Annotated in this window: 57 protein-coding genes and 1 tRNA gene (1 of these 58 only partly in view); 35 read left to right on the top strand and 23 right to left on the bottom strand. The window is 64.6% G+C overall.

Annotated elements, in window-relative coordinates:
• From ntrX to PX554_RS23970, 17 genes are all read right to left on the bottom strand, one after another.
• Positions 1-1024 carry the 5' portion of a nitrogen assimilation response regulator NtrX gene (gene ntrX / locus PX554_RS24050; RefSeq protein ID WP_093225954.1) on the bottom strand. 350 nt of this gene lie to the left of the window's left edge, so 1024 of the gene's 1374 nt are visible here — the first part of the coding sequence; it begins with the start codon at positions 1022-1024; its stop codon lies beyond the left edge, outside the window.
• 3 nt (positions 1025-1027) lie between these two features.
• Positions 1028-3238 carry a sensor histidine kinase NtrY-like gene (locus tag PX554_RS24045; protein ID WP_275504750.1) on the bottom strand — a complete coding sequence of 737 codons (2211 nt, stop codon included), beginning with the start codon at positions 3236-3238 and terminating at the stop codon, positions 1028-1030.
• A 234-nt stretch (positions 3239-3472) separates the two neighbouring features.
• The gene (rpmE, locus tag PX554_RS24040) at positions 3473-3706 is read right to left on the bottom strand and encodes a 50S ribosomal protein L31 (RefSeq protein WP_093225951.1); all 234 of its coding nucleotides are present in this window, start codon (positions 3704-3706) and stop codon (positions 3473-3475) included.
• Positions 3707-3787: 81 nt separating this feature from the next.
• Positions 3788-4006 carry a hypothetical protein gene (locus PX554_RS24035; protein WP_275504749.1) on the bottom strand — a complete coding sequence of 73 codons (219 nt, stop codon included), beginning with the start codon at positions 4004-4006 and terminating at the stop codon, positions 3788-3790.
• A 5-nt stretch (positions 4007-4011) separates the two neighbouring features.
• Positions 4012-4488 (bottom strand): 3-hydroxyacyl-ACP dehydratase FabZ, encoded by a 477-nt coding sequence (gene fabZ, locus PX554_RS24030; protein ID WP_275504748.1) that lies wholly within the window; start codon positions 4486-4488, stop codon positions 4012-4014.
• Positions 4489-4498: 10 nt separating this feature from the next.
• On the bottom strand, positions 4499-5224 hold the full coding sequence (locus PX554_RS24025; protein ID WP_275504747.1) for an OmpH family outer membrane protein: 726 nt from the start codon (positions 5222-5224) through the stop codon (positions 4499-4501).
• Entirely contained in the window at positions 5224-8022 is a 2799-nt protein-coding gene (bamA, locus tag PX554_RS24020; protein ID WP_420833482.1) for an outer membrane protein assembly factor BamA, read from the bottom strand. The genes PX554_RS24025 and bamA overlap by 1 nt, the downstream gene beginning before the upstream one ends.
• Before the next feature lie 68 nt (positions 8023-8090).
• On the bottom strand, positions 8091-9224 hold the full coding sequence (gene rseP / locus PX554_RS24015; RefSeq protein ID WP_275504746.1) for an RIP metalloprotease RseP: 1134 nt from the start codon (positions 9222-9224) through the stop codon (positions 8091-8093).
• Positions 9221-10378 carry a 1-deoxy-D-xylulose-5-phosphate reductoisomerase gene (locus tag PX554_RS24010; RefSeq protein ID WP_275504745.1) on the bottom strand — a complete coding sequence of 386 codons (1158 nt, stop codon included), beginning with the start codon at positions 10376-10378 and terminating at the stop codon, positions 9221-9223. Before PX554_RS24010 ends, rseP begins: the two co-directional genes overlap by 4 nt.
• Positions 10378-11172 carry a phosphatidate cytidylyltransferase gene (locus PX554_RS24005; protein ID WP_093225943.1) on the bottom strand — a complete coding sequence of 265 codons (795 nt, stop codon included), beginning with the start codon at positions 11170-11172 and terminating at the stop codon, positions 10378-10380. Before PX554_RS24005 ends, PX554_RS24010 begins: the two co-directional genes overlap by 1 nt.
• Positions 11169-11879, bottom strand: coding sequence for an isoprenyl transferase (locus tag PX554_RS24000; protein WP_093225941.1), 711 nt, complete (start codon positions 11877-11879; stop codon positions 11169-11171). The genes PX554_RS24005 and PX554_RS24000 overlap by 4 nt, the downstream gene beginning before the upstream one ends.
• Before the next feature lie 26 nt (positions 11880-11905).
• Positions 11906-12463 (bottom strand): ribosome recycling factor, encoded by a 558-nt coding sequence (gene frr / locus PX554_RS23995; RefSeq protein WP_093225940.1) that lies wholly within the window; start codon positions 12461-12463, stop codon positions 11906-11908.
• Positions 12464-12465: 2 nt separating this feature from the next.
• On the bottom strand, positions 12466-13137 hold the full coding sequence (gene pyrH, locus PX554_RS23990; protein WP_275504744.1) for a UMP kinase: 672 nt from the start codon (positions 13135-13137) through the stop codon (positions 12466-12468).
• Positions 13138-13344: 207 nt separating this feature from the next.
• The gene (tsf, locus tag PX554_RS23985; protein ID WP_093225937.1) at positions 13345-14283 is read right to left on the bottom strand and encodes a translation elongation factor Ts; all 939 of its coding nucleotides are present in this window, start codon (positions 14281-14283) and stop codon (positions 13345-13347) included.
• Positions 14284-14369: 86 nt separating this feature from the next.
• Positions 14370-15212 carry a 30S ribosomal protein S2 gene (gene rpsB / locus PX554_RS23980; protein WP_093225936.1) on the bottom strand — a complete coding sequence of 281 codons (843 nt, stop codon included), beginning with the start codon at positions 15210-15212 and terminating at the stop codon, positions 14370-14372.
• 396 nt (positions 15213-15608) lie between these two features.
• Positions 15609-16421 (bottom strand): CDP-alcohol phosphatidyltransferase family protein, encoded by an 813-nt coding sequence (locus tag PX554_RS23975; RefSeq protein WP_093225934.1) that lies wholly within the window; start codon positions 16419-16421, stop codon positions 15609-15611.
• Between the two features lie 27 nt (positions 16422-16448).
• Positions 16449-17177: a phosphatidylserine decarboxylase gene (locus tag PX554_RS23970; protein WP_275504743.1), complete on the bottom strand. Its 729-nt coding sequence runs from the start codon at positions 17175-17177 to the stop codon at positions 16449-16451.
• 124 nt (positions 17178-17301) lie between these two features.
• Between PX554_RS23970 and PX554_RS23965 the strand changes: the two genes are divergently transcribed.
• Both PX554_RS23965 and PX554_RS23960 read left to right on the top strand, forming a co-directional pair.
• Complete coding sequence (locus PX554_RS23965; protein ID WP_093225931.1) at positions 17302-18528, top strand: NADP-dependent isocitrate dehydrogenase; 1227 nt, start codon at positions 17302-17304, stop codon at positions 18526-18528.
• 124 nt (positions 18529-18652) lie between these two features.
• Positions 18653-20425, top strand: coding sequence for a cation:proton antiporter domain-containing protein (locus tag PX554_RS23960; RefSeq protein WP_275504742.1), 1773 nt, complete (start codon positions 18653-18655; stop codon positions 20423-20425).
• 17 nt (positions 20426-20442) lie between these two features.
• Here the strand turns inward: PX554_RS23960 and PX554_RS23955 are convergent, their stop codons facing one another.
• Positions 20443-21108, bottom strand: coding sequence for an O-methyltransferase (locus tag PX554_RS23955; protein WP_275504741.1), 666 nt, complete (start codon positions 21106-21108; stop codon positions 20443-20445).
• A 122-nt stretch (positions 21109-21230) separates the two neighbouring features.
• Here PX554_RS23955 and PX554_RS23950 point away from each other — a divergent pair, with 122 nt between their 5' ends.
• Positions 21231-21836 (top strand): TetR/AcrR family transcriptional regulator, encoded by a 606-nt coding sequence (locus PX554_RS23950; RefSeq protein WP_256326322.1) that lies wholly within the window; start codon positions 21231-21233, stop codon positions 21834-21836.
• Between the two features lie 3 nt (positions 21837-21839).
• On the opposite strand, the gene mutL is transcribed toward PX554_RS23950, so the two are convergent.
• A complete protein-coding gene (mutL, locus tag PX554_RS23945) occupies positions 21840-23663 on the bottom strand; it encodes a DNA mismatch repair endonuclease MutL (RefSeq protein WP_275504739.1) in 1824 nt (607 codons plus the stop codon).
• A gap of 154 nt (positions 23664-23817) precedes the next feature.
• Here mutL and PX554_RS23940 point away from each other — a divergent pair, with 154 nt between their 5' ends.
• The 6 genes from PX554_RS23940 (at position 23818) to PX554_RS23915 (ending at position 29743) form a co-directional block, all read left to right on the top strand.
• Positions 23818-24864 (top strand): rod shape-determining protein, encoded by a 1047-nt coding sequence (locus PX554_RS23940; protein ID WP_093225928.1) that lies wholly within the window; start codon positions 23818-23820, stop codon positions 24862-24864.
• Between the two features lie 113 nt (positions 24865-24977).
• Complete coding sequence (locus tag PX554_RS23935) at positions 24978-25877, top strand: rod shape-determining protein MreC (RefSeq protein ID WP_275504738.1); 900 nt, start codon at positions 24978-24980, stop codon at positions 25875-25877.
• The gene (locus PX554_RS23930) at positions 25874-26389 is read left to right on the top strand and encodes a rod shape-determining protein MreD (protein WP_275504737.1); all 516 of its coding nucleotides are present in this window, start codon (positions 25874-25876) and stop codon (positions 26387-26389) included. Before PX554_RS23935 ends, PX554_RS23930 begins: the two co-directional genes overlap by 4 nt.
• Positions 26386-28470 carry a penicillin-binding protein 2 gene (gene mrdA / locus PX554_RS23925; RefSeq protein WP_275504736.1) on the top strand — a complete coding sequence of 695 codons (2085 nt, stop codon included), beginning with the start codon at positions 26386-26388 and terminating at the stop codon, positions 28468-28470. Before PX554_RS23930 ends, mrdA begins: the two co-directional genes overlap by 4 nt.
• The gene (rodA, locus tag PX554_RS23920; RefSeq protein WP_093225921.1) at positions 28467-29579 is read left to right on the top strand and encodes a rod shape-determining protein RodA; all 1113 of its coding nucleotides are present in this window, start codon (positions 28467-28469) and stop codon (positions 29577-29579) included. The genes mrdA and rodA overlap by 4 nt, the downstream gene beginning before the upstream one ends.
• A gap of 88 nt (positions 29580-29667) precedes the next feature.
• Positions 29668-29743, top strand: a tRNA-Lys gene (locus PX554_RS23915).
• A 148-nt stretch (positions 29744-29891) separates the two neighbouring features.
• Here PX554_RS23915 and PX554_RS23910 read toward each other — a convergent pair.
• Positions 29892-30968 carry a tyrosine-type recombinase/integrase gene (locus tag PX554_RS23910; protein ID WP_275504735.1) on the bottom strand — a complete coding sequence of 359 codons (1077 nt, stop codon included), beginning with the start codon at positions 30966-30968 and terminating at the stop codon, positions 29892-29894.
• Positions 30969-31497: 529 nt separating this feature from the next.
• Positions 31498-31989 (bottom strand): sigma factor-like helix-turn-helix DNA-binding protein, encoded by a 492-nt coding sequence (locus tag PX554_RS23905; protein ID WP_275504734.1) that lies wholly within the window; start codon positions 31987-31989, stop codon positions 31498-31500.
• A gap of 437 nt (positions 31990-32426) precedes the next feature.
• Here PX554_RS23905 and PX554_RS23900 point away from each other — a divergent pair, with 437 nt between their 5' ends.
• The 7 genes from PX554_RS23900 (at position 32427) to PX554_RS23870 (ending at position 37602) form a co-directional block, all read left to right on the top strand.
• Complete coding sequence (locus PX554_RS23900) at positions 32427-33179, top strand: helix-turn-helix transcriptional regulator (RefSeq protein WP_275504733.1); 753 nt, start codon at positions 32427-32429, stop codon at positions 33177-33179.
• Positions 33180-33259: 80 nt separating this feature from the next.
• On the top strand, positions 33260-33886 hold the full coding sequence (locus PX554_RS23895) for an acyl-homoserine-lactone synthase (RefSeq protein ID WP_275504732.1): 627 nt from the start codon (positions 33260-33262) through the stop codon (positions 33884-33886).
• Between the two features lie 10 nt (positions 33887-33896).
• A complete protein-coding gene (locus PX554_RS23890) occupies positions 33897-34826 on the top strand; it encodes a phytanoyl-CoA dioxygenase family protein (protein WP_275504731.1) in 930 nt (309 codons plus the stop codon).
• The gene (locus PX554_RS23885; protein WP_275504730.1) at positions 34823-35206 is read left to right on the top strand and encodes a helix-turn-helix domain-containing protein; all 384 of its coding nucleotides are present in this window, start codon (positions 34823-34825) and stop codon (positions 35204-35206) included. Before PX554_RS23890 ends, PX554_RS23885 begins: the two co-directional genes overlap by 4 nt.
• Before the next feature lie 397 nt (positions 35207-35603).
• The gene (locus tag PX554_RS23880; protein WP_275504729.1) at positions 35604-36173 is read left to right on the top strand and encodes an RNA polymerase sigma factor; all 570 of its coding nucleotides are present in this window, start codon (positions 35604-35606) and stop codon (positions 36171-36173) included.
• Positions 36166-37173: a FecR family protein gene (locus tag PX554_RS23875; RefSeq protein ID WP_275504728.1), complete on the top strand. Its 1008-nt coding sequence runs from the start codon at positions 36166-36168 to the stop codon at positions 37171-37173. The genes PX554_RS23880 and PX554_RS23875 overlap by 8 nt, the downstream gene beginning before the upstream one ends.
• A gap of 96 nt (positions 37174-37269) precedes the next feature.
• Positions 37270-37602: an STN domain-containing protein gene (locus tag PX554_RS23870; RefSeq protein ID WP_275504727.1), complete on the top strand. Its 333-nt coding sequence runs from the start codon at positions 37270-37272 to the stop codon at positions 37600-37602.
• A 14-nt stretch (positions 37603-37616) separates the two neighbouring features.
• On the opposite strand, the gene PX554_RS23865 is transcribed toward PX554_RS23870, so the two are convergent.
• Positions 37617-38060 carry a helix-turn-helix domain-containing protein gene (locus tag PX554_RS23865; protein ID WP_275504726.1) on the bottom strand — a complete coding sequence of 148 codons (444 nt, stop codon included), beginning with the start codon at positions 38058-38060 and terminating at the stop codon, positions 37617-37619.
• 142 nt (positions 38061-38202) lie between these two features.
• Positions 38203-38616 carry a hypothetical protein gene (locus tag PX554_RS23860; RefSeq protein ID WP_275504725.1) on the bottom strand — a complete coding sequence of 138 codons (414 nt, stop codon included), beginning with the start codon at positions 38614-38616 and terminating at the stop codon, positions 38203-38205.
• A gap of 535 nt (positions 38617-39151) precedes the next feature.
• Between PX554_RS23860 and PX554_RS23855 the strand changes: the two genes are divergently transcribed.
• From PX554_RS23855 to PX554_RS23765, 19 genes are all read left to right on the top strand, one after another.
• Positions 39152-39943 (top strand): DsbC family protein, encoded by a 792-nt coding sequence (locus PX554_RS23855; RefSeq protein WP_275504724.1) that lies wholly within the window; start codon positions 39152-39154, stop codon positions 39941-39943.
• Positions 39944-40127: 184 nt separating this feature from the next.
• A complete protein-coding gene (locus PX554_RS23850; RefSeq protein WP_275504761.1) occupies positions 40128-40442 on the top strand; it encodes a hypothetical protein in 315 nt (104 codons plus the stop codon).
• A gap of 124 nt (positions 40443-40566) precedes the next feature.
• The gene (traL, locus tag PX554_RS23845) at positions 40567-40833 is read left to right on the top strand and encodes a type IV conjugative transfer system protein TraL (RefSeq protein WP_275504723.1); all 267 of its coding nucleotides are present in this window, start codon (positions 40567-40569) and stop codon (positions 40831-40833) included.
• Positions 40834-40838: 5 nt separating this feature from the next.
• Positions 40839-41477: a TraE/TraK family type IV conjugative transfer system protein gene (locus PX554_RS23840; RefSeq protein WP_275504722.1), complete on the top strand. Its 639-nt coding sequence runs from the start codon at positions 40839-40841 to the stop codon at positions 41475-41477.
• Complete coding sequence (locus tag PX554_RS23835) at positions 41458-42222, top strand: type-F conjugative transfer system secretin TraK (RefSeq protein ID WP_275504721.1); 765 nt, start codon at positions 41458-41460, stop codon at positions 42220-42222. Before PX554_RS23840 ends, PX554_RS23835 begins: the two co-directional genes overlap by 20 nt.
• Positions 42219-43553: a TraB/VirB10 family protein gene (locus PX554_RS23830; RefSeq protein WP_275504720.1), complete on the top strand. Its 1335-nt coding sequence runs from the start codon at positions 42219-42221 to the stop codon at positions 43551-43553. Before PX554_RS23835 ends, PX554_RS23830 begins: the two co-directional genes overlap by 4 nt.
• The gene (locus PX554_RS23825) at positions 43553-44206 is read left to right on the top strand and encodes a TraV family lipoprotein (protein WP_338061620.1); all 654 of its coding nucleotides are present in this window, start codon (positions 43553-43555) and stop codon (positions 44204-44206) included. Before PX554_RS23830 ends, PX554_RS23825 begins: the two co-directional genes overlap by 1 nt.
• Complete coding sequence (locus tag PX554_RS23820; protein ID WP_275504719.1) at positions 44203-46737, top strand: TraC family protein; 2535 nt, start codon at positions 44203-44205, stop codon at positions 46735-46737. Before PX554_RS23825 ends, PX554_RS23820 begins: the two co-directional genes overlap by 4 nt.
• A complete protein-coding gene (locus PX554_RS23815) occupies positions 46734-47060 on the top strand; it encodes a hypothetical protein (protein WP_275504718.1) in 327 nt (108 codons plus the stop codon). The genes PX554_RS23820 and PX554_RS23815 overlap by 4 nt, the downstream gene beginning before the upstream one ends.
• Complete coding sequence (locus tag PX554_RS23810) at positions 47057-47296, top strand: hypothetical protein (RefSeq protein ID WP_275504717.1); 240 nt, start codon at positions 47057-47059, stop codon at positions 47294-47296. The genes PX554_RS23815 and PX554_RS23810 overlap by 4 nt, the downstream gene beginning before the upstream one ends.
• Positions 47286-47936 (top strand): conjugal transfer protein TraW, encoded by a 651-nt coding sequence (locus PX554_RS23805; RefSeq protein ID WP_275504716.1) that lies wholly within the window; start codon positions 47286-47288, stop codon positions 47934-47936. The genes PX554_RS23810 and PX554_RS23805 overlap by 11 nt, the downstream gene beginning before the upstream one ends.
• Complete coding sequence (locus PX554_RS23800) at positions 47933-48946, top strand: TraU family protein (protein ID WP_275504715.1); 1014 nt, start codon at positions 47933-47935, stop codon at positions 48944-48946. Before PX554_RS23805 ends, PX554_RS23800 begins: the two co-directional genes overlap by 4 nt.
• Positions 48947-49265: 319 nt before the next feature.
• Complete coding sequence (locus PX554_RS23795; RefSeq protein ID WP_420833481.1) at positions 49266-51191, top strand: hypothetical protein; 1926 nt, start codon at positions 49266-49268, stop codon at positions 51189-51191.
• A complete protein-coding gene (gene traN / locus PX554_RS23790) occupies positions 51188-52279 on the top strand; it encodes a conjugal transfer protein TraN (RefSeq protein ID WP_275504714.1) in 1092 nt (363 codons plus the stop codon). Before PX554_RS23795 ends, traN begins: the two co-directional genes overlap by 4 nt.
• Positions 52280-52289: 10 nt before the next feature.
• On the top strand, positions 52290-53120 hold the full coding sequence (locus PX554_RS23785) for a type-F conjugative transfer system pilin assembly protein TrbC (protein ID WP_275504713.1): 831 nt from the start codon (positions 52290-52292) through the stop codon (positions 53118-53120).
• The gene (locus PX554_RS23780) at positions 53092-53688 is read left to right on the top strand and encodes a S26 family signal peptidase (protein WP_275504712.1); all 597 of its coding nucleotides are present in this window, start codon (positions 53092-53094) and stop codon (positions 53686-53688) included. The genes PX554_RS23785 and PX554_RS23780 overlap by 29 nt, the downstream gene beginning before the upstream one ends.
• Positions 53685-54572: a conjugal transfer protein TraF gene (locus PX554_RS23775; RefSeq protein ID WP_275504711.1), complete on the top strand. Its 888-nt coding sequence runs from the start codon at positions 53685-53687 to the stop codon at positions 54570-54572. The genes PX554_RS23780 and PX554_RS23775 overlap by 4 nt, the downstream gene beginning before the upstream one ends.
• An 86-nt stretch (positions 54573-54658) precedes the next feature.
• The gene (gene traF / locus PX554_RS23770) at positions 54659-55222 is read left to right on the top strand and encodes a conjugal transfer protein TraF (RefSeq protein WP_275504710.1); all 564 of its coding nucleotides are present in this window, start codon (positions 54659-54661) and stop codon (positions 55220-55222) included.
• Positions 55223-55268: 46 nt separating this feature from the next.
• The coding region (locus PX554_RS23765) for a conjugal transfer protein TraH (RefSeq protein WP_275504709.1) at positions 55269-56418 on the top strand (1150 nt) is incomplete at its 3' end.

Genomic DNA, 56418 nt, shown 5'->3' with positions numbered 1-56418 from the left:
CATCTGGCGCGATCTCCGGCGTGGGAACGCGGCGCTCCGCCGCGTAATGCGCGACGAAATGCGAGATCAAGGCCGGGATGTCCTCGCGCCGCTCGGCGAGCGGCGGGATCTGTACCGGCACGACATTGAGGCGATAATAGAGATCCTCGCGAAAGCGTCCCTCGGATATCTCATAAGCCAGATCGCGCGACGTCGCCGAGACGACACGGACATCGACCTTGACGACGCGCGTGCCGCCGACGCGGGTGAAGCTCTGGTCGGTCAGGACGCGCAGGATACGTGCCTGCGTCGCGATCGGCATGTCGGCGATCTCGTCGAGGAACAGCGTACCGCCATGCGCCTGTTCGAGCAGCCCCGAGCGGACGAGATCCCCTCCCTCCTCCACCCCGAACAGTTCCTCATCGACGCGCTCCGGCGTCATGCGCGCGGCGTTGACGATCACGAACGGCGCGTCGGCGCGCTGGCTCCAACCGTGTAGCAGCCGCGCTGCGATTTCCTTGCCGACGCCGGCCGCGCCCATCACCAGCACCCGGCTGCCCGTGGCGGCCACGCGCTTCAACGTCGCGCGGACCGCGTTGATCGCGGCCGAATTTCCCGTGAGATCGGCATCGCGGGCCGCGACGGCACGCAGCGACGCGACCTCGCGGCGCAAGCGCTCCGTCTCGGTGGCGCGCGCGACCATCAACAGCAGGCGCTCGGCCTCGAACGGCTTTTCGATGAAATCGGCGGCGCCACGCCGGATCGCGGCGACGGCGGTGTCGAGATTGCCGTGGCCCGATATCATCAGCACCGGGATGGTCGAATCACGCCGCTTGATCTCGTCTAGCAGATCGAGCCCGTCGAGCCGAGAGCCGTGCAGCCAGACGTCGAGCAACACCAATGACGGCCGTCGCATCGAGATCGCCTCGAGCGCGGCATCGCTGTTGGCGGCGGTGCGCGTGCCATAGCCTTCGTCTTCGAGCACACCCGCGACGAGATCGCGAATGTCATGCTCGTCATCAACGATGAGGATATCGAGTGCCATAGGTCAGGTCCGGTTCTGGTTATAGTCGGGCGCGCGGCTTTCGGAGGCGGGTGCCTCCCCGGCGTCCAGCGCGGCGAGCGCCACGGTATCGAAGCGGATCGTCACGCAGGTGCCGCCGCCTTCGTTGTCGGCGAAGCTGATCGTGCCGAAATGCTCCTCGACGATCTTCTTGACGATCGCGAGCCCGAGACCCGTTCCGCGCGCGCGCGTTGTTACATAGGGTTCGACGATCCGGTCCCGCGCCGCGGGGAGGCCGATGCCGCTGTCTCGAACGACGATCGTGGCGGCGTCGGCTTCCTGCGTGAGCATCATCGACACAGCGCCCGCCGCGCCCTCGCCTTTCGCCTCGATCGCCTCCACCGCGTTCTTGACTATGTTGGTGAGGGCCTGGCCGATCTGACGGCGGTCGCACACGAGCATCGGCCCGGGCTCGTCATATTGGAGCATGAACCGGATCGTGGGGTGCGCGACCTCATGCAGGAACAGGGTCTGTCGCGCGATGTCGAGCAGGGATTCGCTGCGAAACACCGGCTTGGGCATGCGCGCGAACGAGGAGAATTCATCGACCATCCGCCGCAGGTCGCCAACTTGCCGGACGATCGTGTCGGTCAGCCGCGCGAACGTTCCGTCATCCGCCGGGATCTGCTTGCCGTAGCGGCGCTGGAGCCGTTCGGCGGCGAGCTGGATCGGCGTGAGCGGATTCTTGATTTCATGCGCGATCCGGCGCGCCACGTCCGACCATGCGGCGCGGCGCTGATCGAGCAACTGGCCGGTGATGTCGTCGAAGGTCAGGATTGGGCCTTCGCCGGCGCGGGTGATCTTGACCGCGAGGGTCTTGGCCTCGCCGGTCGCATCCACCTCGACGATCGCCTCGCGCTCTTCGCTCGCGATCAACGCGCCGAGTTCGGGCGAGACCAGCGACAGCGGCCGTCCGACGAGATTGTCGTCCCCGGTCTTGAGCAAGGTCGCCGCCGAACGGTTGATGAGGCGGATGGTGCCGTCATGCGAGATTGAGATGACCCCGGCGGTGACGCCCGACATCACCGCTTCGATCAGTGCCCTGCGGCTCTCGAGCGCGCTGGTCTGCGCCTGCAATCGGCTCGTCATCTGGTTGAACGCGTTGGCGAGCGTGCCGACCTCGTCGCGTTCCTCGCGCTCGGGCACGCGCGCGGTGAGATCGCCGTCGGCGATCAGCCGCGCGGCGCCGACCAGTTCGTCGATCGGCCGGACCAGCCGGTCGGCGACCGTCAGCGCGATCCACACAGCGACACCGACGATCAGCAGCGCCACTGCGAACAGCGCGGCGTTAAACTGGAGCTGCAGCGCGCGCGCGCGCGACTGAATACCGCGGTAATCCTTGAGCACATCCTCGGCGGCAACATGCTGCTGGTTGAGGAAGTCCGCGTTCTCGCCGGTACCGACATACAAATACAGGTTGTCGGACCCCGGCAGGGCGGTGACGACCCACACCATATCCTTGGCGAGATCGACATAGGCACGGTTTTGCCGTTTGACGATGCTCAGGATCTTGGGGTCGGCGCGCTTGGCGAGGACGGCGAGATCGGGCACCGCCACCACCGTGATCGGCTCGATCCCCGCCTCGGGAGTATAGCGGAACACAGCGGCCTGACTGAGACTGCGCTGATAGGTCTGATATTGCAGGAACGTCGGAAAGCGTGGCGAGCCGACCGGAATCTGCGCGGCCTCGCCAGCGATATCCGCCGCCATCACGCGCCCTTCGTTCGACCAGCGCGTGATGATCTCACGCTGCGAATCGCGGACCATATTCATCGAGGCTTCGAACGAACTGCGCGCCCGGTCGGAAACCCAGAACTCGATGCCCGACTGAAACATGAACGACGCGGCAATCACCGTCAGCACGATCGGGATGCTCGCGAGCAACGAGAAGATCGCCACCAGCCGAACGTGGAGCTGGCCGCCCCCCGCCACCGCCGAACGCTGGGCGCGATGCCGTGCGATGCGCCGGCCGGCGAGGATGATGAGCGCAACCAGCGGCAGCAAGTTGGCGAGCAGCAGAAACGCGCTCAACGCCGGCGGCACCATACGCTCGGTCAGGGCGTGCGTGCGGATGACCGAATAGGTCGCGATCGAGATGGCGACCATGATCGCCAGCGCCGCCAGCTCCATCGCGGCGGCGAATTCGGGGAACCGAAATACGCGGTCTTTGGAACTCGAGGCTACGCGCAACACCATCGTGTTTTCCTTACAACGTCGCCGTTGCAAAGAAAACACACTAATCGTTCATGTCGGCGGATCCACGCCCCGCCCCGCCGTCACCCCGGGGCCTTGCGATATCATGCACATAGCAGATACGCGAACGCCGCCGCACACCGATCGTGGTCAAACGAAGCGTGCGCGGCGGCGGCCACAATGTCGAGTTGGCCGGTGATCTGGCGAGCGTTGCCGCCGTGACCGCCGACGAAAGGCTTACTTCTTGCCGGAGAGCGACAAGCCGCCAAACCGCTTGTTGAAGCGTGCGACCTGACCGCCCGCGTCGAGCATCTGCCCCTTGCCGCCGGTCCACGCCGGATGCGCGAGCGGATCGATTTCAAGCTGCATCAGATCGCCTTCCTTGCCCCAGGTCGAGCGCGTCTCGAACGTGGTGCCGTCGGTCATCTGGATCTTGATCATGTGGTAATCGGGGTGGATGTTGCTCTTCACGTCGTATCTCCGGTGAAAGCCGCTGGTTTCCGACCAGCGGCGAAGGCGCGGCCCCTATCAGAGCCGCGCGGGCAGTGCAACTCAGGCGTTACGCAGCGAGAGCCAGCGTCGCAGCGCCACCACTGCCCAGATCGCCTCGACCACGCCGAACGGCCACGCACCCTGCAGGAAGCCGTAAATCGACCCGAGCACGCAACCGGCGGCGAAGCCGAGCGTCCACCACGACGACCGGCTTTCCAGAGCGTAACACACCAAGGTGAAGGACAGCGCAAGCAGCCCGAACCAGGTCAGCGCGCTCACGAACGCTATGCCTTGGGCGGATCGGCGATCATCGCGGTGAAATTCGCTTCCGCCGCGAGCTGCCCGTCGATCGTCGCTCTGCCGGCGAACTTGCAGACGCTGCTGCGCTTCTGGACGAATTCGACCTCGAGCTTGAGCAACACGCCCGGCTCGACCGGCTTGCGGAACTTCGCGCCGTCGATCGCCATGAAGTACACGAGCTTGCCCGACCCGGCGAGGCCGAGACTCTCGACCGCGAGCACGCCGGCGGCTTGCGCCAGCGCCTCGACGATCAGCACGCCCGGCATGATCGGGCGACCGGGGAAATGCCCCTGGAAGAAGCCCTCGTTGATCGTCACCGCCTTGATTGCCGTGATCGACCGGTCGAGGATGATCTCCTCGACACGATCGACCAACAGCATCGGATAGCGATGCGGCAGCGCCGCCATGACCCGCGCGATATCGAGCGGGCCGGTGGTGCGGACTTCGGCTGCGTCAGTCATCGCGTGGCGATCAACGGCCCTGCGGCGCGGGCTTGGCCGGCGCAGCGGCGCCCGGTGCGGCCGCCGCACCCTGCTGGCGCTGCATCGCGCTGTAGTAGACGAGCTGCTGATAGCGCTGGAAGAGCTGGCCCGTCTGCTGGCTCGGCTGCCAGTTGGCGGGCGGCGTGACCGAGACGGTCGGCGTCTGGCGGTCGAGTTCAGCCTTGATCTCGTCGGTCAGGTCGGCGTCCGGCGCGTTGTACTGGATCGTGCCGGCCGAAAGCAGCAAGCTCACCTTCTTGGCGGCGACCACGGCCTTCATCGCGGCATCATACTTCATCGCGATCTGCTCGATCGCATATGCCTGGGCGAGCGTCGCGGGCTGGCGCAAGCGGCCGACTTCCTGCTGGCCAGCCTTCTGCGCCGCTTCGAGCTTGGCGAGCGCCGGGTTCTTGGCGGCCTGCGCGGCCTGCACTTCGGCGTCGGAAAGCTGCTTGTCCTTGTTGGTGTCGATCGGAGCGATCAGCGCCTGCAACTCGGTATCGAGCGCCTGCTGCCGCGCGCGCGCTTGATCGAGCTGCGCCTTGTAGGTGGTCGCGATCGTCTGGTTGGCGGCATCGAGCGCCTTCGCGCTGAGGATGACCGATTCCGGATCGGAAAAGGCGATGCCCGAAACCTGCGCGGTGGCCGTGGTGGCTGCGAATGCGGCCGGAACGACGATGGCGCCGCCGATCAGGAGCTTCTTGAACGTGTTCATCAGAATTGTGTCCCTACGTTGAATGTTACAAGCTTGGTATCGTCGCCCTTCACCTTCATGAGAGCGTAAGCGACGTCGATCCGAAGCGGTCCGAACGGCGAGTTCCAGTTCACACCGGCGCCAACCGAAACGCGCGGCTGCGCCGAGTTGCCCAGGAACTGTTCCAGGAACGGCGCGGTCGTCGTCGTCACCGCGGTGTTGACCGATGACCCGACGCACGTGCCGCCGGGCGCCGCATAGCCGATCTGGCATGTCGTGGTGAGTCCGCCATTGGTCGCATCCGTCGAAGGCACCGCAAAAAGCGGCTTGCCGGTCTGGCTGTCCACCGCCTGCTGAACCAGCGGAAGCACGGTGGCGCGGCCCGTCACGGGATCGATCGTCGTCGGGAAAGTGGCGGTCGCAAGCGGTTTGGTCACGCCCCACAACGCGCCTGCCTGAACGTAGATCGACGGCCTCAGACCCAATTCGCGCGCGCCCGAACCGAGCGGGATCTGCACCTCGAGCCGGCCGACGTAATATTTGTTCCCGCCCAACGCGTCGTCGACGATGCTGTTCCGGTCGGTGACGAGGATCTGCTTGCCCGAGGCGTCGGTGGTGTACGGCGTGCGCGTCACGCGAGGACCGACGCCGCGGATGTCGAAACCGGGGAAATCGGGCTCGCCGAGGTAGAAGCGGTCGGTGATCCGCACCTTGTCGACGCCCGCCGGCTTCTTGCCTTCGAGCGAGAAGATGTAGCCGCCTTCGACATGCAGCGAGCCGATGAAGCCCGCACCGAGGTTCTTGTACTTCGTCGCATCGACGCGTGTGCGGACGTAGCGGACGTCGCCGCCGAGCCCGGCGAAATCCTGGCTGAGGCTGAACTTCTGCCCGGCGGTCGGCCGCAACCGGCTGTTGAGCGAATCGAAGATCAGTGAATAGCCGACCGACGACGTCCAGCGGTTTCCGATCGCCTGGCACAGATAGCTGCCGGCGGCGAGATAGTTACAACTGCCGTCGGAGTTGAAATATTGCCTGTCGAGACCGACCTCATCATAGGTGAGGCCATAGCGCGCCGCGAGCGACCAATATTCAGTGAGCGGCACGCCCGAGCGGATCTGGAAGCCGGTCGAGACCTGCGTGTAGGTCGTCTGGCGCTGATCACCGACATAGTTGAACGCGTTGTAATCGCGCCGGAAGATATCGCCGCCGATGGCGATGTTCTTGTTGAAAAGATATGGCTCGGTGAAGCCCAGGTTGACCGACTTCGAATAGCTCGAATAGTTGACGCTGGCGCGTAGTTCCTGCCCCTTGCCGCGGAAGTTGCGCTGCGTGATCGACGCCTGGATGATGAAGCTCTCGAGGCTCGAATAGCCGGCGGACAGCGACAGCTCCCCGGTCGATTTTTCCTCGACGTTGGCGTCGAGGACCACCCGGTCGGGCGCCGAGCCTTGGCTCTGCTTGATCTCGAACTTGTCCTGGAAATAGCCGAGCGAGTTGATGCGGTCCTGCGAGCGCTTGACCTGGAAGCTGTTGAACGCGTCACCCTCGGCGACGCGGATTTCGCGGCGAACCACCTTGTCCTGCGTCTGCGTGTTGCCGGTGACGTTGATCCGCTCGACATAACTGCGCTTGGCTTCGGCGATGTGGAAGTTGATCCCCATCGTCAGCGTGTCTTTGTCGCGGTTGAACTCGGGGTTCGTGTCGGCGAAAGCGTAGCCGACCAGACCAGCCGACTGGTTCAGGCTGTCGACCGTGTCCTCGACCTTCTTGGCGTCATACCAGTCGCCCTTCTTGATCGAGAGACCAGCCGCGACCTTCTTGCCGTCGAAGTCGCGAATGTCGCTATCGACCGTCACGTCGCCGAACTTGTAACGCTTCCCTTCCTCAACCACGTAGGTGATGATGAAGTCCTTCTTGTCGGGCGTAAGCTCGGCGACAGCGGAGGTGACGCGGAAGTCGGCATAGCCGTTGGTCAGATAGAACTGACGCATCTTCTGCTGGTCGTAGGCGAGGCGATCCTGATCGTAGCTCGTGTTCGAACTGAGCAGGGTCGTGAGCCGCGCTTCCTTGGTGGCCATCTGGCCGCGCAGCGTCTTGTCGGAGAACACCTCGTTGCCGAGGATGTTGATCTGCCGGACCTTGGATTTCGGCCCCTCGTTGATCTCGAAGATGATATCGACACGATTTTGGTCGAGCGTGACCATCTTCGGTTCGATCGCGGCCGCGAACCGCCCCTGACGGCGATACAATTCGACGATCCGCGCGACGTCCTGCCGGACTGCGGTGCGCGTGAAGATCTGGCGCGGCTTGAGCTTGATCTCCTTGGTGATCTTGTCTTCCTTCAGGCGCTTGTTGCCCTCCAGGATCACCCGGTTGATGATCGGATTCTCGCGCACGCGCAGCACGATGTTGCCGCTCTCGACACCGCTGATCGACACGTCGGCGAACAGGTCGCTCGCCAGCAGATCCTTGATCGCCTGATCGAGCAATTCGTTGTTGTAGGCGATGCCGACGCGCAGCCGCGTGTAAGACAGCACCGTCTCCGGTTCGATGCGCTGCGAGCCTTCGACGCGGAGCGTGAGGATCTTCTTGGCGTTGGGATCGCTGACCACCACCGCCGCACCGGTCGTCGGCGCTGGCGGCATCGGAATCGGCTGCGCCGCACCGCGCGGATCCGCGCCGCGCTGACCGCCGCCACGATGCCCGCCGCGCATGCCGCCCTGGGCGTCGGCCGCGCTCGGCATCGTGGAAAGCACCGTCCCCGCCAGAAGCGTGACGAGCGCATGCTTTCCGAACGTCGAAACCTTGATCGCTGTCACTTCCCACCCCAAATCGGAGAAAATACTCGCGGACCGCAACACCGCGGACCCGCCCTGCCCCACCTTTGTCAGCCGATCAAGCCGGTGAGGTTTTTCCAGAGCCCAAACGATCCCAGATCGTTGAACGTCACCATCAACATCAAGGCCAGCATCGCCGCAAGCCCGCCACGGAAAGCCCATTCCTGTACGTGGATCGGCACCGGGCGGCGCCGGATCGCTTCTATCGCATAGAAAAACAAGTGCCCGCCATCGAGCACAGGGACTGGCAAGAGGTTGATGAATCCCAGGTTAATCGAGATTACCGCGATCATCCAAATGAGCGCAGGGGCGCCGAGCGAAAGCTGCTCGCCCGACACTTTGGCGATGCGCAATGGTCCGCCAAGCTCGTCCACCGACCGCCGCCCGGTCAGGATCTGGCCGAGCCCGTCGAGCGTACCGCGCAGGATTTCCCCGGTCATCTTCGCACCGGCGAGCGGTGCTTCGATCAGGCTGACCGGACGCAGCACAGGTTTGGCCGGGCCGATGCCGAGCAAGCCCTTGCGGAATTCATTGCCGAACGCGTCGCGCTGCACGAGCGCGCCAATCGTCACCTCACGGCTGATCGGCTGGCCATCGCGTTCGAAGCGGATGCTCACGCGCTCATCCGGGCGAAGCACGGTATATTGGGCGAGATCGGCGAAGGTGCCGACATCCCGGCCGCCGAGGCTGGTGATGCGGTCGCCCGGCTGGAGCCCGGCGCTCGCCGCCGCGCTCTTGGGGGCGACGACCCCGATCACCGCCGGCGTGGCGTCCACGCCATAGGTCAGCGCGAACCCGCCCAGGATGATGACGGCGACGATGAAATTGGCGACCGGCCCAGCCGCAACCACGATCGCGCGCTGCCACACCGGCCGCGCGTGCAGCGTCCTGGCGCGTTCCTCGGGCGGCAGCAGCAGCCAGTCGGCGCCGGGCTGGCTCGCGGCGTTCATGTCGCCCGCGAACTTCACATAGCCGCCCAGCGGCATCCACGAGAATTTCCAGCGCGTGCCACGCTTGTCGGTAACGCCGAACACCTCTTGGCCGAAGCCGATCGAGAAAGCGTCGATCTTCACGCCGAACAGCCGCCCGGCGAGATAATGCCCCATTTCATGCAGGAAAATCAGCGGCCCTATCACCAGCGCGAACGCGAGCACGGTCAGCAGAAAGCCGGGGCTGTGGGTCACGCAACACAATCCTTCACTCGCTCACGCGCGATCACCCGCGCCTCCGCGTCGACGGCAAGAACGTCGGCGAGTGCCCCCGGCGCGGGCGGATCGTAGCGGGTCAAGGTATCTTCGACGATTGCGGCAATTTCGAGGAAGCCGATCTGCCCATCGAGAAACGCCGCAACCGCGATCTCATTGGCCGCGTTCAGGATCGCGGGGCGCGCGCCGCCCGCGTCGAGCGCTTCGCGGGCGAGCCGGAGCGCCGGGAACCGTACCGCGTCGGGTGCCTCGAAATCGAGCCGGCCGATCTTGACGAGGTCGAGCGGCGCCATCGGCGTCGCCATTCGGTCCGGCCAGGCGAGGCAACTCGCGATCGGCACGCGCATATCGGGTGGCCCGAGTTGGGCGAGTGTCGAGCCATCGACATATTCCACCATCGAGTGGATCACCGACTGGCGATGAAGGATGATCTCGATCGCGTCGTGCGGCACCGGGAAAAGGCGCGCCGCCTCGATCAGCTCGAGCCCCTTGTTCATCATCGTCGCCGAATCGATCGAGATTTTCGCGCCCATCGACCAGTTCGGGTGCGCGACCGCCTGCTCGACGCTCACACCGCCCATTTGCTCGAGCGACCAATCACGGAACGGGCCGCCGCTGGCGGTGAGGATGATGCGCCGCACCCGGCCGGGGCGCGTCACGTCGAAACACTGGAAGATCGCGTTGTGCTCGGAATCGGCGGGTAGCAGCGTCGCGCCGCTCTTCGCCGCCGCCGCTAGGACGACATCGCCCGCCGAAACGAGCGGTTCCTTGTTGGCGATGATGACCGTGCGGCCCTGCTCGATCGCCGCCAAGACCGGTTCCAGCCCCGCGCAGCCGACGATCGCGCCCATCGTCACGTCGGCGCCCAGTTCGGCGGTGTCATGGACGGCCTGAGCGCCGCCCGCCGCCTCGATACCGGTGCCCGCCAGCGCGGTGCGCAGCGCATCCAGACAGGTCTCGTCGGCGACCACGGCGCGCTTGGCGTTGGTCCGCACCGCAGCTTCGGCGAGTTTGGTGACGTCGCGGTGCGCGGTCAGCGCGAGAACCTGGAACGCGTCCGGTTCGCGTTCGACCAGATCGAGTGTCGAGCGGCCGACGGAACCCGTCGCCCCCAATATCGTAACCGTCTTCATCAGGAATAAAATCTCGGAAAAATGACCAGAAACGCTGCCACGGGCGCCACGGGCACCAGCCCGTCGAGCCGGTCTAGCACGCCGCCGTGGCCGGGAAAAATGCTGCCGCTATCCTTCACGCCAGCACGGCGCTTAAGCCAGCTTTCATAGAGATCCCCCCCTTGTGCGATCACCGCGAGGAACGGCGTGGCGAGGGTGAGCCGAAGCGGCAGGCCGTACATCGCATGCATGAACATGCCGAACAGGGCCGCCATCGCCATCCCGCCGAGCAACCCCGCCCAGGTCTTGTTGGGACTGATCGCAGGTGCGAGCTTCGGCCCGCCGATCAAGCGGCCCGCCGCATACGCGCCGATATCGCACGCCCACACCAGCGCCAGCACCCATAGCGTGAAGACGATGCCATCCTTCTGCTCGCGGATCACCAGCAGCGCGAGTGTCGGCAGCCCGACGTAGATCGCCCCCACCGCCAGCATCGGGCGTTGCGTGACGATCACGATGAAAAAGCCGGCCCCCGCCAGCAAGCCAAGCGTGAAGAAACTCGGCCCCGCCATGATCGGCGCCATCACCGACAAGGGGACGAACAACGCGAGTTGCGCAAGCCGCTTGGTCGCGGCGGGCGTCGCTTGAAGATCGGCCCATTCGGCCATCATCAGCACGCCGAGCGTCACGCATACGAGCCAGAACACGAAATCGCCGGCGATGATAGCGCCCAGCGCGACCGCGATCAGCGCGATGCCGACGATCGTTCGCAGCGCGAGTTCGGAGGGCCGCTTAGGCGCCCCGGTCTCTTTCACAAGCCCCCGAACCGGCGCTGGCGCTGACCGAAAATCGCGACCGCGTCCGCCAGCGCGTCACCGTCGAAATCGGGCCACAAGGTCTCGGTGAACAACAGTTCGGCATAAGCCGCCTGCCACAACAGGAAGTTCGACAGCCGAACCTCGCCCGAGGTGCGGATGAGCAGGTCGAGCGGCGGCAAATCGTGCGTGTCGAGTTGCGATTCGATCAGCCCGGTGTCGATCGTCGCGGGATCGAGTTCGCCCCGCACCGCCCGCTCGGCGAGCCGGCGCGCGATACTGGCGAGTTCGGACTGCGATCCGTAATTGAGCGCGACGGCGAGGATCGGCCCGGTGTTCGACGCCGTCCGCGCGATCGCGTCATCGACCATCACGACCAGGTCGGGCGAGAATCGGCGGTAATCGCCGATCACCCGCAGGCGCACATTCTCGCGAACCAGTTCATCGAGGTCGGAGCGGATGAAGACGCGCATCAACGCCATCAGGTCGCTGATCTCATCCTCCGGGCGCCGCCAATTTTCGGACGAGAAGGCGTAGAGCGTCAGTGCGTCTATGCCCATCGCGCGCGCGGCGCGCGTCACCCGGCGGACCGCGTCGATACCCGCCTTATGGCCCGCGACGCGCGGCAGGAAGCGCTTCTTGGCCCAGCGGCCATTGCCGTCCATGATGATCGCGACATGGCGGGGCACCGCTCCACCATCGGCCATCCGCGCAACCGGGGCAGGCCGGGTGCTCACTTGCCGAGGATTTCCTTTTCCTTTGCCGCCGCCGCCGCGTCGATATCGGCGATCGTCGCGTCGGTGAGCTTCTGCACCTCGGTTTCGTGGCGTTTGCGCTCGTCCTCGGAGATCAGGCCCTTCTTCTCATCGGCCTTGAGGCTGTCCATGCCATCACGGCGCACGTTGCGCGCGGCGATGCGCGCGCCTTCGGCATATTTTCCGGCGAGCTTGGCGAGCTCCTTGCGGCGCTCCTCGGTCAGATCCGGGATCGGCAGGCGCAAGGTCTGACCATCGACGATGGGGTTGAGGCCGAGCCCGGCCGAGCGGATCGCCTTGTCGGCCGGGCCGACGTTGCCCTTGTCCCAAACCTGAACCGAGATCATGCGCGGCTCGGGCACCGACACGGTTGCAATCGTGGTGAGCGGCATGTGCGACCCATATACCTCGACCGTGACCGGATCGAGCAACGAGGCCGAGGCGCGACCGGTGCGCAGGCCACCGAGGTCATGCTTCAGCGCTTCGACGCTGCCCGCCATGCGGCGTTCGAGATCGGCCTTGTCATAGGCGGCCATGCTTATTCTCCTTGAGCCTGAACGACCGTCGACACACCCTCGCCCCGCAGGACGGCGGCGAGATTGCCATGCTCGCGGATGTTGAATACGACGATCGGGATATTGTTGTCGCGGCAAAGCGCGATGGCGCTCGCGTCCATCACCTTGAGATCCTGCGCCAGAACCGTGCTGTAAGTCACCGTTTCATAACGCTTTGCTGTAGGCACCTTCTTCGGGTCGGCGTCATAGACGCCGTCAACCGACGTGCCCTTGAACAACGCGTCGCACTTCATTTCCGCAGCCCGCAGGGCGGCGCCGCTGTCGGTCGTGAAGAACGGGCTGCCGACACCTGCGGCGAAGATCACCACCCGGCCCTTTTCGAGATGCCGTTCGGCGCGCCGGCGGATGAAGGGCTCGCACACTGACTGCATCGGGATAGCCGACTGCACGCGGGTATCGACGCCGATCTGCTCGAGCGCATTCTGCACTGCAAGCGCGTTCATCACGGTCGCGAGCATGCCCATATAGTCGGCGGTCGCGCGCTCGATGCCTTTGGCGGCGGCGGACAATCCGCGGAAGATGTTGCCGCCGCCTACGACGACGCACAATTCATACCCGGCAGCGCGGGCATCGGCGATCTCGCCGGCAACGCGGGCGGTAACGGCGGGATCGATCGCCAGCCCTCCCTCGCCCATCAGGACTTCGCCCGACAATTTCAACAGGATGCGTTTGAACCTAGGATCGCTCACGGGATTCCATCATGCTGAGGGGCGGGTGCGCGCGGACCTTAGTCGCGGCCCTTCGCGATTGGAAGCGCGGAAACCACGCAGAACATATCGTCTTGTCGCGCAGACGATAAAAGCCACCCGCCGCCGATGATCGGCGGCGGGTGGCGTGGAGCGTTACGCCTTGGCGGGAACGCCCGAGGCGGCGGCGACTTCGGCCGCGAAGTCGCTGACTTCCTTCTCGATGCCTTCACCGAGCTGGAAGCGCACATAGTCCTTGAGCACGATTGCCGTGCCCGCCGCCTTGGCCGCGGCGGCGACGACGTCCTGGACCGGCGTCTTGCCGTCCATCACGAATGCCTGGGTAAGCAGGGCATTCTCGCGCAGGAACTTGTCGACCGGACCGCGGATGATCTTCTCGGCGACCTCGGGCGGCTTGCCGGCGATCTTGTCGGCATTCTTCTCCTTGGCGATCGCGGCTTCGCGCTCCACGATGGCGGGGTCGATCCCGTCGGCATTCAGCGCCAGCGGGAACGCGGCGGCGATGTGCATCGCGATCTGCTTGCCGAGCGGCTCGAGCACATCCGCGCCCGCTTGGCTCTCCAGCGCGACGAGCACCCCGATCTTGCCGAGGCCGGGCGCCTGTGCGTTGTGGATGTACGGCACGACCGCGCCGGCCGAGACTTCCAGCCGCTTGGCGCGACGGATCGCCTGGTTCTCGCCGATCGTGGCGATGTTGGTGACGAGCGTCTCCTCGACGGTCTTCTCGCCGAGCGAGGTCGCCTTGATCGTGTCGAGATCGTCGCCCATTTCGAGCGCGACTGACACGACATCGCGCACGAACGTCTGGAACTGGACGTTCTTGGCAACGAAATCGGTCTCCGAATTCACTTCGACCGCCGCGCCCTTGGTGCCGGCCACTTCCACGCCGACGAGACCTTCGGCCGCGGTGCGGCTCGACTTCTTGGCGGCAGCGGCGAGGCCCTTGGCGCGCAGCCAATCCATCGCGGCATCCAGATCGCCGGCGGCTTCGGTGAGCGCCTTCTTGCAATCCATCATGCCCGCGCCGCTCTTTTCGCGCAGGTCTTTCACCGCAGCGGCTGTGATATCGGCCATCTCGAATTCCTCTTGGCTTTTGCAGATATGGGAAAGGACGGGATAGGGCCGCGCCCTACCCCGTCCATATGTCAGTTCAACGACGCTCAGGCGTCGAGCTGGCGCTCGGACTCGGCAGCCATTTCGACTTCAGGCGCGACCGGCGGAACGTCGCCCGGCTCGGCGGCCGGCGTCTCGACAGTCAGCGCTTCCTCGACCGGCGGACGCTCCATCGCGCCGAAATCGACGCCGCGGCGCGCGACCTGCTCATGACCGCCACGGGTCGCGGCGATTGCGACCGCTTCGCAGTACAGGCGGATGGCGCGGCTCGCGTCGTCGTTCGCCGGCACCGGGAACGCGATACCGTCCGGCGAGACGTTTGAATCGAGGATCGCGACGACCGGGATGCCGAGCGTGTTGGCTTCCTTGATCGCCAGCTCTTCCTTGTTCGCGTCGATCACGAACATCACGTCGGGGATGCCGCCCATGTCACGGATGCCGCCGAGCGACAGTTCGAGCTTGTCCTTCTCGCGGGTGAGCTGGAGCACTTCCTTCTTGGTGAGGCCGTGCGTGTCGCCCGAAAGCTGCTCTTCGAGCGCCTTCATGCGCTTGATCGAGTTCGAGATCGTCTTCCAGTTGGTGAGCATGCCGCCCAACCAGCGATGGTTGACGAAGTGCTGGCCAGCGCGGCGCGCCGCGTCCGCCACCGGCTCCTGCGCCTGGCGCTTGGTGCCAACGAACAGCACCTTGCCGCCAGCGGCGGTCGATGCGCTGATGAATTCGAGCGCACGCGCGAGCAACGGCACGGTCTGCGAGAGATCGAGAATGTGGACGCCATTGCGGTCGCCGAAGATGTAGGGCTTCATCTTCGGGTTCCAGCGGTGGGTCTGGTGGCCGAAGTGCGCGCCCGTTTCGAGCAATTGCTGCATGGAGACGACAGGTGCCGCCATAAGATATTCCTTTCCGGTTGGGCCTCTGGGAAGCGAGTCATCCATGAGGGGAACCCTCCGGACACCGGTGTATGTGCTTCCCATGCGGTGTGAAGGCTGCTCCGTTAGCCGAGCTTTTCCGCAAAATCAAGCTTGACGATCGGTACAAACATGGAACATAACGCGCTCATCAGCGGTACGTGGAACATCGCCGGGGCCCGAAGCTTTTTGATCTTCGACTTCGCGCGTAAACAGGAAGTTGAGCAATGGTCGCAATTCTCGATTGCATGGTCTTCGCCGCGGCTTTCACGGCGGCCGTTTGGGTTTTCGCTTTCACCCTCGTACCAGCTTTGCCGCGTATCGCCGCGTTGCTGCGTGGCGAGGTCGAGATGGTCTCACCCGAGCTATTCGTCGTGGTCAGCGATCGTCGCCTGCGGGCGCGCGTGCAATCGGTACGGCAGATCCGGCCTGCGTCGTTTCGCGAAGCCGCTTGATGCGCCGATAGGCGGCGATGCTGAACGGCAGCGTCGCGAGATAGCACACGCACAAGGCTGACAGTGTGTGCCACGGCGCCGAGATCAGCGCGGCGCCAAGCAACACGACGACCGCGATCGCCTCGAAGCGGATGTGATCGCGAAGCTTGAGCGATCCCCAACTAAAGGTCGCGACACTCGACACCATCAGCGTCGCCATCAGCGCGACCCAGGGCAGTACTATCGCCGGCGAGCGGAACCAGGGTTCGCCGGTCCAGAACCAGAGGTACATCGGCAACATCGCCAGCGCGGCACCGGCTGGCGCGGGCGCGCCGGTGAGAAAGCCAGCCGACTTATGCGGTTGCTCTCTGAGGTCGATCGCGGCGTTGAAGCGCGCGAGGCGCAATGCGCAGAATACCGCGAACACCATCGCGCATAGCCAGCCGACGCGCGGCGCATCCTTGAGCGACCAGAGGTAGAGGATCACCGCTGGCGACACCCCGAAAGAAACCGCATCCGACAGCGAATCGAGTTCGGCGCCGAACCGGCTTTCGCCGCGCACCAACCGCGCGACCGTCCCGTCGAGCCCGTCGAGCACGCTCGCGATCATGATCATCGTCACGGCCGCTTCCCAGTCCGACGAGATCGCGTAGCGAATGCCTGTCAGCCCGAAGCACAGCGCCAGCGCGGTGACGGCGTTGGGCGCGACCGCCCGCAACGGCAGGCCGCGCCGCGTGCGGCGGAGTGGGCGCCGCATCCTAACGCAATGCCTTGGCGGTGTGAATCACTGCGAGATGCCGGTTGCGACAATGCCGCCAACCCGGCCGAGCACCGTCTCGCCCGCGATGCTGCGCTGGCCGAGCGCGACCTGACAGGCGCAATCGTCGGGCAGGTAGACATCGACGCGACTGCCGAAGCGGATCAGCCCGATCCGCTGCCCGCGTGCGACCATGTCCCCGGTTTTGACGAAGGGGACGATCCGCCGCGCGACCAGCCCCGCGATCTGGGTGAAGCCGATCCGGCGGCCGTCCCGATCCTCGACGACGATATGCTGGCGCTCGTTCTCCTCGCTCGCCTTGTCGAGATCGGCATTGAGGAATTTGCCCGAGATATAGACGACCTGGCGAATCGTCCCCGCGATCGGCGTACGATTGATATGGACGTCGAACACCGACATGAAGATCGAGACCCGCACCAGCGGCACGTCGCCAAGGCCACCCGGGCCGGCAATCTCGCGGGGCACGGGCACGCGCTCGATCATCGTGATGAGACCGTCGGCAGGCGCGATCACCAGCCCCTCGGCTTGCGGGGTCACACGGATCGGATCGCGGAAGAACAAGGCGACCCATGCGGTCACCGCGATCATCGGCCAGGTCAGGATCGGCACGAACAGCCACACCGCGAAGGTGAGCGCTGCGGCAATCAGCACATATTTGCGCCCCTCCGGGTGCATGTCGGCGAACCGCCATTTGACGGTAGAGGTGGCGATTTCGGGTTTTTCGAGCGAAGGCATGGCCGCAGACCTACGCCGCCGCGCCGGCCAACACAATCACCGCCGCGACCGTCGGCGGTGGTTGATCCCGCGCGGGCTTGCTCCTAGACGCATCGCCAAACTCCTCCTGCACAAGAGAGACAAAATGGCGAAGATCAAGGTGAAGACGCCCGTCGTGGAAATCGACGGCGACGAGATGACGCGGATTATCTGGCAGTGGATCCGCGAGCGGCTCATCCTCCCCTATCTCGACATCGATCTCGAATATTACGACCTCGGCGTACAGAAGCGCGACGAGACGAACGATCAGATCACGATCGATAGCGCCAAGGCGATCCAGAAATATGGTGTCGGCGTGAAGTGCGCGACGATCACCCCGGATGAAGCGCGCGTCGAGGAATTCGGCCTCAAGCAGATGTGGAAGTCGCCCAACGGCACGATCCGCAACATCCTCGGCGGCACGATCTTCCGCGAGCCGATCGTCATCTCCAACGTCCCGCGCCTGATCCCGGGCTGGACCAAACCGATCGTCGTCGGCCGCCACGCGTTCGGCGATCAGTATCGCGCGACCGATTTCCTCGTCCCCGGCCCCGGCAAGCTGCGCCTCGTGTTCGACGGTGCCGACGGCACCAAGATCGACCGCGAAGTGTTCGATTTCCCGTCGCCCGGCGTCGCGCTCGCGATGTACAACCTCGACGATTCGATCCGCGATTTCGCGCGCGCCTCAATGCACTACGGCCTCAACCTCAAGTGGCCGGTGTACCTGTCGACCAAGAACACCATCCTCAAGGCCTATGACGGCCGCTTCAAGGATCTGTTCGCCGAGGTGTATGAGACCGAGTTCAAGGACAAGTTCCAGGAAGCCGGCATCACCTATGAGCACCGCCTGATCGACGACATGGTCGCCTCGGCGCTCAAGTGGAGCGGCGAGTTCGTCTGGGCGTGCAAGAACTATGACGGCGACGTCCAGTCGGATCAGGTCGCCCAAGGCTTCGGCTCGCTCGGCTTGATGACCTCGGTGCTGCTGACGCCCGATGGCAAGACCGTCGAGGCCGAGGCGGCGCACGGCACCGTCACGCGCCACTTCCGCATGCACGAACAGGGCAAGGCGACCTCGACCAATCCGATCGCGTCGATCTTCGCCTGGACGCGCGGCCTGATCTACCGCGGCAAGTTCGACGGAACGCCGGAAGTCACCAAGTTCGCCGAGACGCTGGAGAAGGTCTGCATCGAGACCGTCGAGAGCGGCAAGATGACGAAGGATCTGGCGCTGCTGATCGGCCCGAACCAGGCCTGGATGACCACCGAGCAGTTCTTCGAGGCGGTCCGCGTCAACCTCGAAGCCAAGATGGGCGACATCCTCGCCGCCTGATGCCGTATGTGGCCGCTCGCCGTGGGCGAGCGGCCACCCCGTGCCGCCAGCCTTCTGACGATATTGTCATGGTGATCTCAGTCACCGGCTGACAAACCGGATCTACTCTGGCTAGATGCCGGTCATGGCATTGGCGCTCGATAATAACGGACTGAGCGACACGCTCGTCATCCTCGGGGCCGCCGGCCTCATCATCCCGACGTTCGCGCGGTTCCGGATCAGCCCGGTCATCGGCTTCATCCTGGTCGGCGTCTTGGTCGGCCCGGCGGGATTGGGCGCGTTGGTCGGCCAGTATCCGTGGCTCTATTACATCACGATCTCCGACGCGCATGCGATCGAGCCGTTCGCCGAGTTCGGCATCATCCTGCTGCTGTTCTCAATCGGCCTGGAGTTGTCGTTCAAGCGGCTTTGGGCGATGCGCGGGCAGGTGTTCGGTAACGGTGCCGCCGAATTGATCGGCTCGGGCGTCCTCATCGGCACCGCCTTGCATTTGTTGGGCCAGGATTGGCCCGGCGCGATGGGGCTCGGGTTCGCGCTCACCCTCTCCTCGACCGCGCTCGTCCTACCGATCGCGGGGACCGCGAGCGCGGTCGGCCGTTCGGCGTTCGCGATGCTGCTGTTCGAGGATCTGGCGCTCGTCCCGATCATCTTCGTGCTCGCGGCCTTCTCGCCCAACGCGGACGGTGGTGACTGGGCCTTCGTCGGCGTGCTGGCGCGCGGGCTGATGACGGTGGCGATCATGTTCGTTGGCGGCCGGTTGATCCTGCCGCGGCTGTTCGCGCAGGCGGCGCGCACCAAGAGCCCCGAACTGTTCCTCGCCGCGTCGCTGCTGGTCGTGATCGTGGCGAGCCTCGCCACCGCGGCGGCCGGTCTCTCGCCGATCGTCGGTGCGCTGCTCGCCGGGTTGCTGATCGCCGAGACCGATTATCACAGCGAAGTCGAAGTGATGACCGCGCCCTTCAAGGGGCTCGCGCTCGGCGTGTTCCTGCTTACCGTCGGCATGAGCCTCAACCTGCGGCAGATCGCGGACAATTGGGCGGCCTTGCTGCTCGGCATCCTCGGCGTCATCCTCGTCAAGACCGTGGTGACGTTCGCGCTGCTCAAGCTCGGCGGGGTGAAATCCGGCATTGCCGCCGAAACCGGTGTGCTGATGTCGAGCCCGTCGGAGACGACGTTGATCGTACTCGGCACGGCCGCGCAGGCGGCCCTGATCGCACCGTCCACCGCCGCCTATTGGCAGACGGTGACGGCGATCGGCCTCACGATCACCCCGTTGCTCGCCTGGGCCGGCCGGCGCGTGGCGGCCCGGATCGAGCGCCGCAGCGGTGGCGGCGATGCACCCGAATTGATGATCCCGCGCGAAGGGCCGGGCACGGTCATCATCGGGTTCGGCCGGGTCGGGCGGATGGTGGCCGACATGCTCGCGACCCACAACCAGCCCTACGTCGCGGTCGAGGCCGATATCGACACGGTCACGGCCGCGCGGCGCGATGGCTATCCGCTCATCTTCGGCGACGTGTCGCGCCCCGAACTGGTCGATCGGCTCAACCTCGGCCGCGCGAAGGCGCTGATCCTGACGATGGACGACCCGGTGCTGACGGTGCAGATGACCCGTCGCGTGCGCGGTTGGGTGCCCGATCTGACCATCATCGCGCGCGCGCGCGACATCGGCCACGCCGCCGAATTGTACCGTGCGGGCGTGACCGATGCCGTACCGGAAACGCTGGAAAGTTCGCTGCAACTCTCGGAAGCCGTGCTGACCGACCTGGGGGTGGCGGTCGGTCCGGTGATCGCCTCGATCCACGAGAAGCGCGACGAATTGCGTCAGGGGATCAAGGAAGCGGCCAATCTCGACCGCGCGCCGAGACTGAGGCGCGTGCGCATGGGCGAAGGCTGACCCCTGCCCCTTGCGCGTCAGCCGATCCGCATCGACACTTCGACATCGTCGGCGAAAGGTACCGATAGGTAGCCGCGACCAGCGTCTCGCACCCGCGTGAGATATTCCGGGCACATATCGGCATTGTCGGCGATCAGCAGCGCACCCGGACGCAGGCGGCTTTCAAGCAGATCGAGGATATCGCCGTACAGCGCCTTTGCGCCGTCGAGCAGCACGAGATCGATCGTCTCCGGCAAGTCATGCGCGAGCGTGTGGAGCGCGTCGCCGGCGCGCAGATCGATCAGATCGAGGACGCCGCCCGCACCGAGGTTCTCGGTCGCGCGCGCGATCTTGGCGGGTTCGAACTCGGTGGTGATGAGCCGGCCTCCCCCATTGTCGCGCAGCGCCGCCGCAAGATGGAGCGTCGAGATGCCGAACGAGGTACCGAACTCGACGATGGCTTTGGCGCCGAGCGCACGCGCGAGCATGTAGAGCAGCCTGCCCGTCTCGGGCGACACCGCGAGCGGCGAGTCCTTCATGCGGCTGTACAATTCGAGATAATCGGCTTTGCTGCGAAGCATTGCGCCGCGTTCGGCCACGGACAGATTGGCAAGCGCCGGCGGCAACATGCCCTCGCTGCGCTCGGCACTGGCGAACAGCGAGGCGAGCAGGGGCGCGACGGGCGCCTTGGTCAATGTGGTCATCGAAGTCTCCGGGAGGATCGCCCGCGATCTTGCGGGCCGCCGAGAAATACGAGTAATTCGTCGCATTCTCTATTCGCATCCCGGAGGGCGCGTTGGCCGAGCACGAGAAGCCGAGGATTTCCGTGAGAAAAGCGCCGCGCCAGGCGCGGTCGGCGCAGTTGGTGGCGACCATTCTCGAAGCCGCCGCTCGCGTTCTGGCGGAGGATGGCGCGCACCGCTTCACCACCGCCCGAGTCGCCGAGCGCGCGGGGGTCAGCATCGGCTCGCTCTATCAATATTTCCCCAACAAGGCGGCGATCCTGTTCCGATTGCAGAGCGACGAATGGGTCGAGACCAGCGCGATGATGCTGGGCATCCTCGAAGATCGCGCGGTTCCGCCACACGACCGCCTGCGGCGGCTCGTCCATGCCTTCGTGCGATCCGAGTGCGAGGAGGCCGAGATGCGGATCGCGTTGGACGATGCCGCACCCTATTACCGCGAGGCGCCCGAGGCGGCCGTACCGAGGGTCCGTGGCCACGCGGTGATGCGTGCGTTCATGGCCGAGGCGCTGCCTGGCTGCGACGAGCAGCGGCGCGAGATCGCGGGCAATCTGGTGATGATGACGCTTTCCGATGTCGGCAAGCGCCTGTCCGAAGATGCGACGCTGGCCGATCAGATCGAAACCTATTCGAACGCCGTGGCCGACATGTTCGAGACCTATCTGGAGCGGCTTAACCGAAGCGGCTAATGCCTATTTGCGCCCGAACAGCTTCTCGATGTCGCCGTGGGCGAGCTTTATCCAGGTCGGGCGTCCGTGGTTGCACTGGCCCGAGTGCGGCGTCACCTCCATCTCGCGGAGCAACGCATTCATTTCGGCGACCGATAACGTCCGGCCGGCCCGTACCGAGCCGTGGCACGCCATCGTCGCGGCGACGTGATCGAGCCGTTCCTTGAGCGAGAGCGCCTCATCGAACGCGGCAAGCTCATCGGCGATATCGGTGACGAGGCCGACGACATCACCCTGACCGAGCAAGGCCGGCACGCCGCGCACCAGCATGGCGCGCGGGCCGAACCGATCGAGATCGAGCCCGAATTCAGCCAGTTCGGCGGCGCGCGCCTCGAGCCGGTCGCAGGCCGGTTCATCGAGTTCGACCACCTCCGCCAGCAGCAGCGCTTGCGATGCGACACCGCCGCCGGACATCGCCTTGCGCATCCGCTCCAGCACCAGCCGCTCATGCGCGGCATGCTGATCGACCAGCACGAGCCCGTCCTCGGCTTCGGCGACGATATAGGTCCGCGCGACTTGCCCGCGCGCGACGCCCAAGGGATAGCGCTCGGTCTCCGGCGGGGGCTGGTAGGCGGGTTCGGCGCGCGCCTGCGGCGGCGGTGCGGCGAAGGTCGGGCGGCGATCGAATACGGCATGATGTACAACGGATGGCGTGTCGTACCGGCCGGCATCGACGTTTCCGGTCGGTTGCGGAGAAAAGGCCTGCGGCGACGAGTCCCATAAATGAGGAGAAGCGGAAGCCTGCGCGGTCGGCTCGGATTTCCACAATTCCAGCGCCGCGGCATCGGGGCGTTGCACGCTGCGGTGGCCGGCCTCGTCCAGCGCGCGACGCAAGCCGCTGACGATCAGCCCGCGAACCAGCGCCGGGTCGCGAAAGCGTACCTCCGTCTTAGCGGGGTGGACGTTCACATCGACGAGATCGCCCGGCACCTGGAGGAACAGCGCCACCACCGCATGGCGGTCGCGCGCGAGCAGTTCGGCATAGGCACCGCGCACCGCGCCGGTCAGGAGCCGGTCCTTCACCGGGCGCCCGTTGACGAACAGATATTGATGATCGGCGATGCCACGGTTGAAGGTCGGCAGCCCGGCGATGCCGCCGAGCGCCACCCCCTCGCGCTCCAGATCGACGCCGATGCCGTTCTCGATCAGCCCGCGATCGGTCAGCGCCGCGACCCGGTCGGGCAAGGTCTCGCCGGCGGCGACCGTCAGCACACGGCGGCCGTCATGTTCGAGGCTGAAAGCGATGTCGGGCCGAGCCATCGCAAGGCGTTTCACCACGTCGAGGCTGGCGGCATATTCGGATCGGGCCGATCGCAGGAACTTGCGCCGCGCCGGCACCCGCTCGAACAGCGCCTCGACGCGGACACGCGTGCCGGGGGGAATCGCCGCCGGCCCCTCACCCGTCACGATCCCGTTATCGACGATTCGCGACCAGCCTTCCGCGCCGCGCATCCGGCTTTCGAGCGAAAGCCGCGCGACGCTCGCGATCGAGGGCAACGCCTCGCCGCGAAAACCCAACGTCGCAACCGCTTCGATCGCCTCGTCCGGCAGCTTGGAGGTCGCGTGTCGCTCCAGCGCGAGCGCCATGTCGGCGGGCGTCATACCGCAACCGTCGTCGGTAACTTCGATGAGGTCGGTCCCGCCTGCGGCGAGCCGAATGGAAATCCGCGACGCATCGGCGTCTATCGCGTTTTCAACCAGTTCCTTGAGGGCGCTGGCGGGGCGTTCGACGACCTCCCCGGCAGCGATTCGATTGACCAGATGTTCGGGCAGGCGCCGTATTGACATGAGTCATGCTCTAGCCCAAGCGCAGCCATCCCGCGACCCGCATTCATCTCACGCGATCAGGGCGATTGCTCTGGCGTACCGGCCATGAAGACGACGCGGGGGAGTGCGAATTGCCGCGACCTTCCCCGAGGGGCGGCCCAGGACGGAACGATCAATGGCCTTCTTATCGCGTTTCTTCAAATTCATGTCGCATGACATGGCGATCGATCTCGGGACCGCGAACACCGTCGTCTATCTGCGCGGGCGCGGGATCGTGCTCAACGAACCATCGGTGGTCGCCGTCGAAACGCTCAACGGCGTCAAACGCGTGAAGGCGGTCGGCGACGACGCCAAACTGATGATGGGCAAGACGCCCGACAGCATCCAGGCGATTCGTCCGCTCCGCGATGGCGTGATCGCCGACATCGATGTCGCCGAGCAGATGATCAAGCATTTCATCCACAAGGTTCATGGCGGGCAGCGGCGCTTCATGCGCTGGCCGCAGATCGTGATCTGCGTACCGTCGGGTTCGACCTCGGTCGAGCGCCGCGCGATCCGCGACGCGGCATCGAACGCGGGCGCATCGCAGGTGTGGCTGATCGAAGAGCCGATGGCCGCCGCGATCGGCGCCGACATGCCGGTGACCGAACCGATCGGCTCGATGGTCGTCGATATCGGCGGCGGCACCACCGAAGTCGCGGTGCTCTCGCTGCGCGGCCTCGCCTACACGACGTCGGTGCGGGTCGGCGGCGACAAGATGGATGAGGCGATCGTCTCCTACGTCCGCCGCAACCACAATCTGCTGATCGGCGACGCCACCGCCGAGCGGATCAAACAGGAAGTCGGCGTCGCCAAGCCGCCGGCGGACGGCATCGGCCTGACCATCCACATCAAGGGCCGCGATCTGGTCAACGGCGTGCCCAAGGAAATCCAGATCAACCAGGGCCAGATCGCCGAGGCGCTGAGCGAACCGGTCGGCACCATCGTCGAGGGCGTCCGTATCGCGCTCGAAAACACCGCGCCCGAACTGGCGGCGGACATCGTCGATCAGGGTATCGTCCTCACCGGCGGCGGCGCGCTGCTCAAGGGCATCGACGAGGTGCTGCGCGACGAGACCGGGCTGCCCGTCACGGTCGCCGACGATCCGCTGATCTGCGTCGCGCTCGGCACCGGCCGCGCGCTTGAAGATCCGGTCTTCCGCGGGGTGTTGCACAGCGCATGATGATGTGCGGGTAGCGGTGTCGCGGCACGCGATATCGCTACCCAACATCATCGGCCAAGTGTACGGGGCGTCGAGCTTCCAATTGCCCGGGGCGGGCTTCGAACGAGGGATTGATGGCGCCGTCGAATAACCGGCGTCCGGGGTTTTCGCGCCGGGCGCAATATGGCGTTTTCGCGACCTATGTGTTCGCCGTGGCGGGTGCGCTGGTCGGCGCGATCCTGCTCGCTTTGTCCTATTTCGATCCCAACACGTTCGGCGCGGCGCGCACCGCGATCGCCGAAGTGAGCGCGCCGGTGTCTTCGGCGCTGGCGTTCGTCGGGCGCTCGGTTGGGTCGGTGCCGGCGGGGCTCGGCAGCTATGTCGCGGTCCACGATCAGAATGCCGCCCTGCGCAAGCAGATCGCCGATGAGCGCGCGATCACGATGCGCGCGCGGGCGATCAACTATGAAAATCGCCGTTTGAAGGCGCTGCTCGCGCTGCGCGAGCGGGTCGGCGTACCGGTCACGACCGCGCGGCTGGTGAGTTCGTCGGCGGCGAGCACGCGGCGCTTCGCCACGCTCAACGCGGGCGCGTGGCAGGGCGTCGAGCATGGTCAGCCCGTGCTCGGCCCGGAGGGACTGATCGGCCAGGTGCTCGAATCCGGCCCGAACACCGCGCGCGTGCTGTTGCTCACCGATCCCGAAAGTTCCGTGCCGGTCCGGCGCACCCGCGACGGCCTGCCCGCGCTGGCGCAGGGGCGCGGCGACGGGCTGGTCGACATCCGCTCGGTCAGCAACGCGGCGGCCACCTTCTCGCCGGGCGAGGTGTTCGTCACCTCGGGCGCCGGCGGTGTCTACCCGCCCAATATCCCAGTGGCCCGCGTGCTGCGCCACGGCCGTGACATCGTGCTCGCGGAGACGGCGGTACGGCCGAGCACGCTCGATTTCGCGCTGGTCCAGCGTGCCTATCTGCCGCCGCCAGCGCCCGCGCCGACTGCGACGCCGACGCCTGCCGCGAAGGCGAAGAAGCCGTGAGAAAGCCGCGCCGCCGTGGCCCTTTCGACGAGGCCCCGGACTCCCGCGTCGGCCGGCTGCTGCCCGCGCTGTCCGTGATGCTGGGATCTTGCGTCACGCTCTGGCCGACGATCGCGTCCTTTCCGTTTCTGCCTCCAGTCGGGCTGCTGATGCTGCTCGCGTGGCGACTGATCCGGCGTGATGCCATCCCCGTCTGGGCGCCGCTCGCGCTCGGTCTGTTCGATGATCTGCTGAGCGGCCAGCCGTTCGGGCTCGGCATCACCACCTGGGCGCTATGCTTCTTCATGATCGACCTGATCGACGAGCGCCTCGTTTTCCGGGATTTCTGGCAGAACTGGCTGATCGCGGCGGGCGGCACCGCCTTTTACCTGATCTGTGGCCGCCTGGTCGCGGTCCCCTTCGGCACCCATGTCGATACCGTACTGTTGCTTCAGGTGCTTACCTCCGTGCTGTTGTTCCCCGTCATTTCGCTGCTTTGCGCCTGGCTCGATCGGGATTACGAACCGGCATGAGCCGTCCCCCGCGTATCGTCACCGAAGCTACGCAAACCTACAGCTTTTCGCGCCGCGCGCTGATGCTGGGCGCGGCGCAGGGTGGCGTCGCGCTGCTGCTGGCCGGTCGCATGACCTGGCTGGCGATCGCTGAAAACGCGCATTACAGTCTGCTGTCCGAAAGCAACCGGGTGAACATGACCCTGGTGCCGCCGCGCCGGGGCTGGATCGTCGATCGCCACGGCGCACCCATCGCCAACAATCGCACCGATTTCCGCGTCGATTTGATCCCCGATCTGCTCGAGGACAAGGAAAAGATCCTTGGCGAGTTGCAGCGCCTCCTGAGCCTTCCTCCCGAGGAGATGGCGCGTATCGCCGCCGATCTGAAGCACGCCGCCGGCTTCCAGCCGGTCCAGGTGGCGGACAATCTCGATTGGGATCGGTTCGCCGCGGTCAGCGTCCATCTGCCCGAACTGCCGGGCGTCGCGCCAACCCGGGGGTTCGCGCGCAGCTACCCCGCCGGGGCGGCGGTAGCACACCTTACCGGCTATGTCGGGGCGGCCTCGGCCGAGCAATATCTCAAGACCAAAGACCCGTTGCTGCTCGTACCCGGTTTCAAGCTCGGCAAGGATGGCCTTGAAAAGATGCTGGAAAGCCAGTTGCGCGGTCGCCCGGGCGCCAAGCGTGTCGAAGTCACCGCGCGCGGCAAGCTCGTGCGCGAGCTCGCGACCCGCCCCGACACGCCCGGCCAGACGACGCGATTGACGATCGACGCGGGATTACAGGAATATACCGCGCGGCGGTTGGGCACCAACTCTGGCTCCGCCGTGGTGATCGACTGCCTCACCGGCGAGATGCTCGCGATGGTGTCGATGCCCGCCTATGATCCGAACAGCTTCTCCGACGGGATCAGCCATCTCGAATGGAAGATGCTGTCGGACAATGACCATGTTCCGTTGATGAACAAGGTCTTGCAGGGGCTTTATCCGCCCGGCTCGACGGTCAAGCCGATGAACGGCCTTGCGCTGCTTGCCGCCGGCGTCGATCCGGGGATGCGGGTCAATTGCTCGGGCGCGCTGCGCGTCGGCAACGGCGTGTTCCACTGCCACAAGAAGCGCGGTCACGGGCCACTCGATCTCAAAAACGCGATCATGCAGAGTTGCGACATCTATTTCTACGAGATGGCGCGGCGTGTCGGCTATGACGCGATCGCCCCGGTCGCCCGCGCGATGGGGCTGGGCCAGAAGTTCGACCTGCCCTTCGCCAGTCAGCGTTATGGCACGGTACCAGATCCGGCGTGGAAGCTACGCAAATACAAGGAACAATGGACCGTCGCCGATTCGCTGAACGCGTCGATCGGCCAGGGCTATGTGCTCGCCAACCCGCTCCAGCTCGCGGTGATGGCGTCGCGCCTCGCGTCCGGCAAGAACCTTCACCCCAGCATCCTCGCTGGACACGCCCCGGCTCCTAACGACCTGCCGATCTCGGCCGAGCATTTCGCGGTCGTGCGTGACGCGATGTTCGGCGTGGTCAATGGCGGGGGTACCGGCGGGGCGGCGCGCATGCAGATTCCCGGTGTGGCGCTCGCGGGCAAGACCGGCACCGCGCAGGTCCGCCGCATCTCGATGGCGGAGCGGAGCTCGGGCGTGCTCAAGAACGCCTCGCTGCCGTTCAAGCTACGCGACCATGCGTTGTTCATCGGCTTCGCGCCTGCGGATAAACCGCGTTACGCCACCGCCATCGTGCTGGAACATGGCGGACATACCGTGCGCAACCTCGATACCCCCGGCATCGGCCGCGATATCATGACCTATCTGTTCGACCGCGACAAAGCGATGGCGACGCTCGCCGAACTCGAACCGACCTGGGGCGGAGACATCCAGACGCGCATGGCCGCCGAGGCGACCGCGTATCGTGCCGCCGCCAACGCGCCGCCCCCCGCGGTCGCGGTCCAGACCGAACTCAACGCGACGGCACCCACCGAAGCGCCCGCGGTCAACGCGGCGACCGCCGCCGACGTCTCGACCGCCGAATCGGTCGCGCACACCAATGCCGCGGGCAACAGCATCGCCGCCGACGGCACGACGGAGCGCGATCAATGAGCGCACGGGACTATATCCCCAAGCCGATCTCGCAATTGCCCTGGCTCATCATCCTGCTGACGCTCGCGATTGGCTGTTTCGATCTGCTCGTGCTCTATTCGGCGGCCGGCGGCAGCGTGTCTCCCTGGGCGAAATCGCAGGGCATCCGCTTCTTCGTGTTCCTGCTCGGCGCGATCGGACTTTCGCGCGTACCCGCGTCCGCCTTCGGCAAGGCCGCCCTGCCCGCTTATGGCGTGCTGGTCGTGCTTCTGGTGCTCGTCGAGCTGATCGGCGCGGTGCGCGGCGGCGGCCAGCGCTGGCTCGACCTGGGTATCATCCGCTTGCAGCCTTCGGAATTGATGAAGCTGGCGATCGTACTCGCGGTCGCCAAATTCTACGACGGATTGCCAGCGAGCGAGACGCGTCGGTTCAGCGCGATCTGGCCCGCCGCAGCGCTGATCCTGCTCCCGGCCGCGCTCGTGATGAAGCAGCCCGATCTCGGCACGGCGCTGATGATCATGGCGAGCGGCATCACGGTGATGTTCCTCGCCGGCGTGCCGCTGAGGCTGTTCATCGGCGGCGCGCTGGCGGTGGGCGTCGCCGTACCGTTCGCCGTCAATTTCGTGTTGCATGGGTATCAGCGCAACCGCATCCTCGTGTTCCTTGATCCCGAAAGCGATCCGCTCGGCATCGGGTATCACATCAGCCAGTCGAAGATCGCGATCGGATCGGGCGGCATCTTCGGCAAGGGTTTCCTCAACGGTACGCAGAGCCATCTGGATTATCTGCCCGAAGGCCATACCGATTTCGCGCTCGCGACGATGATGGAGGAATGGGGGCTGGTCGGCGGCGTGTTGCTGATCCTCGCGTTCTTCGCGATCATCTATTGGGGCATGAACGTCGCCCAGCACGCCGAAAGCCGCTTCGCCCGGCTGACCGCAGCGGGGCTGGCGACGACCTTGTTCTTCTATGTGTCGATCAACATGGCGATGGTGATGGGTCTCGCGCCCGTCGTCGGCGTGCCGCTGCCGCTGATCAGCTTCGGCGGCTCCGCGCAGATGACGGTGATGCTGTGTCTCGGCGTGTTGATGTCGATCGACCGACAAAATCGAAAAACCGTTCGATGGTAGCGAAAAAGGGGTTGCATCCCGCCGCGCGGATGGTAACAGCGCACCTCCCGACGCGGTGGCGCTGCCAAGCACCTCTCGCTACAGGAATGGACGCATAGCTCAGTTGGTAGAGCAGCTGACTCTTAATCAGCGGGTCCTTGGTTCGAGCCCAAGTGCGTCCACCATTTTCCGAATCATTGGATTCCAAGAGGTTAGAGTGATTCGCTGAGAGCGATTCGGAACCGAATCCCTCCCGATTTCGCCCCGATTCGGGGTCCAAAATCGCCGGTTTGCAGTTTTGGTTTGCAATTTGGGGTTCTCGGCACCGCGCATTCAGGCGGGTTCCTTCGTCTCGAGAAGCGCGATCGCGGAGTTCGCCATCGCCCCGTCGCGTAGCAGATAATGCGCATCGAGGATCGCCTCGACGTCCCTCAGGCTATGCCCCGTGATCGTCGCGATCTGCGGCACGGACGCCCCCGCAATAGCGAGACGGGTCACCACCGTGCCTCGCAAATCATGGAACGTCAGACCTGCGACGCCCGCCTTGGCGCACCCCTTCCGCCAGGAAGTCCGGAAGCCATCGCTCGTCCAAGCCGTGCCCCGCATTGTCACCAGGATGGTTTCGGGGAGCGGCTTGCCCTCGGCCTCGTATTTGCCCTTCAGGGCGTCCAGGGAGGCCTTCAGAGGCGCTCCGACCGGTATCAGCACCCGTTTCAGCGTGCGCTTCCCGGACTTACTCTTGGTCTTGTTCTGGGCGACCCGAATGTGGGTCCCGGTATAGGCGCTCCATAGCAATTCAATGAGATCGCCCTGGCGCTGACCCGTCCAGATAGCGAGCTTGAGCGCGAGGTGTAGATGCTCGGGCGCCTTGGCATAGAAGCTCGCCTCTTCGGCCTCTCGCCAGATGAACTCCGCGCGGCTGCCCCGGTAGAGGCGGCCCGGCCGCTTGCAGGGATTCGCGGTCACAAGTCCGCGGTCGAGCGCCCAAGCTATGATTCTCGCGAGGATGGAGAAGCGATAATCAGCCGTCCGCTGAGATGCTTGGCCGACGCGATCGCGCCAGGCGAGAAACTCCCCCCGCGTCCGACGATCCTCAAGAGCAGCGACAGGAAGGTCGCCGAACTCCGCGCGGATATGGACGAGGTGCTTCTTATAATCCTTCTGCGTCCGGTCGGCGAGTTGGGTATAGTCGGATGAGATAAGAAACGCGTCAAAGATGGAATTTAGCACCTCGACGGCAGGCTTCACGATCGGCTTTTCATGGGCAGCGAAATAGGACTTGTGGAACTCACGTGAGCCCGGGCTTCCTTCTAGGCGCGGGCCGCCGCGCCAAGCATAGTAATACGTAGTCGTCCTGCCGCTTGCGAGCTTCTTTCGAACTTTTAGGACACCATTGAGTTTAACGCGCATCGCGTTTCGCTTTCCAATTATCGAACGAGTTGCTGGTCGGAGAGCTGCCTTGCTGCTCCGTGTGGAAGAGCACGATCCTTCCGTCCGGGAAGATCTCAGTCCGGACGACGGAAAGGCCGCTTTCGGTCGCCATTCGAACCAGTTCTTGCAGGTTCGGGCGCCGAGGGGCTCGGGATGGTCCACTAGCCATGGCGATGCTCCCCGAGGGAACCGCCGGCCGTACGCCACGCTCTCCAACCCCCTCTCCCCTCCTCCCAAACTAGGAAGAGAAACTGCGCGATCGTCGAACGCAGCGTGGCCCCGCGCGAGAGCCATTCGCGCGAGGTCAGATGAAAACGGGTTCTCTCGGTCGAGAGGACATTGCTGTGGAGAAAAGCTTGCACGTACGACATCCCACACGCCTTTCGGCGACTCGGATGTGGACCATGAAGCGAGTTGACCTTAGCCCAAGTGGCGATGCTGGGGAAGTGCCTCCGCATGGGATGCGATCGGTGCCGGCGATCTCTTGTTGGATCAGCGGCCGTGTGCGTCACTCGCTCGCGGGGACGATCGCGTGGGAGATGGCCTCGACGCCACGACGGAGGTGATCGCGGACGCGCCGTCGCGAAATTCTCATACGCGTCCCAATCGCCTCGACGCTCAAGCCGTGTCTCGCGCTCAGGATAAGCACTTCCCTGGTTTGCCGGTCCAGCCGGGCAAACGCCACTTCGATTGAAGGATCGGTCGTGTGCAGAAGCGCGATCACCTCGTGGGGCACCAGGATCCAGGCCTTGACCTGAATACCTCCGGGATGAGGACGGACCTCGTCTTCGCAAGGATCCACGGACACGCCACGGATCGTGTTGGCGTTCGCGCGGGCATGCGCGATCACCGAGCCGCCGAACTTGAGCGTTGCTCGTTCCGCGGCGAGATAGGAGCTGATGCGCTGGACCGTCGCGCGATTTTGCATGAACCGGAGTCCGGGGCCGCGAAGTAGTCGGCGGCAGTCGCGCAACAATTGGAGTATGGGCTGGTCAATCATGGGAGCCTCGCTGAATGGCTTGGCCGTCGATGCGATCGGGCTCCTCCCGATCACCTCAGGCCGCCATCCCCCACCCCCCTCCTTCTCCCAATTGGTTCGGATTCTGGCCCCAGTCTTCGCGGGAAGATGATGTGGATTTTCGCGATCTTGGTTGCAGCGAAGAAAAATCTTAGATCCGATAATCGAGTGAAACCCCTGATCATTCCTTACTATAAATGTTCAGGACGAGGCGTGCCGAGACGCGCCAACCGGCGCCCGCCGCGCCGGCAATCCTCACCAGAATTTGCACCATAATCTGGTGTCAAATTATCTCGCTACGAGCTCGATCCGGACCCAATTTTTCTCGACAAATCTAGGTGTTTAGGAAAGGATATGAGCATTCCAAAATTGAGAAGATCGCGCCGGTATCGGGTGCGGCGCGGAGAGGATGATGATCTATGGATCGCGTCAAGGATTTCGATAAGTTTATCGATAGGATGAGGGATGCACGCGACATCAGCGTGCTTGACGACGTGATGGACGAAATCACCCGCGTGCTGGGTTTCGACCAGTTCGCGCTTGGGCACCACGTCGATCTCGTTCGGCCGCCGAGCAATGCCATTCGCCTGACCAATTACGATCCAAGTTGGATCAATGAATCATTGGAACAGCGATTCTTTGCGGACGATCCGGTCCACGCGGTGAGCGCTCGCCTCATGCGCCCATTCCGGTGGGACGAACTTTCCGACCACATCAAGATGACGGAACATCACCACCGGATTCTCGACCGTGCTCGCACTTTCGGTCTCATTGGCGGTCTCACGGTGCCGGTCCGGCTGACCGGTGAGTTCGAGGGCAGTTGCTCTTTTGCGACAAGCGACTTGTCGAGGGTGCATTCGTTGGCGTTGGCGCTTAGCCACACCGCGGCAACATTCGCGTTTGAGGGTGCTCGTCGACTGATGCGCCAGATGGACGGAAAAGGAGCGGAACCCGTGCCCGATTTCACGACCAAGCAACGAGAGATGCTCATCCTCGTCGGGCGAGGCAAGACAGACGGCGAGATCGCCGATCTCATGGGCGTCTCGCGACGAATGGCCCATGAACATGTCGAATCCGGCCGTAGAGCCTATGGCAATGCTCAACGCACGTTGATGGTGATTCGTGCGGTTTTCGATGGAGTCGTCACCTTCGCAGACATCTTGCGCCGATAAGTCAAGTGTCGAGCTAGCCAATGGGTGCGTGCGTGGTTCACGCATGATGTTGCTTCCCGTCACCACGGGAGGCGAATCCAATGATCCGAATCTTCGAAGGCGCCGAGAGACCCGGCGCAAATCCCCTCTTCGACGCGATGTACCGGGACCGCAAACGGGTCTTTGTCGACCTTAGGAAGTGGGACGTCCCCGTCATCGATGGAGAATTTGAGGTCGACCAGTTCGACGGACTGCGCACCGTCTATTGCATCGCGAGGGACGAACGCGGCCTGCACCACGGATCGATCCGGCTGCTGCCGAGCAGGGGCCCGCATATTCTGGGCGACCTTTTCCCGGATCTCTGCAGCAACGGCGTCCCGATCGGACCGGATATCTGGGAACTCACTCGGGCCTGCCTCTCACCGGAGCTCGCCCGTGGTGAGCGGGAGCACATCAGAAATGCGCTGACCACCGCTGTCGTGGAGTATGCGCTGTTTCGCGGGATAAAAGCCTATACCTGCATCGCCGACGGGCACTGGATGAGCCAGGTGTTGGCGCTAGGCTGGAACTGTCGTCCGCTCGGTCTCCCGCAGCTCATCGGACGCTCGATGACCGGAGCGCTGGAAATCGAGATCACGCCGGCAACGCCGACCCTTCTCGAGCAGGCGGGCACCTTTGTGCGCTGCAAGCTCGTCTCGCTCGACGACACAGTCGTCGCGCACGCGTGAGGAGGCGGAAATGCTCGTGACCCTCGAACGCAACGCGGCGCACTGGACGGCCGAGCTGGTCGACCAAGGCTATTGCATCATCCGCGGCGCCGTCGCGAAATCGCTTGTGACTGAGACGAGCCGGGATCTCGCGGAGAGCTTCGCTCGGACAGCGCTATCGGTCGGCCCCTTCTATGGGAGCAATACCAGACGATTCCACGGTCTGCTGGCGCGGTCGCCACGCATCGCAGATTTCGTGGCGCACGATCTGGTACTGACGATCGTCAACGACGTGTTGGGTCCGAATTGCGACCATATCCAGCTCAATCTCACCCAGGCGATCGAGATCGTCCAAGGGGGCGAGGCGCAGCCTCCGCATCGGGACCAGGACATGTGGCCGCTTCGGCATTCTGGCGTCGAGTATCTGGTCAACGTCATGTGGCCGTTCAGCTCCTACACCGAGGCCAACGGCGCGACCCTGATATGGCCCGACAGCCATCGTCGTCAGGACGAGATGCTTCTGCCGCCCGAGGAAGCGGTTGCGGCCGAGATGGAGCCGGGCGACGTGCTCCTCTTTCTGGGCTCCACCCTGCACGCCGGCGGAGCAAACCTTACAGTCGATCCGCGTAGGGGAATGATCATCAGCTATAGCCTTGGCTGGCTGAAACCCTATGAGCTGTCATGGCTCGCCTACCCGCCCGATATTGCCCGGGGCTTCTCTCCTGAGGTGGCCGCGCTCGCTGGCTACCGGGCTCATCGTTCCAATCTCGGCACGCACGAAGGCCGATGCCCTTCCTTCCTGCTTGAGCGGGAAAGGGAGTTCGAGATCGGCGCGATCGATGCCCTTCTCCCTGCCCAGGAAGAGCTTATCGCCGCTTATCGCCGGGGCGATATCGGCCCTGGCTTCGTCCCCGAAACAGCCGTGGTTCACGAGGCGGGGCCTTCGGGAGTGCCCACGTGATGTACGACGGGAAAATGTCCCGGCGGGTCGAGATGGCCCGCCTGCTGGTATCACAGCGGACGATTGTCGGCGATGTGCTGGACGTATCGGTCTGTCCCAATCCCATTCTCGATATGCTTCTGGATCTCTATCTCGCGCGCCATGAGCATCGCGAGGTCTATCTCTGGCCGCTCTGCATCGCGGCACATTGCCCGCTATCGACGGGACATCGGAAAGTCCGATTCATGGAGAAGCGTGGTTTCGTGATCCGGGGAAATCCGGGGCGGGATCGGCGTCGCGCCAATGTTCTCATGACCGACCAGGGCGCGGAACTCATGGATACGATTCTCGATCGGATGACAACGCGCGTGTTCGATACCTGCGCGGCGCAACAAATCTAACCTCCACCTCCGGGGCCTTCGCCGATCGGCCGCACCTGCATGAAATATGCAAGCCGCTCCAATTTCAGCCTTGCCTCTTTGCGTAGAACGCGCAACCTACCCCCGCTTCCGGAACAAGAACGGAAGTGGGGCGTGGAAACCCCTTTCCTCATGGGCTCGGTCACAGCTTCTGCGGCCGGGTGGCATGCGCGTATGTCCAGCCGGCAACGGTAAAGGCGCATGCGCCTGATCCGTGAGGCAGGTTTCCAACATCCGGCTCAGGCCGTCGCTCCGAGGGGACATAGGTGCGACGAATGAGGCGACACAATATTGAGGGAGAGCCCGGACGAACGGGACCGAGAGATGGTGATTGGCGCGCGGCCGGCGCGCCGATGGCTCGACGCGAATTGCCTCTCCGATGAGTATCAGACCGGCATGGGCCGCGAGGCGGGAACTCGAAGAACCGAGTGAAGAGGAGCACGGCGGGCATCCCGATTTCGCCGACTTTTATCGTAGCGAGATTCCCCGACTTCGAAGATTCTTCCGGAGGAAGATCCGAAACCCCGAAGATGCCTTCGACATGGCGCATGAAGCGCTCACTCGTTTCCTTGCCGTAGCCAGACCGGCGAAGATTACCTCTCCGGGCGGCTACCTCACGCGCATTGCCAGCAACCTGGTCCTCGATCGCGCGAAACGCGGTTCGACCAAACTGGCCGACATCTCCCTACCGCTAGACGAAGCGCTCGATGCAGCGTCCGATATGGACCTGCATCGCCAGACCGAACTTCGGCACGAAGCCGAGCGCTGGCGGGCAATATTGTCTCTCCTCCCGCCGCTCTCGCTTGACGTCTTTCTCCTCAACCGTATCGAGGGGCACACCTACGCCGAAGTGGCGGCTCGCTTGGACATCTCGGTCTGGCGGGTCCAAAAGCAGATGCAGAAAGCGCTGCGCCACATCGAAGCTCACGCGGATCGCGACGATGTCTGATCTATCAGCCAAGGACCAGCGGGACGCCCGCAAATGGCTGATCAAGATGATGGATCGCCCGGACCTGCATGAAGAGGGGCTTCACGCCTGGCTCGAAGGCAGACCCGACCGGCGAGACTTCTATCTTTCGCTTCACGGCAAAATGAGCCGCGCGACGGCCGGCGCGGAACTGAGCGGCATGCAGCCGGGACAGCAGACTGTCCGCACCGCCCCTCAAACGCCGTCGCGCCGGTACGTCTGGGGTCCCGTAGCGGCGACAGGATTGGCCTTTGCCATCTTGCTCGTCGCCGGTCTCCATGGCCTCGCAGGCTATCGCAACGACATTCCTGACGGCAAACTCCGGACCGTTCTACTTTCGACGCGCGTGGGAGAAGTTCGTCCCGAGCGCCTGGACGATGGGACGGTGGTCACGCTCGACACCGGAACGGCGATTGATGTGAAGATCGCGCAGGGAGTCCGTACCGTCGTCCTTCGGCGCGGCCGTGCGCGGTTTGTTGTGACGCCAACGACCATGGACAGGCCGCTTACCGTCCTGAACGGCGAGAATAGCGTCGTAGCGAGCGCAGGCACCTTCGATGTCAGCGACCGCGGCAATCTCAGCGCGCTCGTCGTTGAAGGCTCCGCGGAGGTTCGTCTCCGGCCAGCGGTCTTCATCGCAGGCGCAAACCGATCGATCAATCTGGGCGCCGGACAGAAACTGGTCTTTACCAGTGGACAACAAGCCGCTCCGGCGGCCATCGCTGCGCGGCCCTCCGACGCGCAATGGATTGGTGGCGTGAAATCGTTCAGTGAAGTCTCTATCGGCGAGGTGCTTGCCGAGGCGAATACCTACAGCGAGACGAAGATCGTGCTCGCGGATCCCTCACTGGGTGCGAAGCTCATCACGGCGGAGCTTCATATCCGCGATGTGGAGGCGGTTGCGAAGGCTGTCGCCGGCTTCTTGAGACTGGACATCGATCGCACTCGGCCGGGAAAGCTAATTCTGACCGCGGTGAATTAGTTCGCCGGGACCGGCCTGAAATTCTGCGTCTGTCGTCTTTCCAGATAGGGCCTCGGTTGTTTCGGGAGGCCGCTATGGTGCGAGAGGCACAGCGGAATGAGAGCCAACAGCTTCGGGATTTTCTTCGCCCCGGCCGTAATCGTTTCGAGTTGGACGCCGGGCGCGGTTGCCCAGGAACCAAGCCGTCTTCATTATGAAATGCCGGCGATGGATCTCAGTGTTGCATTACGGGCGATAGCGCGCAGGACCGATCATCAGCTGATCGCCGACAGCGCTTCGATCAGAGGAAAGCGGTCGAATCCGATCAGTGGCGATTTCACGGTGGATCAGGCGATCGAGATCGTCATCGAAGGGTTGCACCTCGACTTCGAGATCAAGGACCGGACGATCTTCGTTCGGCCTGCAATGCGACGGTCGATGACCGTGTAGGAAATTTCGTTCGCTCAGCGCGGCGAGCCGGTCTGCTCGTTCGGTTCCATCGTTTCGACGAAGTGGACGCGCTGGATCGGATGATGGTGCGCCAAGGGGATCATGTCGATCGCGGCGAGGATCTTGTAGGCATGGATCTCTGCTTCATCCATGTCCTCGCCAAGAAACTGCCGAGGCAGGTTCAACCGGTGCTCGAGAAGGAGCATGGGTATCATCAGGAATGCCGAGGAGAGTCCGAGCACATGCGCGCACCGGATATGCTCGTCGATCCGCGATTTGGGGCTCCCCGATTCGATCTCGCGGAGCCACCGCACGCCAATACCCACCTCTGCAGCGAGGCGCCGTTGGGATTTACGCTGAGAACGGCGACGAACCTCGATTCGGCGGCCGGAAATCCGCTTCACCTCGGCTAAAACAGACGCACGTTCTTCTTCGTGAGCGATGCTCTGATGCGACATCAGGGTCTCCCTGAGTGTAGCTCAAAGCTCCCTTGCACGCTCCGACTGAAAAAAATTAGCGTATTTCACGCAGGCCACCAAACGGAGAAGTTTTCAAAATGAAAGGATTTTGACGATTTTATCGATCACTGTTGAGACGCGCTCAGACAGCAGCCGAGACCAGTTCATGCATTAGCTTATAGGCTGCCCGGACATCGTCATCGGTTGCGTCCAGCATGATCGCGATGCCGGCTACATAGAGTTCCCCGGCGCCTGGGGTTTTGTAGATTGTCCTGTTCCTCTCCAGTTTCTTGATCATTCGATAGGTCACGTCCTCGGAGATGTCGGCCATCCCGACATAATAACAGGTGGGACCGCTGAAGCTGCGTGTCCGCGAATGGTCGAGCACATCTGCGAGGGTCGCGGGATGTACGCGGTCGGCAAGAAGCAGGGCGACGAACTGCGTGTGCCCGTGCGGCACGAACGAATGTGAGACTCTGCCCAGCTTGAAGTTGCAAGACAGGAATGCCTCGCATCCAAGCTCTGACAGGCGAATCCTATAGGTCCTGGTTTTCACCAGCCGTTCTTCCCTCGGTAATCTGCGCTTTCCCATTCCTGGATTGACGACAATCGGCGGGATTCGAGCCAATTGAGGCGCAAAAGCGGCAAATAAATGCCCCCTCGCGGTAGTGTCGTGCCCTAGTACCGCACTTCAGTGCCCTAGCTATTGTCGGCCTCCTGTTTGGTCCTGCAACAGGTCTTCAACGCGGTCAGACGGGCGACTCCGACACCAGTTCAAAGCTCCCGCCCGAACTCTCCGCACAGATCAATGTCGAGGATCGTATCATGAGACAGCCATTTTGTGGTTGGCTGCTGACGGCTGTTGTCGTCAGCACGGCGCCAACTGCGCAAGCCAGCACGCCCGAGTCCGCCCGGCAACCGTCCAACGGTATTCCGTGCGCCGCGGCGGGCAATCTCCGTCCTTCGGTGGACATTACCTGCTGCCACGGACCGGATTTCAAGCCGGCCCACCCCACGGCGCCGCAATCGATGCCCGTCAGCTCGTCCCTTCAGCCCGCGACTTCGCGAGTTGCAATGGGAGGTGAGGTGAAATGACCCGGCGCACCCGACGTCTCGCCATAGCCCTTTTGGGGCTCCCGGCGCTCTTCGCATCGAGCACCGCGCTCGCGCAGCAAAAGAGCGACGATGCGACCCTTGCGGCAGCGGCCGCGGAGGCTGAGCAGCAGCTCCAACAGACGTTCACCAACCTGCAGTTCGAGGATTTCGGCCCCTCGCCGATCACGGGTCCGATTTATCAGGCCACTGCAGGCGGGCGCATCATCTATTACGCTCCCAAGAGCCAGCACCTCATCTTCGCGGCCGTTTACAACAAGGATGGCATCAACCTGACCGCGCTCGCCCAGGAGCAGGGCGCGCAGCGCAAGCTCAAGGTGATCGATCCTGCGAAGGCCTTTGCGATCGGACCGGCGAATGCGCCGACGGTCATCGAGTTCACCGACCCAAGCTGCCCGTATTGCATGGCGCTTGAGCGGTTCTGGGAGGCGAAGGCCGCGGAGGGGAAGCCCGTCCGGCGTCTCGTCTATTTCGTCAGCGTCATCCACCCGGACGCCGCATCCAAGGCAGAACATATCCTCTGTTCGCCTGATCCCCAGGCCGAACTCAAGGCGGTCTATTCGGGCCGGGTGCCGGCGACGCTTCGGCAGTGCACGGAAGGCCGCAAGAAGGTCGAGGAGGACGCAAAGACCGTCTCCTCGGTCGGCATCTCCGGAACGCCCACCGTCATCGTCGACGGCAAGGTTCTCACCGGCTTCCAGCAGGCCGAGCTCGAGGCATTCCTCGATCGACAGGCACAACCCAAGGCGGTGTCCGGTGCGCAGCGCTGATCGCCTGTCGGCCTGCAGTCCCTTTCTGGCGGGCGTCTGCCCGGCGCCGAGCGCTGGGCAGACGAACCAGGATGCCGGCGGCGGCGGTCCTTCGGAGCCGTCCACCGACGCCCCGGCCGACCTCGATCTCCATCGATGCCGGCAGGCATATCCCCGGACGGCTTCGGATCAGTGGAGCACTACAATGATGCGGAAAATCGGAAGTAAGGCGCTTGCCATCGCCAATGTTGGCCTCCCTTTGGGAGTCCTCGCCCTCACGAGCGGCACGGCTCACGCCTTCGCGCCGCCCGCCACGGGCGATCTCGGCTACGACATCTACGATATCGTGGTGAACAAGGGCGTGAAGGGCCCGCTCGGCTTCGTCGGCGGCGTGGCGGCCTTCCTGTTCGGCGTGTCCCGCCTGTTCAGCAACATCATGATCGGCATTCCGACGATCGTGGCTGCCGTCTGCCTCATCAAGGCGGACAGCATCCTCCAGACCTTCGGGATGGTCATCTGACGCATCGGCCGCGGCGACGCCGGTGCTGACCGGCGTTCGCCTCGTCCGCACGAGCTGGGGGCCGATGGTCGGCCTCTGGAAATGGCGCTCCTCGGAGCGGTCATGAAGCAGGAGGAGAAGAGCGATGGATGAGCGCTTGCCCCAGTATCTGCACCGTCCGGTTCAGATCCTCTGGTTTGGCTCGGACGAGTTCATGCTGGCGACCTCGACCGTGTTCGTCGCGGCGATCGTGGGCGGGATCATCGGTTGGGCTCTGATCGTCGCCCTTCTCCTTTTCATCCCGTGGAAGCGTAGCAAACCCAGGGGTTTTCTCGCCCACCTCGCGTGGCGCTGGGGCCTGGTCAGTTTCAATCACTATCCGGGTCCGACGCAGACCCGGTTCTGCGAGTAACGGCGATGGGCCTCTTCTCACGTCGCGAAGCGCCGAGCGATCCGCTGATCGGCAAGCCGGCAAGCTACGGAATCCACCGCTACCTGCAGGGCTCCTCGAACCTCTTCGAGGAGAATCGCCTCCTGAAGGCTGCGATCGCCGGCCTGTTCGGCGTGACGGCGGTCCTGGGGTTGGTTGTCTATACGACCAATCAGAACGCCCGAACGGTTGTTGTCCCCTTCGGCGCGAGCGGCGACCTTTATGTGACCGGGAGCAAGCCGTCCGAGGCCTATTTGCGGACCATGGTCCGCAACATCGTGGGGCTTGCAGGCACCTACTCCGCCTACTCGGCGGACCGCCAGTTCCAGGAGCTGCTCGGGCTTGTCCATCCATCCGTCTACAACGCGATGCGGGACTCCTTGAACGCGATCCTCGACGATCTCTCGCAAAACCCGACGCTCAGCATCGCGACCTATATTCGCAACGATCAACCCGTGACCTGGAACGAGCGCGAGATCGTCGTGCCGGTGGAAAAGGTTCGGGTCATCGGCGGCGTCATCCGCAAATTCCGCGGCAACATACGCATTGGCTACGCGATCGAGAACGGTCGCTTCTGGCTGACGCGCCTCTCCGAGGAGCAATTCGATGCTGAAACCCGTCAATAGGGTAGCGCTGGCGCTTGTTGTCGCGCTGGCCGCTGCCAACCCGGCGGCTGCCCAGACGATCCGGGCGTTGCCCGACCAGACGAGCCGCGTCCGGTTCTCGAACCACGACATCAATCACGTCGTCTGTGAGGGCGGCGATATCGAGGACGTCAAGTTCTCTGCGGAGAAGGGCATCGCCGTCGAAAAAGGCGGATCGGACGCCTGGATCAAGTTTTTGGTCAAGGAGACCGACGACGCCGGCCAGGTGACGCGCTCCTACGTGACCGCGCCGTCGGAATTCTTCATTGCCTGCAACGGCGCCAACTATCCGCTCTATGCCGAGCCCGCCGACGTCCCCGCGCAGACCGTGGTGCTGGTCGCCGGAACGGCCCAGCGGGCGCGCGCCAACAATGATCTCCTGGGGCCGCTCGTAGAAGAGGAGCGCGCCGTCTCCATCACGCTCGCCATCCTCGACGATCGGGTGCCGGCCTCGTTCGCAGAGGTGGCGCCGGCCGCCGGCACGATCCGGCTTACCGGCCTACCGACCGCGACTTTGGTCGAACATCGCCATCTCGATATCGAGGGTTCAGGCCTCACAGGCTCGGAATATCTCGTTCGCGCAAGCGCGCCGATGACGCTCGATGAGCGGATGTTCCTCGATCCGACGCTCGGCGTAGGGATTTTCGCAGTCACGTTCGATCGCGCGCAGCTCGCCGCCGGCGACACCGCGCGGGTGGTGATCATTCGGCGGGGAGCGGCACAATGAGCGGCGAGGATCTTCCGGACGGCGCGGGCCGGGCTTCCCCCTATCAGGCCCATCTCTCCGAAGAGGCGGCGCGTGACGGCGATCGTCCTGGCATCGCGATGGGCTCGAGGCCGGCGCTGCTCGATCTCAAGGCGCAGTGGGAGAAGCTGACCGCCAAGCAGAAGCTGCGCGCCAAGCAAGCGGGCGTGGCGATGGCGGTCGGTGTGCTCGGCATCGGCCTCTACAGCGCGACCGGCAATCACGAAGCACCCAAGCCGGCCAGCGACACGGCCAATCTCAACATGGGTGCTGGCCTGCGCGGCGATAGCCTCGAAGTGAAGATTCGCGGCGACCTGAAGAAGGTGCTCGATGGTCAGCAGCTTCTCGGCGACCGGGTTTCCGCGATCGAGGAAGGAAAGATCATCCCCGGCAGCAAACCGGAGGGCGCGGGGGCTGATGGCGATCTCCCGCCCGCTCTGCCCGGCGCCCCGCCAGGAAATCCGCCGAGCTTCCCTGCCCCGCCCAATACCGGCGATGTCGGCCCTGACGCCGACCGGCTTCCTGCCCCTCCCGCGCCAACTGCTGGTCCGCCGGCGCCTCCGGCGCCGCCGGTGGAGAAGAATGTCGGTGCGATCGGCTCCGCGACCAGTCAGGTCGTGCCGCAAGGCGCCGCCGCCGACGGATCGGCCGCTACCAAAAAAAAGAATCGGACGATCTATTTGGCGCCTGGTTTCATGAAGGCGCGCCTGCTGACGGGTATCGACGCCCTGGCGAGCCGCGACGCGACCAGCAATCCCGAGCCGATCATCGCGAGAGTCCAGGCTCCCGCAGTCCTGCCCAATGAGGTGAAGGCGAACCTCGCGGGCTGCTTCGTCATCGGCAACGCGACCGGCAGCTTGGCGAAGGAGCGCGTGGAGATTCAGCTCGTGTCGCTGTCTTGCGTCGACTTCGACGATCGCTCGGTGGTCGACCAGCCGGTGAAGGGCTTTTTCGTCGACGAGGATGGGAAGAAGGGCCTTTCGGGCAAGGTCGTGACCCGAGCCGGAGCGACGCTGGCGCGTGCGTTCCTCGCCGGCACGATCAGCGGCATTTCGCGGGCGGTCGAAGACACGTTCGGCGAAACGTCGACGTCGGCGCTCGGTACGGTTCGCACGCTCGATGCGGGCGACGCGGTCAAGAACGGCGTCGCAGGCGGCCTGTCCCGGTCATCCGACAAGTTGACGGATTTCTACCTCGACCTCGCCCGGCAGGCCGGTCCGATCGTCGAAGTTGGCGCCGCCAAGGACGTGGTCGTCGTCATCCAGGAGGGCGTGTCCCTCGAGATCAAACCCAGCGCCGGGATCAAATTCTGATGCGCGCGCTCAACGGAGATCGTCCGATGCTCAAAGCCGCCCGCACGCGGCGCGCCATGCTCGCGCCCATGCTCTGCCTGCCCCTGCTATTCCTATCCGGCTGCGCGACCTTGGGCTCGGCGCTTTCGCCGTACAGCGAGAAATTCAGCTGCAAGAACAGCGATCACGGCCAATGCATCCATCCCGAGAAGGCCTATGAGGATGCGGTCGCGGGCAGGAAGTCCAAATCGGACCCGGCGGTGACCAACGACAAGAAGCTCCTGGCGGCCGAAGACCGCGCCACCGCGAAGGAGAAGGCCAGGGATCGCAAGGCGAGCGCCCGCGCTTCGAAAGCAGCATCGGTTGCGCCGGCGGCGCCGGACAGATCCTATGCGGATCTCGCGTCGAGCGTCTCGGACGCCGGCACGCCGATGCTGCGTCCGTCGCGCACAGTGCGCACGCTCATCCTTCCTTATGCCGACCGGCAGCGGCCGGATCGGCTGTACATGTCACGTTTCGTCTATTCGATGCTCGGCCAACCTGTCTGGGTGGTTGGCAGCTATCTCGTCGAGCCGGCCGGAAAGGCACCGAATCCGCCTGTTCTGCGCTCAGTACGCGACGCCGGCACCGAGGCCGGCGCGGGCGTTCCGTCGTCGCCGGAGCCGCGTCCGTGAGCGCGCGCACGATCGGCGCCGATCGCGGCCTGACGCGAAACCGGCTCCAGGCGGCCGTCCAACGCGACGCCTATTCGGACTTTCTGCCGATGGTCGCCTGGGTCGAGGAGGAAGAGGCTTTTCTCTGTATCGACGATGGCTGGGGCCAGGCCTGGGAGCTTGTGCCAGCGGCTTATATGTTCGCCCATGTCCAGCAGGCATTACTGGGTCTGCTCAACATTCAGTTCCCGGAGGGCACGACCCTTCAACTGATCACCTTTGCCGATCCGCTGATCGATCCCGCGCTCGATGCCTATCTCGATCTCAAGTCCCGTCCGGACCCGCTCGTTCAGGCTTCGGCACGCCGAACCGCCGAGTATCTTCGCGCGGGAACGGACGGGCTCGCAGCGCTTCACGGCATCCCGGTGCGCGATTTTCGACTGTTCCTCGCGATCAAGACGCGGGGACGGCTCGGCGCGGATTTGCGCCGGCAGGTCGAAGAACAATTGGCGAAGATGGGAATCCGGCGATTGCCGCCCGAGGAACTGGTCAGCTTCTACCGTCGGATCTTCAACGGGGTCTTCGAGCCCGCACCAGGCGTGTTCTCGGAAGCGGGTGAGCCCGGCTCGCCAGCGCTCGCCATTCGCAAGCAGATTATCGACGCTGGCCCCGACCTGTTTTTCGATGGACCGGAGCTTTTCATCGGCAACCAGGTCGCCCGCTGCCTGACACCGAAGGCGCCTGCCCGCCGGATCACCGCCGAGCGGACCAACCGACTATTGGGCGGCATGCGCGGGTCCGCCGAGGACAGTGATCAGATCGGCGGGCCGTTCCTGTACTGCCTGACAGTGTTGTTCGACGTCTCGCAATTCGAGGTCCACAAGCGCGCCCAGATCCTCTCGGCCCAGAAGGCAGCGGGTAGCTTCGCGATCGAGGTCGGCAAGCAACTGGAGGAGATCGGTTGGATCCTCGACGAGGCCGCCAACAGCCGCTTCGTCTCGGTAATCCCGACTGTCTGGATGTTCGGACGCGACCGCGCCCAGGCCCGCGAGATGGCGGCGCGCGCCAAGCGACTTTGGGAGTCCGAGCCCCTGCCCTTCATGGTGCAGGAGGAGAGCTATCTTCTCCCGGTCCTGCTCGCCGCGAGCCTGCCATTCGGGCTCTACCCCGAGAAGCGCACGATGAAGCTGCTGGAGCGCGATTTCCGGATGCCGGCGAAGGCGGCCGCGTTGCTCTCCCCGGTCCAGACGGATTTCCGCGGAGGTGGGCGGCCTGCACTGCTTTACGTGGGAAGGAAGGGCCAGCTCGTCACGCTCGATCTCTTCGACCCGCGCATCAACAACTACAACTTCATCGTCTCGGCCGAATCCGGCGCGGGCAAAAGCTTCCTGCTCAACAACCTGTGCCAGCAATATTACGCGCAGGGCGCGCTGATCCGCATCATCGATATCGGCGGCAGCTACCGCAAACTCTGCACGCTCTGCTCGGGCCGGTATATCGACATCGGCGAGGAGCGGCTGGTTCTCAATCCGTTCGACATGGGACTGGCCCTCGACGGTGACGATCGGCAGTCGGCTATCGCCATGGCAGTCACGATCGTCGCCGAGATGGCGAACGCATCGACCCGCAAGCCGGTGACAACGAGCGAATGGAATTTGCTGAAATCGGCCTCACAGTGGACCGTCGACCGCGGTCGCGGTGAGGCGGGCATCGACGCGGTGCGCGAATGGCTCGGCCGCTATCCGGCCAATGCGTCGAGCGACCTCGACCGGGTCGAGCATCTGATCCCGGTCGCGCGCGAGCTGGCGTTCAACCTGCGCGACTTCGGCAGCGACGGTGCTTACGGCCATTTCTTCAACGGCCGCTCGACCCTCGACATTTCGCGCGACGAGTTCGTCGTGCTCGAGCTGGAACGACTGAAGTCGGTTCCCGACCTCTTCAATGTCGTGATCATGACGGTCGTCAACGCCGTTACGCAGGAGCTCTACCTCTCGGCGCGCGATCGTCCGCGGTTCGTGCTTTGCGACGAGGCCGCGCAGTTCATGACCCGGACCGACGGCCAGGATCTCTCGCGACTGGCAGAAGCGTTCGGGCAGGGATATCGTCGCGCCAGAAAATACCAGGGCAGTTTCGGCATCGTGCTGCAGAGCATGAACGACCTGCTGCTCTTCGGCGGCACGGGCCAGGTCATTCTCGAAAATGCAGCGACCCGCTTTTTGTTGCAGGGCTCGACCTACGACAAGGCAGTAGACAACAAAATCCTCGATTATTCAGGCTTTGTGCTCGAACTCTTAAAGTCGGTTCGCAACGCCAAGCCGAACTATTCCGAGGTGTTCATCGACAGCCCCCTGGGGCTCGGCATCGCCCGGCTGGTTGTCGACCCCTTCTCCTATTGGATCAACACGAGCGCGCCCAACGAGGTGGCAGCATTCGAGGCAAAGCTGCGCGCCGGCCGCTCCCCTTTGGTGGCGGTGTGCGAACTGGCCGGCGTCGATCCGGCCGAGGTGCTGGGTCCCAACGTCGAGCCGTTGATCACGGGAGCGCGTATATGACCCGCCACGCCGCGCATCCGGACCAGTTGATGCTCGACTGGGAGAGCGATCCCGCCATCCAGGCCCGGATCGAGGCGCTCGTCGCAGCGCGTGCGGAGGCGCAATCTTTCCGCTGGCGGTTTCAGCTGATGGTCATCGAGTCCGTGATGATGGGGAGCCTGGTCATCGCGGCCGGCACCGCACTCAATCAGCCCACCGGCATGGTGATCCGGTCCGGGTTCCTCGTTGCGGCCGCCTGCTTCGCGAGCGGCATGCTGCTGATCGGCCTGACCGCGGCCACCGCGCTCGGATTGCGCAGGTTCCGCCGGTGGTGGGCGCGATGAACGGGATCTTCTCCTCGACGCCCGGGACGGGGCCGATCCGCTTGCTTGTCGGCACCCATGGGCTGCTCATAGCTCAATCGACGCTGGCGCTGATGGCGCCGGAGATCGCCGACAGTTTCCGCATCATGGTCGCCCTCATGCTCGCGCTCGCCCTAAGCGGGTTCGCAGCCGCCGCATTCGGTTTCCCGGCGGACGATGACGTGCCCTATTGGCGGAGGCGACGCCATGTTCGGTAAGCGCGTCGCGTGGGCCGATCGCCGGGCCCTGATTCTTGGCTTTGGCATCTCGGCCGGTGTCCTCACGGTCGCGGCGCAGGCTGCGACCAGCACGATCGGGCGGACCTGGCCTATCGCGGAGACCGATGCGCTGAGCGAGATCGAGAGCCGGTCGGCGCGTGTCCCCGACATGCGCCAGGCTTATGGCCCGCGCTCTGGTTGGTCGGCGATGAAGGCAGCCGCGCTCGGCGACGCGCGCGAGGACCGGCAGCGGACGGTCGTGCCGTTCTTCACGCTCGATCAGGAGATCAAGCTGCCGGACGGCAGGATCGGCTATCCCAAAGGCTTCACCTTCAATCCGCTGGCGTTTGTGAAGCTGCGGCAGCGTCTCGTGATCGCTCGCCCCGCGGACCTGGCCTGGGCACTTCGGACGGCGCGCTCATCGGACTTCATCCTGATGGCCGCCGGCAAGCCCGGCGATGCCGACGCGATCACCCTGAGCGAGCGGCATGGCCGGTCGATCTTCATCCTCGAGGAGCGGGTCAAGGAGCGGCTGGGCCTGACGGTGGCGCCGGTCGTCGTCACCCAGACCGGGCAAAAGCTGGTTCTGAGTGAATATGGGCCGTCAAGCCGGCAGGCGTTGAAGGGACCGGCACGATGATCGGGCGCAGGCTCACCTTCCTCATCGGCCTGGCGATCGGCTTCGCCGCAGTCACCTTCTGGCCGGCCAAGGCGCATGCCTCGTCGTGCGACAGCTCCGTGTTCAATCCCATCACGAAGGTCCGTTGGACCTGCATCTTTCCGATCACCATCGGAGGCGTTCGGGTCGGGCCGCATGATCCGCTCGGCGGCGCGCTCGACGCGCAATCCGCGTCAAAGCCGCTCTGTGCTTGCCGCAAGGGCGTGACCTTCTGGTTTGGCGTCAAGGTCAGTTTCTGGTCGCCCAACCGCATGGTCGACGTCGTCACTGAGCCCGGCTGCATGATGGCGCTTGGGGCAGACATCCTCCCCACTCACGGAAAGCTCCAGGGGAGCCAGTCGAGCATTTCCGATGGCACGAACACGCGGAAGATGTTCGCCCAGATGCACTATTACATCTCGCCGGTCTGGAAGATGCTCGACATGTTCACGGATCTTCCATGCCTGGAAGATGACGGGTTCGATGTTGCGATGATCACCGAGGTGTTACCGACCTGGCAGTCGGCGACGCTGGGAGCCATCATCCAACCCGAGGCGATCCTGTTCGGCAATCCGGCAGCGGGCCTCGCCTGCATGGGCGACAGCGCCGCGGCGGCGGCCGGCAAGGTGGTCGATCCGCTCTTCTGGTGCATGGGGAGCTGGGGGAGCACGTACCCCATCGCCGGCGACATCCATTTCGACGACAGCGTCGAGGCCTGGGCCGGCCTTGCGGCACGGGGCGTGTTCATGATGGGCCGGCTAGGCGCACTCACCATCAGTTCGTCCGACGGCTGCTCGTTCATCCCGCAGCCAATCTGGACCAAGAGCCGGTACAAGCTGCAGCTCATGGAGCCGGTCAAAGGCGGCCAGTGCGTCAATATCGGCCGTCCCGGTGCGCTCTGGACCAGCGCCAAGCACGCGCCCGGTAAAGACAATGCTCAGTTTATGCTCTTCGAAAAGACGATCTGCTGCGCCGGAGTAGCGGTGCCATGAGCAGATCGTCTCCCAGAAGCTCCGCTCCCGCATTCTTCACGGACCCCGGGCCTGCCCGCCGGGCCACGGAACCGAAGCGTGCGCGCGGAGCAGGAGCGGCACCCTATTCCCCCAGGGGTGTCGCTCCGACGGTCGGCGCGGCCGCCACAGCCCCTGTCGCGGCGCGGCAATGCCCCCCGCCGCCCGCGATCGCGGCCGCGCTGACCGTTTTCGAAGGCCAGGCCGTGTTTCGAGCAATCGTGCGCGGCGCTGCGGATCGCGTGTTCCTGCTGCGTTTCAGGCGCGGCTCTCGCACAATTGCGTCCAGGCAGGTCGAGCCATGAACCGGATGCGGATCGCCTTCTTGCTCGTCCTCGCTCTGCCGGTGCAAGCAATGGCGCAGACCGCGGAGGACCGCGCGCGCGCCGCAGCGGCGGCTTCGCGCGCCAAGACGTCCGACAGCGACACGCTCCTCAACAACTATGTCACACCGGGTCTCAGCGGGCAGCCGATCGCGACCGTCGATTCCAGCAAACAGTTCACGCCGAACCTGGCGTGCCAGAAAACCGCGGCGCTTCTTCAGGTGCTCGTCCAACCGGGTCCTAGCGGCGATCTCGCGATGGTCCGTATCAGCCGCGACACCGATCTCAATGGGTCGTTTGACGCGAGCGCCACCCTGCCCTTCCCGATTTCGGGGATTTGCGCGAACGGCGTCATCGCGTGCGACGCGGGAAGCTGGAACAACTGTCACAGCTATCGCTGGGCGGTCGATCCGAACCAGGCACCGCGGCTCGAGAGCGCCGGGATGACCGACCTCGCCGGGTGCTACTGCATCAACAATAGCTGCGGCGGCAATCTCGCATTTTCCAATCTGCCTACCGTCCTCAAGGATTTGGGCGGGGGCGTGGTGGCAGCGCTGACGACAGCCGATCCGCGCTATGGCGTGGCACAGGCGCAAGTCGATGGCCCGTCCATTACCTATGTCGGCGCGCAGAGCACAGCCTGCACCTCCAACCCGACGATCGGCCAGACTGCCTATCGGGCCAACCCGACCGCGATGGCGGGCGACGCGACCGCAGCGGCGTCAAGCAATCCGGTCTTCCAGATGCTGCAGGGCTCGCCCGCCGGCACGTCCAAATCGCAGGTCGTCCAGAATTGCACGGTCACGCGTCAGATCAGCACGGACTCGCCCACATCCGAGCAGATCATCAGCCGGAACTCGGGCGGCTATTCGACGGTCCAGAACGGGAGCTCGATCGACTATCTAATGGGCTCGCCGGGCCACAACAATCTGAGCGGTGGATCCTGTAGCGTCTTCGACTATCGCCTCGTGCTGCATGTCGAGCGGCCCGAGCGCATCGCCAATGCCCGGCTCGTCACGTTCTACGCCGACGATTGGGCGCAGGTCCGGATCGACGGAACCTGGGTGGGCTCGACACCCACGACTTGGAACACGACCGGCCTGCCGCCGGGTCGGTGCGAGCAATCCAAGACCACCTATGCCTATCCCAATCTCGACCTGAAGCCGTTCCTTACCAAGGGCGATCATGAAATTTGGCTTCGCGTCGCGGTCGGCGATCATGGCGAGGCGTTCGCGCAGGTCCATGTCGACCTCGACACGAGCTGCAGTGCCAGCGAGCAGGTCGTTGACCGATGCACGACGCTCGCCGCCAATCCGCAATGCCAGCTCGACGGCGAAGTGGTCGATGGCGTTCAGACGGTCCTGAACGGCATCCGCACCGGTCTCACGCCGGTCCAGCAGACCCGCGTCGTCGGCACGGCTAGTTGCCCGCTCACCCTCACCCGCGACTTCTTCGAGAAACAACGCGCCTATCGCTGCACGTTCGACAATGGGACGCCCGAGCCTGATCTCAGCCGCGCCGCCTACATCATCGATCATTCGACCGAGACGCTGCTCTCCGATCGCGTGCAGAACCGCGACGGCAGCTACTCGACGACGACGCGCAACTTCAACCTGCCCGATCGCGGCTCGGTCAATGCATGCGAGTCCGTCTGCAAGACGAGGCGTCCCCAGGTGAACAGCGCCGCCGCCCTGTCGGGCGTGGTCGGCGCGCAGCAGAACAACCCGATAGGCTGGGATTATATCTACCATGCATGCCAGGATAATAATGTCTGCCCCGCCGGCGACGGCGAGGAGCTGGTCGAGGGCTGCGGCTGTATCGACGATTTCCCCGAGGCGGTCGTCATGATGCAGACGGTTCGCCTAGGCGGTACGGATCTCGTCTGCACGGGGACGACGCGATGATCCGCGCGCGCCTCCTGCTTGCGACCGCGGCCTTTGTGGTCGGCGGCCTCACATTCGTCCCGACATCGGCCAGCGCCCAACAGCTCTGTGCGGTCGATTTGAATGGCAATGGTGATGCAGCCGATGAAGGCGAGACAGCGAACTGCCATCTGACGGCCGCTGGCGGCTGGATGTGTCCGATCGGCGAAACGGCCTGTGTCACTGGCTCGACAGGAGCCCCGGAATGTCCGCTCGGCCCTCAATTTGGCTGCGCGGTCCCGGCGGCCGGCGGCGTGCCGACCTGTTCTCCGAACAGCTGCATCGACACGCGTTCCAATCCGATCGTCGAGGAGCCGGTGCCGGATGATCCAGGCGCGCTTCCGGATGGTCCGGTCGATGCGGAGGGTAATTGCCTCGGCACGATCGAGATATTCTCAGGACGCGCGGCACGATGCCGGCCCGCCGGCCTGCTCACCACCTTCTCGAATTGCTGCAAGGACAAAGGCAAGATCGTCAAGGACGGGATGGGCGGCTCGCTCACGTCGATCTCGACCAAGATCGCGGTCGCGCGCGGTGTCTTTAGCGGCATGTCGGCGGCGTTCACCGCATTCCGGGCTGGCGCGAGCGCGGGCCAGGCGGCCAATGCGGGCCTCGGCGCGATCATCGGCATCGACCCGACCTCGATCGCCGTCAGCATCGCGATCAATTTCATGATCGAAGTCCTCCTCCAGGGCTGCGACCAGCAGGACATGGAAGTCGGCATGCTGTCCGGGTCGGGCATGTGCCATTTCGTCGGCAGCTATTGCACGACCAGCGTGCTCGGCATCTGCCTTCAGAAGGCCCATGGAAACTGCTGTTTCAATACGAAACTTGGCAGGATTATCCAGGAACAGGGGCGCCCGCAGCTCAAGTCGTTCGACGCCGTCGGCTGGGGCACTGCCAAGAAGCCCTACTGCCGCGGATTCACGTCGGAGGAGTTCCAGGCGCTCGATTTCAGCAAGATGGATCTGTCCGAATATTACATGGACATCGAGGCGCGCGCCCAGTCCCAAATCCAGGTCGACATGCAGGGGAAGATCGATGCGTATCAGCAGACGATCAAACAATAGGCGCGCCCTCATGCTCGTGGCGATCGTCGCGCTGCCGATGGCGAGCCTTGCTCAGGACCGGCCATCGCCCGGCGCGCGCGAGAAGGCGCAGGCCGAGGGCGATGCGGCGATGGAGAGGGTGAAGCGCGCTGTCAGCAACGCGAAACAGACCACCGTCCCTTCACCCACCCTCCCCGCGCCTGCCGACGAAGGGTCCAGACGCCGGGCATTTGAGGGCCTCAACGGGCGAAAAGCGGATCCGGCGCTAGCAAAGCGCGCTGCTGACGATGTTGCGAAGGCTCGCGCCGATGTCGCGGCCGAGCGCGAGCGCGCGAGCGCGCGGATCGCCCAAGCTCTCGGCCTCGAAGCGCCGGACGCAGCGGCTCTTGCCGGCGCCGCGCCGACACCGGCACCGACCGGCTGGGTACCGGTGCTGATGGTGTCGTCCTCCATGCCGGTGGCTGTGCTGCGGACCTATGCCGCGCAGCTCGAAAAGGCCGGCGGCGTGCTCGCGTTCCGGGGGATGCCGGGCGGCATGACCAAGGTCGCGCCGATGGCGCGGCTGGCCGCGCAGATCCTGCGGATCGATCCGGGCTGCGACGGCCCGGCCTGCGCCATGCGCGACGTGCAGGTGATCGTCGACCCGATCCTGTTTCGCCAGCACGCCGTGGCCCGCGTACCGGCGCTGGCGATGATCCCGGGCGATCCCACGCAGCCTTACTGCGAACGGGAGGAGTCCAGTCCGCGCAGCGCCCATGTCGTCTATGGGGACTCGGCGCTCTCCGGCTTGCTTGATGAATATGCCCGCCTGGGCGGAAGAGAGGAGGTGCGCGATGCTCAAGCTCGCCTGGCACGTCGGTAGCCGTGCCTATCAATCTGCCGGTGATATCACGTTGCGCGCCGCCGTCGCCCTCGGTGCCAGCGGTCTGGGCCAGCCGGCCCGGCCGATGCAGCTCTTCAAGGCTTATTGCATCGTCCTGCCAATCGGCCTGTTCGCATGGTGGGCGGTGCCTCAGGTCCATCTGGTTATGACGCCCAGCATCGATGCCTGGGCCGTGCGGCGGGCGCCGGGACCGATCCATCGCGGCGATCTCGTCTCCTTCACACTGGTCAATCCGCTGGCCGGCCCGAAGCCCGTCAACGTCACGAAATACGCCCTTTGCCTGCCGGGTGATCGGATCGACGTCCTTGAGGGGCCGTCAAAAACGAAGGGATTCTTCGACGCCTCTTATTTCTGCAACGGGAAGCTGCTCGGGGTGAGCAAACCTCGCTCGCGGTCGGGCAAGCTGCTGACGCATTGGCAGCCGGAGACTGTCATCATGCCGGCCGACGCGATCTTCGTCGGCTCGAGCTACAAGGACGGGTTCGACAGCCGCTATTATGGTCCGGTCGAGATCGACCGTCTCACCCGCATGGAGAAGCTGCTGTGAGCCGGCGTCGTGTCGCCTGCGCGCTCGCCGCAGCCGCGCTTCTCGGTGCGCCGCCGGCGCTAGGCCAGGTGATCGGCACGAGCGAGACTCGCGGCTATTGGTGGTACGCGCCGGCGCCCAAGATGCCCGATCCGGAGCACGCCGATGAGGAGGTTGTCGCGAAGCCCGACATCCCGCCGATGACCGACCTGGTGAAATGGTCGCCGCCGCGCATCGCGAAGCTCATCGTCGAGCAGCGCGACTATGCCGCGACCGTACTGACGATCGATGCGGTGGCGGACTTCTGGCGGCTTCAGGATTTCGCACGGCGCAAGGCCCGGGCGTTTGCCGGCGTGACCCAGCTCGCGCTGCTCGCGCACCCGGAGTTGAACGCGAAGGCTGCAAACCCGATGATCGGCGAAGCGCGAGATGCGATGAGCGCCCAGAAGGAAGGCATCCGGCGCCAATATCTTCGCGCCCATTCCTCGGATTTCGCGCTGGTCATGTTCGCGCGGAGCTCGTGCGGATATTGTCGCGTCCAATGGCCGATCGTTCAGCGCTTTCAGGACGAGATGGGCTGGCAAGTGACCATGATGGACCTCGACCGGCGTCCGGATCTAGCCGCACGCTATGGGGTCGAGGTGACGCCGACTACGATGGTGATCCGGCGCAATAGCGCCCAGCGCATGGTGATCGCGGCTGGCGTCGAGACCTACCCCAATATCGCGCAAATGGCCTACCAGGCGGTCAAGCTGTTGTCGGGGGACATCCGGCCCGAGCAGTGGCTCACCGGCGCGGGCGAAGAGGATGGGTTCTTCGACGCGCTCGCGAATGGGCCACTCTCGCCGAGCGATCCGCGCGTGATCGGTGGCGATCTCGTCGGCCCCGGGGAGCCGAAGCGGTGACCCGCGCAATGCTTGTGGCCGGGATGCGTCGTTTCCTTGGCGACAGGAGAACCGGCACCTCAGTCCCATTCGCCCTTGGGCTCGCAATGGCGGCGATCGCCCTTGCCTGCGCCTCGCAGCTTCCCGCCCAGACCGTGACGCGAGAGCAGGCGGCGCGAGCGGCGATCCATCCGGTCGCCTCCGTGGCCGAGATGCGGAGCTTGCTGGCTCGAGTGCCGGCAACCCGCGACTTCCCCACGGACTTCGACGAAACGCTGCGCGGCCAGGCGCCGCTGTTCGCCCTCGAAATGAGCACAGCGCCGGGTTGCGCACCGTGTGCGGATCTTTGGGGCAAGCTTCTTTCCTTCCGCGCGCGCTATGGCTGGCAGGTCCGCACAATCAGCACCAATGAGGCGATGCTTCGTTCGGGCAGGCTCGGCCTGCCCTGGGTCGGCAACCCGGTGGTCTGGGCGCGGCCGAATGCCGATCCGAACCGCATGGTTCCGGTCGCGATTGGGACGGATCACACGGCCAACGTCGCGCGCAACGCCTATCTTGCTGCCAAGATGCTCACGGGCGTGCGGGTTGCAGTCGCGGTCCGCGGCATGTCGAAATTCACCGGGCTGGTCGGCGCGGGGGCGCCGGCTCGTCCTTCCAATCCGAGGCGCTGAGCATGGCGGGTCAGCGTCCTCTCCATCGTGAAAAAGGATACCCGCCATGGTCTCTGTCACCCGTCGCCTGATCGGCGCTTCGCTCGCCGTCCTCGCCGTCAACACCATCGCCGCGCCCGCGCACGCCCAGTCCTGGGCGGAGAGCTGGTTCGACAACGTCACCTACACCTCGCCGGGCAGCTTCGAGGATCAGACCAGGGGCTATGTGACGGCCGGCGGCATGTCGGGACGGGTCGATGTCCATGACGATTACCTCATGTCGCTGACGCTGCCGAAGGTGAAGGCCGGCTGTGGCGGCATCGACATGTTCCTCGGCGGCATGTCGTTCCTTGATCCGGACTATCTTGTCCAGAAGCTGGAGACGATCCTGCAGGCGGCGCCGGCGGTCGCATTCCAATATCTGCTGGAAACCCTCGATGAAAAAATGGGTAATATTATCAGCAAGATGGAAGCTGCCACCAACTTCCTGAATTCGATACAAGTCAATGACTGCCGCCTCGCCAATCGCATGGTGCAGATCGCCAAAGGCGACGACAACATGTCCGGCATTGTCGAGGAGATGACGGGCTACAAGTCGGTTCGCGAAGGCTTCGCCAAGAGCTGGCAGAATTCCCGGGAGAAGATCCAGCAGAACAAGGGTAACCCGACAGAGGATTTGAAGGACGCCCTCGCCAACTGCCCGACAGAGGTGACCGATATCTTCAGAACCGGATCGCTGCTCGAGCACGCCGCGGCCAGAGTTGGCGCCAGCGACTGGGCCGGGGTCATGCGCGCCCGAGTGGGCGACGTCTACATGCGGTGGGACGCAAACGACAAGGTGCCGCTCTTCTCGGCGATCCCGTCCTGTCCGCACCAGGATACGGAGAGCGCGGACGATTTCCTGACAGGCCGCGTGCCGACGCGCGCGCTCAATATTCCCGCCACAGCCGCCGACTGCTCGGTGAATGGCGGTGGCCGGGGCGCGCTGGTACTGGCGCGCGAGCGGATGGACTCGATCGCGACGAAGATCCGGACGCGCTCGGCGCTGACGGCGGATGAAAAGCAGTTCGTCGCCAATGTGCGGACGCTGCCGGTCTATCGGCTCCTGGAATGGGGCGTGCGCCAGGGCGTGACCGATAGGGCTCTGTTGCAAAGATTGGCGGCAGTCAGAGGTAGGCTGTCGCTCTGCGCCGATCAGGCGGCTGCTGCGAAATGGT

The sequence above is a fragment of the Sphingomonas pollutisoli genome (assembly GCF_029167165.1).
GTDB lineage: Bacteria > Pseudomonadota > Alphaproteobacteria > Sphingomonadales > Sphingomonadaceae > Sphingomonas > Sphingomonas pollutisoli.
This window is presented reverse-complemented; position numbering and strand designations above follow the sequence as displayed.

What these genes read in the sequence shown, in the direction of transcription:
- PX554_RS23955 (WP_275504741.1), bottom strand. Translation starts at nt 21,108, where the DNA reads ATGACCACATTGACCAAGGCGCCCGTCGCGCCCCTGCTCGCCTCGCTG.
- PX554_RS24045 (WP_275504750.1), bottom strand. Translation starts at nt 3,238, where the DNA reads ATGGTGTTGCGCGTAGCCTCGAGTTCCAAAGACCGCGTATTTCGGTTC.
- PX554_RS23805 (WP_275504716.1), top strand. Translation starts at nt 47,286, where the DNA reads ATGTTCGGTAAGCGCGTCGCGTGGGCCGATCGCCGGGCCCTGATTCTT.
- PX554_RS23855 (WP_275504724.1), top strand. Translation starts at nt 39,152, where the DNA reads ATGACCCGGCGCACCCGACGTCTCGCCATAGCCCTTTTGGGGCTCCCG.
- frr (WP_093225940.1), bottom strand. Translation starts at nt 12,463, where the DNA reads ATGGCCGCCTATGACAAGGCCGATCTCGAACGCCGCATGGCGGGCAGC.
- PX554_RS23880 (WP_275504729.1), top strand. Translation starts at nt 35,604, where the DNA reads ATGAGTATCAGACCGGCATGGGCCGCGAGGCGGGAACTCGAAGAACCG.
- PX554_RS24000 (WP_093225941.1), bottom strand. Translation starts at nt 11,879, where the DNA reads ATGGCCGATGGTGGAGCGGTGCCCCGCCATGTCGCGATCATCATGGAC.
- fabZ (WP_275504748.1), bottom strand. Translation starts at nt 4,488, where the DNA reads ATGACTGACGCAGCCGAAGTCCGCACCACCGGCCCGCTCGATATCGCG.
- PX554_RS23850 (WP_275504761.1), top strand. Translation starts at nt 40,128, where the DNA reads ATGATGCGGAAAATCGGAAGTAAGGCGCTTGCCATCGCCAATGTTGGC.
- PX554_RS23910 (WP_275504735.1), bottom strand. Translation starts at nt 30,968, where the DNA reads ATGCGCGTTAAACTCAATGGTGTCCTAAAAGTTCGAAAGAAGCTCGCA.
- PX554_RS24010 (WP_275504745.1), bottom strand. Translation starts at nt 10,378, where the DNA reads ATGAAGACGGTTACGATATTGGGGGCGACGGGTTCCGTCGGCCGCTCG.
- PX554_RS24025 (WP_275504747.1), bottom strand. Translation starts at nt 5,224, where the DNA reads ATGAACACGTTCAAGAAGCTCCTGATCGGCGGCGCCATCGTCGTTCCG.
- PX554_RS23815 (WP_275504718.1), top strand. Translation starts at nt 46,734, where the DNA reads ATGACCCGCCACGCCGCGCATCCGGACCAGTTGATGCTCGACTGGGAG.
- PX554_RS23960 (WP_275504742.1), top strand. Translation starts at nt 18,653, where the DNA reads ATGGCATTGGCGCTCGATAATAACGGACTGAGCGACACGCTCGTCATC.
- PX554_RS23935 (WP_275504738.1), top strand. Translation starts at nt 24,978, where the DNA reads ATGGCGCCGTCGAATAACCGGCGTCCGGGGTTTTCGCGCCGGGCGCAA.
- PX554_RS23905 (WP_275504734.1), bottom strand. Translation starts at nt 31,989, where the DNA reads ATGATTGACCAGCCCATACTCCAATTGTTGCGCGACTGCCGCCGACTA.
- PX554_RS23840 (WP_275504722.1), top strand. Translation starts at nt 40,839, where the DNA reads ATGGGCCTCTTCTCACGTCGCGAAGCGCCGAGCGATCCGCTGATCGGC.
- PX554_RS23835 (WP_275504721.1), top strand. Translation starts at nt 41,458, where the DNA reads ATGCTGAAACCCGTCAATAGGGTAGCGCTGGCGCTTGTTGTCGCGCTG.
- traF (WP_275504710.1), top strand. Translation starts at nt 54,659, where the DNA reads ATGGCGGCGATCGCCCTTGCCTGCGCCTCGCAGCTTCCCGCCCAGACC.
- PX554_RS23870 (WP_275504727.1), top strand. Translation starts at nt 37,270, where the DNA reads ATGAGAGCCAACAGCTTCGGGATTTTCTTCGCCCCGGCCGTAATCGTT.
- PX554_RS23975 (WP_093225934.1), bottom strand. Translation starts at nt 16,421, where the DNA reads ATGCGGCGCCCACTCCGCCGCACGCGGCGCGGCCTGCCGTTGCGGGCG.
- traN (WP_275504714.1), top strand. Translation starts at nt 51,188, where the DNA reads ATGATCCGCGCGCGCCTCCTGCTTGCGACCGCGGCCTTTGTGGTCGGC.
- PX554_RS23865 (WP_275504726.1), bottom strand. Translation starts at nt 38,060, where the DNA reads ATGTCGCATCAGAGCATCGCTCACGAAGAAGAACGTGCGTCTGTTTTA.
- PX554_RS23825 (WP_338061620.1), top strand. Translation starts at nt 43,553, where the DNA reads ATGCGCGCGCTCAACGGAGATCGTCCGATGCTCAAAGCCGCCCGCACG.
- PX554_RS23875 (WP_275504728.1), top strand. Translation starts at nt 36,166, where the DNA reads ATGTCTGATCTATCAGCCAAGGACCAGCGGGACGCCCGCAAATGGCTG.
- tsf (WP_093225937.1), bottom strand. Translation starts at nt 14,283, where the DNA reads ATGGCCGATATCACAGCCGCTGCGGTGAAAGACCTGCGCGAAAAGAGC.
- traL (WP_275504723.1), top strand. Translation starts at nt 40,567, where the DNA reads ATGGATGAGCGCTTGCCCCAGTATCTGCACCGTCCGGTTCAGATCCTC.
- PX554_RS23785 (WP_275504713.1), top strand. Translation starts at nt 52,290, where the DNA reads ATGCTCGTGGCGATCGTCGCGCTGCCGATGGCGAGCCTTGCTCAGGAC.
- PX554_RS23940 (WP_093225928.1), top strand. Translation starts at nt 23,818, where the DNA reads ATGGCCTTCTTATCGCGTTTCTTCAAATTCATGTCGCATGACATGGCG.
- PX554_RS23890 (WP_275504731.1), top strand. Translation starts at nt 33,897, where the DNA reads ATGCTCGTGACCCTCGAACGCAACGCGGCGCACTGGACGGCCGAGCTG.
- PX554_RS23965 (WP_093225931.1), top strand. Translation starts at nt 17,302, where the DNA reads ATGGCGAAGATCAAGGTGAAGACGCCCGTCGTGGAAATCGACGGCGAC.
- PX554_RS23895 (WP_275504732.1), top strand. Translation starts at nt 33,260, where the DNA reads ATGATCCGAATCTTCGAAGGCGCCGAGAGACCCGGCGCAAATCCCCTC.
- PX554_RS23795 (WP_420833481.1), top strand. Translation starts at nt 49,266, where the DNA reads ATGAACCGGATGCGGATCGCCTTCTTGCTCGTCCTCGCTCTGCCGGTG.
- rodA (WP_093225921.1), top strand. Translation starts at nt 28,467, where the DNA reads ATGAGCGCACGGGACTATATCCCCAAGCCGATCTCGCAATTGCCCTGG.
- PX554_RS23830 (WP_275504720.1), top strand. Translation starts at nt 42,219, where the DNA reads ATGAGCGGCGAGGATCTTCCGGACGGCGCGGGCCGGGCTTCCCCCTAT.
- PX554_RS23900 (WP_275504733.1), top strand. Translation starts at nt 32,427, where the DNA reads ATGGATCGCGTCAAGGATTTCGATAAGTTTATCGATAGGATGAGGGAT.
- rpsB (WP_093225936.1), bottom strand. Translation starts at nt 15,212, where the DNA reads ATGGCGGCACCTGTCGTCTCCATGCAGCAATTGCTCGAAACGGGCGCG.
- mrdA (WP_275504736.1), top strand. Translation starts at nt 26,386, where the DNA reads ATGAGCCGTCCCCCGCGTATCGTCACCGAAGCTACGCAAACCTACAGC.
- mutL (WP_275504739.1), bottom strand. Translation starts at nt 23,663, where the DNA reads ATGTCAATACGGCGCCTGCCCGAACATCTGGTCAATCGAATCGCTGCC.
- PX554_RS23810 (WP_275504717.1), top strand. Translation starts at nt 47,057, where the DNA reads ATGAACGGGATCTTCTCCTCGACGCCCGGGACGGGGCCGATCCGCTTG.
- PX554_RS23970 (WP_275504743.1), bottom strand. Translation starts at nt 17,177, where the DNA reads ATGCCTTCGCTCGAAAAACCCGAAATCGCCACCTCTACCGTCAAATGG.
- PX554_RS23800 (WP_275504715.1), top strand. Translation starts at nt 47,933, where the DNA reads ATGATCGGGCGCAGGCTCACCTTCCTCATCGGCCTGGCGATCGGCTTC.
- pyrH (WP_275504744.1), bottom strand. Translation starts at nt 13,137, where the DNA reads ATGGGCGAGGGAGGGCTGGCGATCGATCCCGCCGTTACCGCCCGCGTT.
- PX554_RS23780 (WP_275504712.1), top strand. Translation starts at nt 53,092, where the DNA reads ATGCTCAAGCTCGCCTGGCACGTCGGTAGCCGTGCCTATCAATCTGCC.